This window comes from Pedobacter sp. GSP4, from assembly GCF_051857575.1.
Lineage (GTDB): Bacteria > Bacteroidota > Bacteroidia > Sphingobacteriales > Sphingobacteriaceae > Pedobacter.
In genome coordinates this window covers 692,060-740,095 of record NZ_JBPZIR010000004.1, presented here as the reverse complement: position 1 = coordinate 740,095, position 48,036 = coordinate 692,060, and the positions used below count along the sequence as shown (strand labels likewise).

The following is a 48,036-nucleotide window of genomic DNA, read 5'->3' as shown; positions in this document are numbered from 1 at the left end:
GGCATAAAAACCTTGACGACATTTTAATGTGCCGCTACCGCTTTAGGTAATCTGATTAATAATTTAAGCAAATTAAATATTTGTAATCCTTAAAATAAAAGACCAATACAAATCTAAAGGACGGTCTTTTCATTAAACTGCTATTCTGTTTATTTTACTTTTTCTTTAACCCCAAAATCGAAAAATCCGTATCTGCTTTGGTAATGTTATTGGTTAAAGCGCCCAATCCTGTAATCTCCATCTCCACAACATCTCCCGGCTGTAGCCATTGGGCTTTATAGTTTGGATCGTTCAGTAAACCGGTTCCGTTCAATTCCAGGAAACAGCCTGTACCAACCGTTCCCGATCCGATTACATCGCCCGGAAGAATATCTACACCATAAGCACAGCGTTCAATAATTTCGGCAAAAGTCCAGTCCATATCTGCAGCATTTCCTTTAGAAACTTCGATACCATTTACACGGCAGGTCATTTTCAGGTTATAAGCATTACCTACATGGCCTTCTTTTGGTGCTACTCTGTACTGCTCCAGCTCATCGGGTGTTACCAACCAAGGACCAATAACGGTAGAAAAATCTTTTCCTTTAGCAGGACCAAGGTTTAAAAGCATTTCTTCCATTTGCAGGGTGCGTGCACTCATATCGTTCATCACCATGTATCCGGCAATATATTCATCGGCCTCGGCCGCCTTTATGTTTCTACCTTTTTTACCGATAACGATGGCCAGTTCTAGTTCGAAATCCAATTTCTCAAAATGATCTGGCATACATTCAATTTCACCTGTGCCCTGAATGGCATTGTGGTTGGTAAAATAAAAGATCGGGTATTCATCAAACTGAGGGATCATATCTACTTTCCTGTTTCTGCGGGCTGCTGCAACATGCTGTCTAAAAGCATATCCATCGCGGCAGCTTGTAGGGTGCGGAACAGGTGCCAAAAGCTCATAAAAAATCTCTTCTTTGGCCACTAAGCTATTGTCTTTGATCTGGCTATCCACCTTTTTTGCCCTTTCCATCAATACTTCACCACCTAGTAAAAAAGCATTCATATTATCCGGAATCAGCTTATCACAGCTATTGAGGTTATAAATATGACCATTTATAAATACGCCAAGATGCTCTCTGTCTTCGGTTTTATAGGATACTAGTTTCATATATCATTTGGTTAAATACGCGGTAAAGCTAAGAAATTCGGCAATTCAAAATAAAACTTAAATGGTATTATTTTAACACTGTATACTTTTGAAGGTTTGATTTTATCAGTGGAAAATCTTTTGCCTCAAGCTGTTTGTAATATTTTTTGTTGGATAAAAGTTCGCCAATAAGCAATCCACCAGCTACACCGGCAGGTACACCGGCAACAATCAACACTACCGATTCTACCAGTTTATCGCTCTGCACACCAATAACGAAAAAGGCCAAACCTCCAGCTATGGCCAAAGGAGCAACAATCCCCCTACGGTGAATGTACAATGCGGTAATATGATCGGCGCTCAGTTTTACGGTATCTCTCCGGTTCTTGATTACCATTAATCCATCATCACTTGCAGCATAAAAAAGTCCACGTGTAACCTTCCCGTCCTTTTCAACAACTTTGATTTTGTATTTGGCCCTTTGTTGCGCAAAACCGCTGAAGCCTAAAGTTAGGCAAATTAAGAATGTAAAGATAAATTTCATATAATAGGATGATTAAGTGAGCAATTAAAGGTAATTAAAATTTCAACTTTTAAATAAAATACTTACCTTGGCTGCATTAAAACAATGATCTTAAAAGCATTACATATTACTTTAGTGAACGACGCCATTGCTGCCCGTCGCTACAAGATGCTATCCAAGCTGATCATGGCCCAGTATTCTCTGTAATTTATTTTCCTTTTCTCTTTTAGTTGAAACGCATTGACGTTTTAATTGTTTATTTCTTAGGATTTTTTTCATTCTAACCATAACATACATTATTATGCCTGTTTATCATAAATTGGGGCAGATTCCAGCTAAACGACACACGGTTTTTCGTAAACCCGATGGAAATCTATATGCCGAAGAATTGGTATCAACCGAAGGTTTTTCCAGTTTGTACTCATTGGTTTATCACTGTCATCCGCCAACCATTGTAAAGCATTTAGGAGAACCTTATAGTGTAGCGCCCAAAATTGCCCGCGAAAAACATTTAAAACATACCAGTTTAATCGGCTTTAACATTAAACCCGAAGATGATTTTCTGAAAAGCAGAAAGCCTGTTTTGGTTAACAGCGATCTGCATATTGTTTTGGCCGCCCCAAAAAAATCGATGACCGATTATTTCTACAAAAACAGCCAGGCTGATGAAATGATCTTTATCCACGAAGGTACCGGGAAACTTAAAACAGGTTTTGGCGAAATTAAATTTGCCTATGGCGATTATTTGATTATACCCAGAGGTACCATTTACCAAATGGAATTTGATACCGAGCAGAACCGTTTGTTCATTGTAGAAAGTTTTAGTCCGCTAAGGCCACCAAAAAGGTATTTAAACCAATATGGCCAGTTGATGGAACATGCGCCCTACTGTGAACGCGATTTGAGATTGCCCGAAAACCTGCAAACACACGATGAATATGGCGATTTTAAAGTGCTGATTAAAAAACAGGAGCTCATCTATCCTTATACTTATGGCACACATCCTTTTGATTATGTAGGTTGGGATGGCTACCATTATCCATACGCCTTTTCCATTCACGATTTTGAGCCGATAACCGGCCGTTTACACCAACCGCCTCCGGTGCACCAAACTTTTGAGGGCCACAATTTTGTGGTGTGCTCTTTTGTTCCACGTAAGTACGATTACCATCCCGATTCCATTCCTGCACCCTATAACCACAGCAATGTAGATAGCGATGAAGTACTGTATTATGTTGATGGGGATTTTATGAGCCGCAAAAGCGTAGTTAAAGGGCAGATTACCTTACACCCGGGCGGAATTCCGCATGGGCCACACCCTGGTACAGTAGAGAAATCGATAGGAAAGGAAAAAACAGATGAGCTGGCCGTAATGATCGATCCTTTTAAACCTTTGATGATTACAGAAGATGCACTGGAAATTGAAGATGAAAATTACCATAAAAGCTGGCAGATTAATATAGAGTAGTCAAAAGTCCGAAGACCGAGGTCCGAAGATAAAAATGGCTAAGAATTATTCAAAACCTTACAACATTTAACAACAACACATCCGACTTCGGACTTCCGACCTCGGACTTAATACCAATAACAATGGAAACACAAACATTCGCAGAAAAAATATCAAAAGCACCAGATTTTCTGCCGATTAACGGAACCGATTATATCGAATTTTATGTAGGTAACGCCAAGCAGGCAGCGCATTACTACAAAACTGCTTTTGGCTTTCAAAGCCTTGCCTATGCTGGTCCCGAAACTGGTGTGCGCGACCGTTCATCGTATGTATTGCAACAGGGAAAAATCAGGCTGATTTTAACCACGGCTTTAAAATCAGACCATCCGATTGCTGAGCATGTAAAAAAACATGGCGATGGCGTAAAGGTTTTGGCACTCTGGGTAGATGATGCTTACAGCGCTTACGAAGAAACGACAAAACGCGGTGCAAAGCCCTATATGGAGCCTAAAACCTTAACCGATGAGCATGGAGAGGTTAAAATGAGCGGTATTTACACCTATGGTGAAACGGTACATATGTTTATCGAACGCAAAAACTATAACGGAACTTTTATGCCGGGTTACCGCGTTTGGGAAAGCGATTACCAACCTGCTGATGCCGGCCTTTTGTATATTGACCATTGTGTTGGTAATGTTGGCTGGAACCGCATGAACGAAGCAGTACAGTGGTATGAAGACGTTATGGGCTTTGTAAACATTTTATCGTTTGACGATAAGCAGATCAATACCGAGTACTCTGCCTTAATGAGTAAGGTAATGAGTAATGGGAATGGTTATTCTAAATTCCCGATTAATGAACCCGCAGAAGGCAAAAAGAAATCGCAGATTGAAGAATATCTCGAATATTATGAAGGAGAAGGCGTACAGCACATTGCCGTTGCTACCAAAGATATTGTTAAAACAGTTAAAGAACTTAAAGCCCGTGGTGTAGAATTTTTAAGTGCCCCACCAGAAGCTTATTACGATATGATGCCACAGCGCGTAGGTAAAATTGATGAGGAAATAGCTTTATTGGAAAGCCTTGGCATTTTGGTTGATTGTGATGAGGAAGGCTATTTGTTACAGATTTTTACCAAACCTGTAGAGGATAGACCAACACTCTTCTTTGAAATTATCCAACGTAAAGGTGCACAAAGCTTTGGTGCCGGTAATTTTAAGGCTCTTTTCGAATCGTTAGAGCGCGAGCAGGAACTGAGGGGAAATTTATAGTTTTATCAGCAGCACATCAAAGGCAATCAGTTTATCTGGTTGCCTTTTTTATTTACCCATTTTTAGGTATATGTTTTAAAAAGATAATTGGTTAAGTTTAGCTACACACAAATTAAAACCTAAATAATTATGAGAACAAAACTCACGCTGGTCCTATTGCTGGCGGCATCCTTCAGCGGCTTCGCTCAAACCAAGGCCGAAATCGTAAAAACCATTAATCAACTCCTGGCAAAAGCCATCGGCGGAACTGACATTAGTCTGCACAATGGTGTAAAAACTGAATTTAAAATTACGGCCAATTCATTTTCCATTGATGAAGAAATGAACTTCGGGGTTTTTACCATCGGAAAAGCCTTTGTCAGTTCAGACCACGCCAAAGAAGAAACAACCCATAAATCGCAGATAAATACCTGGAAAGGATTTAAGGTTAGTCCCGAATATAGCAATCCGAAAATTAAATCCGTTTACCCCGTTATTGATAAACGCGAAGGGGAGCCAGATAACGATCAAAATGGAATTAAATACTATTGCCTTGCTGGCGATGAGGATAAATTGTTAAGTGCATTGGCATCTCTGCAAGGCCTTTACACCAGAAAATAAGCTGTTTCTAATTTGTTTGACGTTATAATCAAAGGGAAGAAAAGACACTGATGAATGTAGGTAAGGACTGTATCTTAGCAATGTAACATAAATAACTATATCAGCAGCGTGGGTGTTTCTTCACTAAAACTTCATAAATGAAGTGCACCTTTGAAATAACAAAACACGAAGCGATTTCAATTTTGTTAAATTCTAAAAACTCATAATTAGTTTTTTAGTTTTCCGGTTACCCTTATCTGATACCTCATGTATTGCAAAATACATGAGGTTTTTTAGTTTAAAATCCTTTATGATAGGCGCAAAAATGCTACAATAGGTTTCTTTTAAAAAAAAACAATAACTTACGTTTCTTTACCGCCAAACATTCAACTAAATTGAGGCTAACCTTTAAAACATAATACCGCATAATTATGCTTGTTAAAGAAATAGGAATATTATTGATTCTAAGTCATGCAGTTTTGAAAATGCCGGCTGGGGTAAACAGTCCAATAACACAGATTAATGCAGAGACTCATCAAGAATCTAAATCTGCCAGATCAGAATCAGGAGATACCACTAAGCGGAAAAATACAGTTTACGTAAAAGATATAAAATACACCCGGGACAACGATTCAAGGACTTTTGCCCAAATCACCATAAAAAATACTACCAAAGAAACAATAACTGATATTTCCTTTCGGCTGGATGGTGACGTGACCAAAGGTTGCAATAATGCTTATGACCTTAAAAAACAGGTTAAACTCAAACCAAATCAATCCATCATTTTTACCCAACTTTTAGCTGAGAATGATTGCGAGATGCACGTAGTTAAGAATATTAGGATAAAATTTATAAAACACATTACTTTTACCCTAGATTAAGGTGTTATTTCCATTTCACATCTTCCATCTCACCTGTTCCACCTTCCATCTTACCTCTTCCATCCCACCTCTTTCCTTATTCCGTGCTTTCTTTGAGCATCTGGTAAAGATCCGTTGCGCCTCCATCAAATTTGTTTCCGTTTACATAAAAAGATGGTGTTCCGTTTACCCCGCTCCGTACACCGCTTTCAAAATCGTCTTCTATTTTCTTTTTTATGGCTTCCGAAGTACTGTCTTGCTCAAATTGTTCCAGGTCTAACCCAATGGTTTCGGCAAGCTCGTTAAACAGATCGGCTTTTAAGCGGTATTGATTTTCATAAAGGGCATCATGCATTTCCCAGAACTTATTTTGTAAGCCAGCTGCTTCGGCGGCTATTGCAGCGGGGAATGCAAATTCATGGGCATTTACCAGTGGAAAATTGCGGAAAGCAAACTTGATCTGACTTCCGAAAGCTTCTTCAATTTCCTTTAAAATGGGATGGGCATTGCCACAATAAGGGCATTGGTAATCGCCAAACTCTACAATACTTATAGTGGCCGTTTCATCACCCTGAATATGATCAAGGCTGTTTAAATCAGGTTTTAATGTGCTCATACTATTTTTTTGCTAACTCTTCCAATGCATCCAATATTCCATCTGCGCCCGGGTTAACTGCCACAGGCGATAAATAACTCCAGGCAATTTTCCCCTCTTCATCTATAACAAAAAGAGCTCTTTTACTTTCGCCAGTTTTTTCATCATACACGCCATAAGCTTTAGAAACCTCACCTTTTGGCTCAAAATCGGCCAATAACGGGAAGTGCAGTTTTCTGTTATCTTCGAAAGCAAGGTGGCACCAAACACTATCAACTGAAATACCGAAAAGCTGTGCATTGTGCTTACTAAAATACTTCAGCATTTCGTTATAAAGCGCCATCTGGTCGCTGCACACCGGACTCCAATCGGCCGGATAGAAAGCCAGGATTACATTTTTGCCCCTAAAATCTTTTAGTTTTATTTTTTGATCAGGTGTAGCATTCAATTCGAAATCGGGTGCCATTGCGCCTTTTTCTAACATAGTATCGGGTTTTAAATTTAAATCGGTTATTAATTAACAGCGCTCCCTGCCTGTTGTTTCACCAAAAAATGAGCTTTAGCCCAATTTCTGTCTTTTTATTAAATATGCCTGAAGAATGGGGTAAAAACCTTCGTTCATATCTGCATCTATCAGGTCAATTTTATATTGCGCACATTTTAGGGCAATTTGCTCGCGGTAAGCAGAAACCGCGGCAGTATAATTTTCCTTTACCTGGTTGGCATGCACCTTAATGGTGTCGCCGGTTTCCATATCAATAAACTGGTAAGGACGGTTCTCGAAGTCAAAATCAACTTCTTTTGGCTTATCTACCACATTAAAAACCACCACCTCATGTTTGTTAAACTTAAGGTGCTGTAGGGCATCAAAAAACTGATCTGTTTTATCGTGACTGGTTTGCGAGTTGAACAGATCGCTGAAAACAATAACAAGTGAACGTTTATGGATCAATTCTGCAACCTGGTGCAAGGCTTCGCTCAAATTGGTCTGCGCATGTACCTTTGGTTTATGCAACAGCTCTTCTAACTGGGCAAATAAATATTTTTGATGTACGGTGGTAGATTTTGCAGGTGAGTTCAACAGTATTTCATCGGTAAACAGACTTAAACCAAAGGCGTCGCGCTGTTTTTTTAACAGGTATATTAACGAAGCCGTGGCCTGAATAGCAAAAACAAGTTTGTTGTTTTTGGGTTCGGGGAAGTACATGGACGAAGAAACATCGATTACAAACTGACAGCGCAGGTTGGTTTCTTCTTCAAAACGTTTGCTATAAAGTTTATCGGTTTTGGCGTATAGTTTCCAATCGATATTTTTCACATTATCGCCGTTGTTGTACTGGCGGTGTTCGGCAAACTCTACCGAGAAGCCATGGAACGGACTTTTATGCAAGCCAGTAATAAAACCCTCTACCACCTGCTGGGCAAGCAATTCTAAATTTCCATAGCTTGTTTCGTTCTCGTAGTTTACGGCCTGCATAAGGTAAAGCTAATAAAAGATTTAGTAAAAAAATTAAAAATTAGCCAATACTTCCGAAGTTTTAGAGGTTAAGTATAGGTAAACTGAAATCACAAAACTGCCAACTGAAAACTACCAACTGAAAACTGATTTGGGCGTTACCCAAGGGTCGGGCTTTTCAGGGCTGCGCTGCGCTCCGGTACCGATGAAGGATCGGTACTAAACCCTTACAATCCCTAACGCAAAACCTACCGTTTTAAAAAAGACCTCGAAGGTTTTTAAACGGCGTAGCACTCAATGAGGCCTTTAAAAACAAGATTAACATCGAATTAAACCTTCGAGGTCTGATCAGATTCTTTGCCGCCCCAAAAACCTCCGGCTTTGTTAATAAACCTGATAGAACGGAAAGCCCACAGCGAGGCACGAGCGAGGACTTGGAGGGATAGCAGGGCTGCACTATGCGATTAACGTAGAACCGCTCATTTTCAAAAAAATTGATACTTAAAATTTCTATTTTAAATCTAACGCCGAAAACTGTAAACTGATAACTGTAAACTGATCTGGGCGTTACCTAAGCTGCGCAAAGGCCGGGCTTTTCAGGGCTGCGCTGCGCTCCGGTACCGATGAAGGATCGGTACTAAACCCTTACAATCCCTAACGCAAAACCCACCGTTTTAAAAAAGACCTAGCAGGTTTTAAAAGCTTTTTATCAATTGCCTAATGTTCAGTAATGAATTAGAATAAATTTATCCAGAAATCTATTCTTCACTTAAAATATTCATAACCCGCATGAGTTCTTCTTTGATTTTAGGATAAGATAAAACAGATTGTGTATTCGGCTTAATTATTTTTTTTATCACTTGATTTCCGTACAGATAATACCGTTTTTCAACAACACTTTTAACCTTAAAATCTTTCAAATACATCGGTTTGTCGTAAAAAAAGTCTTTTTCATAGAAGAAAAACAGGCCTTTACTGTTAAAATAGTATTCGGATTCAGACTTTCCGGTTTCCCCATATAAAACACAGTGTATCTTTTTAATTGCTCCTTTATCATAATAGCCAACAACTTCTCCACCTTCTGCCGACATTCCTGAAGCACTTCTGCTTTTCTTTTTGAAAAATTTCAGCTGTTTATTGATCGATAAAAAATCTGACTGTATTTTTCTGATGATCAATAACGTATCTGTAGAAACTATAACCGGACTTTTATCAACGGCACAATCCTTAATGCCATAACAAATTATACCAATTAAAAATATATAAAGCCCTTTCATTCTTTATTTTTTGTTTTTTAGATCTCTAATACTCTTACCAAAAGTCATCTGGAAATGCGGGTAGTCTTTAAACCTTTCCAGTTTCCTCCCCACTCAAATCCAAGCTGCTCTCCAATTTTAACCACTTCCTTAGGTAAAATACTCCAAACCGCATGCCCTTCTTTTACAATTACAACATCAACAGCTAAGCCATAATTGTGATAACTTGTCCCTCCTTTGGCTTTAGTTACAATATTTCCAGGCGTTGTTCTACCTTGATTGTATAAAGCATTTTGTTCAGCAATAGTTCTCATTGCCTGCACAATTCTTAGTTGTATCCCAACTTCTTCTTCAACAGTATTAATGAATGCTCTTGCAGGTTTTTGCAATCTTCTATCTAAGGTCAAAATTCTTTTGTTAGTTGCTTCATCCCAAGTTGGCCTCAAATGTTTTGGTAACCCATCTTCAACAATCAACATTAATGAATTTGCTTTTTTATTAAATTTAAGACACTTCCTCTTATCCCAAACCATTCCCGAATCATGAAAATAATAGTCAATATCTATTCCGCCCTTTGTAGATTTTTTTTCCACAGTATAATTCTTATGGATCGTATCAATAATTAATACTATTGATGCACTAGATATTGAACACGATCCAAGGCTATGTAATGATTTAAAAGGATCATAAAAAGTAAATAAAATACCGGCGTTCCTTTTTTCTTTTAATGAGTATTCCATTAGTATATTGTCAATGTTTTGATAACATAGTATAATCACAACAAAACAATAGGGAATATTTGTGTAAGAGCAATTAGCATGCCGAAATTGGAATGCTAAAATCACATTGACACCGTTATTGCCTAAATATCAATAGACTTCGAAGATTTAACTCGCGGTCTAATTTATAATTCGATCAATGAATCTGGGATAAAGATTATAGCACAGTTTTTTGGAAGCTTCCAAAATTTTAACAGGCAAAACTTAAAGAACCTATCAGATTTTTAAAACCTGATAGGTTTGGGAATAAAAAAGACCCCGCAAGTTTTTAAAACCTGCGAGGTCTGCATCGTATTTAGCTTAAAATTACTTCTTTGCTATTTTATACAGATGGCCGTTATCGGTTACGGTATAAAGTGCTCCATCCTTTTCTACCATATCCCTAAAACGCTCTCCTTTTCCTTCCAGTAATCTTTCTTCGCCAACAATCTTGTTATCTTTAATTACCAAACGGATAATGTGCGAACCGCCCAAGCCGCCAACAAACAGATTTCCTTTCCATTCGGGAATGCTGTTTGCGTTGTAAAATGCAATACAGCCCGGAGAAATGCTCGGATTCCAGTAATAAACCGGTTGCTCCATTCCTTCTTTTTGCTGAATGCCATCGCCTACTTTTTTACCGCTATATTCTGTTCCGTAGGTAATAATTGGCCAGCCATAATTTTTACCCGGTTTAATAATATTTACTTCATCGCCACCTTTAGGACCAAATTCTGCCTCCCATAAATCGCCGGTTTGCGGGTTAATGGCCAGGCCATCAGGATTGCGTAAACCCAAAGCATAAATTTCTGGCTTGGCATCGGCTTTGCCTGCAAACGGACCATTGGCAACAGCTTTTCCATCAGTGGTAAGGTGTAAAATTTTGCCCAGCGAAGAGTTTAAGTACTGCGCTTGGATCCTGATATCGCCGCCCGAGCGCTCGCCGGTACTCACAAAGAGGTTTCCGCTTTTATCAAAAACAATGCGCGAGCCGTATTGCAATTTACCGCCGTAAGCAGGTGTTGCACGGTAAATAACGGTCTGATTTTCTACAGTTGTTTCGCTGGCCGATAATTTGCCTTTGGCAATGGCCAATAAAACACCTTTATCCTGAGGCTCTGAATACGCCCAGTAAATCATCCTGTTTTTGGCAAAGTTCGGATCGAGGGTAACATCCAATAAACCGCCCTGACCAGATGGATCTACCTTAGGTAAACCTGTTATCTTTTTGCTCGATTTTCCGTCGGCAGTTAGAATAACCATGGTACCTTGTTTTTGGGTAATTAAAAAACCCCCGTTAGGCAGTACAGAAATGGCCCAAGGGTTTTCTAATTTCTCATTTAAAACAGATACATCAAGTGTTGTTTTCGTTTTTACACCTGCAATTCTGGTCTGTCCTTCAAAGGCCGGCTTATAATCTGCAGAGGGTTCGTTGGTTTCTACCGGGTTTTGTGCCGAAACACAGGCAATATTTGCACAGTTAAAGGCTAATCCTGCGAGTAAAACACCAAGAGTTTTATGGTTAAATAGGTTAATGGGCATGATTTGTAGTTTTTATTAAAGAAACAAAAATATTTTCCATAAAAAAAACCCAAATCCATCAAATGAACTTGGGTTTTAAATATGTTACAAGCTTTCGGGCTTTCACCTTTTGGCTTTATGCTTAAACTAAGCTAACTGCTTGTTTAATTTATCGGCTAATATCGATTTTGGAACTGCACCAACTTGTTTATCTACCACCTGGCCATCTTTAAAGTATAATAAAGCTGGGATGTTACGGATACCAAACTGCATTGAAATTTGAGGGTTGTTATCAACGTTTACTTTTCCAACTACCGCTTTACCATCATATTCTTTAGCAATTTCTTCTACTACTGGACCAACCATGCGACAAGGGCCACACCATTCTGCCCAAAAATCTACTAATACGGGTTTATCTGATTTTAATACAAGCTCCTCGAAGTTTGCATCTGTGATTTCTAATGCCATAATTATTTTTTTTATGTTCAAATATATGTATTCAATTGTAATGCCAACACATCTGTAATGTCAATTTGACATTATTTTGAGGTAGAGGGTATAAAGGTTGAGGGTGGAAGGTTTTGAGCGCCTAAGCCTTCAGCCTTTTACCTTCGGCCTTTTACCTTAGTTAAGCTTATAATTAACAACATTTAGGCCGAGCAATTGTTCCAGAAACTTGTTATTAGGGTTTATTTTCAGATTCTTGGAAGGTAAATCGAGCATAATCTGCTTTTCGCTATCAAAAACAGCAAAGTTAAGTTGGCAGTTCTGTTGCTCTGAGTTTGCCTTATTGTCTGCTAATATCGATTCGATTTCGCGCATCAATTGATCATTAACCCGTTCAATAGGCACCTGGATGGTTAAACTTTTAGCCAGTTTATCCCTCAGTTCAGACATTAAGTTAATGGCGGTAATCTTAAATTCCCAATCGCCTGCTTTGCCGAAACGTTCGCCTACCCTACCCCTGATCTGCAAGAAATAGCCTTCGGTTAAAAATGATTTGAATTTCAAGAAATCTTCTCCAAACAGGGCCATTTCACTGGCATCGTCATAATCTTCAAAAACAAAGGTTCCAAAAGGCTTACCTGTTTTAGTAATCCGTTGCGAAGCTGTTACCACCAAACCGCCTACACAAAGCTCGCGGTTTTTCAGTTTATCAAATTCGGCCAGTACTTCTTCATTGCTATCGCCCATCCTCACTTTATTGATAATGCTGAGCTGTTTAACGCTATGGGTACAAAACTTATCGAGTTCCAGTTTATAGTTATCCAATGGGTGCCCCGAAAGGAAAATCCCGATGGCATCTTTTTCATATTTTAGACGGTCCATTAAGGCCCACTCAGGCGAAACAGGCAGCGATGGCTCTAAAATCAGATCGGCTTTTGAGCCTCCGAACAACGAAGCCTGAGAGGTATTTTCATTGTTCTGAAAATCGTTGGCATATTTGATAATCTTCTCAATGCCGTTCATTTTATCGTTGGGGCCAATGTAAAAATATTGAGCCCTGTGTCCGCCAAAAGCATCAAAAGCACCGCTGTACACAAAACTCTCGTAAGCTTTTTTGTTAACGATACGGGTGTTAGACCGTTTTGCAAAATCGTATACCGTGCTATACGGTCCGTTGGTTAACCGTTCTTCAATAATACTCTCTACCGCTTTTTCACCAACGCCTTTCACCGCCGACATACCAAAACGGACTTCTCCTTTGGCGTTAACCGAGAATTTCAGGTCAGATTCGTTTACGTCGGGGCCCAATACGGTAACACTCATCTGGCGGCACTCTTCCATAAAGAAAGCCACCTGCTTAATATCGCTCATGTTGTTAGAAAGTACCGCAGCCATGTACTCGGCAGGGTAATGTGCTTTTAGGTATGCCGTTTGATAGGCAATCCATGCGTAACAGGTAGAGTGCGATTTGTTGAAGGCGTAGGACGCAAAAGCTTCCCAATCTTTCCATATTTTCTCTAAAGTTGTGGCATCGTGACCCTTTTCTGCCGCCTGTTTCACAAATTTAGGTTTCATTTTATCCAGAACGTCTTTCTGTTTCTTACCCATTGCCTTACGCAAAACATCGGCCTCGCCTTTGGTAAAGCCAGCCAGTTTCTGCGATAAAAGCATTACCTGCTCCTGGTAAACCGTAATTCCGTAAGTTTCCTTTAAATATTCCTCACAGGCATCTAAATCGTACTTAATTTCCTCTTCACCATTTTTACGGCGAACGAAACTGGGAATATACTCCATCGGTCCCGGGCGGTATAAGGCGTTCATGGCAATTAAATCGTCGAAAACCGTTGGCTTAAGCTCCTTCATGTATTTCTGCATCCCCGGACTCTCGTACTGGAAAATCCCGATGGTTTCGCCACGCTGGAAAAGCTCGTAGGTAAGTACATCATCAATCGGGAAATTATCAGGGTTAAGGTCGATGCTATGCCTCTTTTTTACCAGTTTAACAGTATCTTTTATCAGGGTTAAGGTTTTTAAGCCCAAGAAATCCATTTTCAACAAACCTGCGCTTTCTACAACCGAGTTATCAAACTGGGTAACATATAAGTCAGAATCTTTGGCAACCGAAACCGGAACAAAATTGGTAATATCGCTAGGTGTAATAATTACCCCACAGGCGTGGATACCTGTATTTCTTAAAGAGCCTTCCAAAACCTGCGCCTGTTGAATGGTTTCGGCGCTCAAATCTTTCAGGCTTCCCAGGTTCTTCAGTTCTACCACGCGTTCGTACTCATCTGGGCGCAAAGCTTCTTTCAAACTCTTTTCATCGAGGTTAAAGATTTTGGCCAGCTTCATATTGGGGATAAGCTTTGCAATTTTATCAGCCTCGAACAGTGGAAGATCCAGCACACGTGCAGTATCGCGAATGGATGATTTTGCGGCCATGGTACCGTAAGTAATAATCTGGGCCACTTGGTTCGACCCATATTTGTTAATTACATAATCCATAACCCGGCCACGGCCCTCATCATCAAAATCGATATCGATATCGGGCATGGAAACCCTATCGGGATTTAAGAAACGTTCAAAAAGCAGATCGTATTTAATGGGGTCGATATTGGTAATACCCAGGCAGTAAGCAACAGCAGAACCAGCTGCCGATCCCCTTCCAGGCCCTACCGATACATCCAGGTTACGTGCCTCGGCAATAAAATCCTGTACAATGAGGAAGTAACCGGGGTAACCCGTTTTTTCGATGGTAGCCAGCTCGAAATCCAAACGCTCAATAACATCATCTTTTAAAACACCGTAGCGGCGTTTTGCCCCTTCGTAAGTTAAATGCCTTAAAAATTTATTTTCACCACGCTTTCCGCCATCAGCCTCATCTTCGTCCACCAAAAATTCATCAGGAATATCGAATTTAGGTAAGAGCACCTCGCGGGCGAGTTTATAAATCTCAATCTTATCTATAATTTCCTGGATATTTAAAATCGCTTCGGGCAGATCGGCAAAAAGGGCCTTCATTTCATCACCCGATTTAAAATAATATTCCTGGTTTGGCAAACCATAACGGTAGCCACGGCCACGGCCAATCGGCGTTGCCTGTTTCTCTCCATCCTTTACGCAAAGCAAAATATCGTGCGCATTGGCATCTTTTTTATTTACGTAATAGGTATTATTGGTGGCTATCAGTTTAACAGCATGTTTCCGGGCCAGCGCAACCAGGGTTTCGTTTACACGGTCTTCATCTTCCTGGTTGTGGCGCATTACCTCGATGTAAAAATCATCGCCAAACTGCGCTTTCCACCAAAGCAATGCTTCTTCGGCCTGGTTTTCGCCAAGGTTTAAGATCTTGTTCGAAATCTCTCCGCCAAGATTACCCGAAAGCACAATAATATCTTCTTTATATTGCTCAATAATCTGCCTATCTATACGTGGAACGTAATAAAAACCTTTGGTATAGGCTATAGACGACATTTTAGCTAAATTATGGTAGCCTTTTTTGTTCTTGGCCAAAAGTACCATCTGGTAGCCGTTATCTTTTGCGGTACGGTCTAAGTGATTGTTACATACAAAAAACTCCACCCCGACCACAGGCGTCATTACCACCTCTGTAGGGCGCTCGCCAGCTTCAATTGCCGCAGCATTTTTAGCCTCGGCAGCTTTATTGTGGTTTAAAACATGGTTTACAAAGTGGAAAGCCCCCATCATATTCGCATGATCTGTCATGGCTACTGCTGGCATTTTTTGGGCCGCAGCTGCTTTTACCAGATCAGGGATGCTAATAGTACTCTGCAGTACCGAAAATTGGGTATGGTTGTGCAGGTGCACAAAAGTTGCAGCAGCAAGCTCCTGTTTATTACCGGCAAGTTCCTGTTTAGAAATTCCACCACCTTCGGCTTTTTGCTGGCGCCTGCGGATTTCATCCGAAGCAGCTTTTAAATTGATGTGCTTTAAGCCAACCCCTTCAATTGTTGCTGGGTTTACCTCCCTAAAACGCGGAAAGTATTCGGCATCTACCAGTAATTCTTCTTTTTTAAAAACCTCTCTTTTTACCAGCTCCAAGAAACAGCGCGTGGTAGCCTCCACATCGGCAGTTGCGTTGTGCGCCTCGTTAAATGGCACCCCAAATAAATAAGCGTGCAATTCGGTTAAAGTAGGTAATTTAAACCTTCCACCCCTACCACCGGGCAATTGGAGTAATTGGGCAGTAACTTCTGTACAGGTATCTAAAACGGGCAGTTCGGCCAAGCGGTTGGCTACACCAAAACGGTGAAATTCGCAGCCCATAATGTTTACATCGAAGCCAACATTCTGTCCAACAATAAACTTGGCCTTGCCTAAAACTTCATTAAATTTGGCCAGCATTTCATCAAAGTCAATACCCTGCTCGGCAGCCAGGTCGGTAGAAATACCGTGAATCCTTTCGGCATCGTACGGAATATTAAAGCCCTCTGGTTTTACCAGATAATCCTGATGTTCAACCAATCTCCCCATCTCATCGTGCAGCTGCCAGGCAATCTGTATACAGCGCGGCCAGTTATCGGTATCGGTAATCGGTGCATTGTAATTGCGTGGTAAACCAGTGGTTTCAGTATCAAAAATTAAGTACATATATGCGGTAAAGAATTAACCGTTGTAGAATAATAACGGTTCTTCAAAAATAACGAATTTGCATGCTGAAGTTGTCAGGATTTTATCAACAAAATAAGCAAACAAACCTATCAGGTTTATTGAAGAAAGCCAGTAGTTTGATGAAGCATAAGCAAATGGTTCGTGAGGACGCGAACCATGGGCGTGGAGAGAAAAAACAAAAGTTTTAAAAACCTCCGATGTTTAAAGCATCAAGACTAAAAAATGTTCTATCGCCCCGGTTCGTGTCGCCACAACCCGAAACCTAAATAACGCTAAATAACAAAAAGATTCTTCGTTATGCTCTGAATGACAACTAGAAAATCTAAAAATGTTCCTGACTCACCAGTTCGCTCACCTCATAGCCCTTCCGCCTGCACCTTTCAATAATATGCACCAGTAAATCGGCTTCCATTTTGGGTTCGCGGGCCATAATAAACAGGTACTTTTCATCTGGATGCCCCACTACCACATAACTGTAATCGTCGGCCAGTTCAATCACCCAATAACCAATTTTAAAAGGCCATAAAAATTGGGCTTTCATATCCCCATCTGCTTTTTCATCATCAAAAAACAGTTTAGAGGTGATCGATTTTTCTTCGGGCTTGCCGTCTTTGTGGTAGGTGGTATATACGTCAAAATGATCCTCATCGGCCAGCGTATAAGTTTCGGCAGTTTGTTTCCAATGCTTATCCAATAAGGTTGGTATGGAGTATAAAGAATACCATTTGCCCTCAAAGGCTTTATAATCTATATTCGAAATCGGTTTATTTTCCATTGCGATAGGCTTTAATCAATAACCAGCAGACTAGCGATAAAGTTTTAATGATCGTGAACCAATGTTTGACTTCGACTGTGAATTCTTTGGCCGCAAGTGTCAATTGCTCAGCATCCAATAAGTTTTGTTTCTCTTTCATAATTTAATGCAAGCCATACACAATCACTTTTTTAATAAACAGAACAGTTTTCTCCCATAACGTTATCGACTTCGTTCCTCGGAATAAAATTCATAAATGTTCGTGTCCGAAAGCCAATCTTAAAGGCACCTGCCTACAAAGTTTTGAAAAGGATTTTTAAAGCTTATATTTATTTCTACCTTCGATTAATATTTAACAATACGCAAACCATTAAAATAAATAAGATATATGAAAGTAACGGTTGTTGGCGCAGGCGCAGTTGGTGCCACTTGTGCAGATAATATTGCCCGCAAAGAATTAGCGAACGAACTAGTTCTGTTAGATATTAAAGAAGGTTTTGCCGAAGGTAAAGCGATTGACATGATGCAAACCGCAACCCTTTTGGGCTTCGATACCAAAATTACAGGCGTAACAGCCGATTACAGCAAAACAGCAGGATCGGATGTAGTGGTAATTACCTCAGGCTTACCGCGCAAACCGGGAATGACCCGCGAAGAACTGATTGGCATTAATGCAGGCATTGTAAAAGGTGTTGCAGAAAGTATATTAAAATTCTCTCCAGAAGCAATCTTCATTGTCATCAGTAATCCAATGGATACCATGACTTATTTAGCTTTAAAATCGTTGGGCTTGCCTAAACACCGCATTATCGGAATGGGCGGAACCCTAGATAGCTCCCGCTTTAAGTTTTACCTATCGCAGGCTTTAAACTGTAACCCAAGCGATTTACAGGGGTTTGTAATTGGCGGTCATGGCGATACCACTATGATTCCATTAACACGCCTGGCTACCTACCAAAGCTTACCTGTAAGTAATTTATTGGATAAAGCCACACTGGATAAACTTGCTGCCGATACAATGGTTGGCGGTGCAACATTAACGGGCTTAATTGGCACATCGGCCTGGTATGCCCCGGGTGCTGCAGGCGCCGCATTGGTTGAAGCCATTTTACGCGATGAGAAAAAACTGTTTACCTGCTGCGTTTCTTTAGAAGGCGAATACGGACAGGAAGATATATGCCTGGGCGTGCCGGTAATCATCGGCCGTAACGGATGGGAAAAAATTGTTGATTTTAAATTAACAGCCGAAGAACAGGCTGCATTTAACAAAAGTGCCGATGCCGTTAGAAATATGAATAACGTACTGGTAGAAATGAAATTGGTTTAATCCTTATTTACAAGCTTTTTTGCCACGGAAACACAGAAGCACGGAATAGATTAATCTTCTGTGAATTTCCGTGCCTCCGTGGCTATTTTTTCAATTAAATATGTCACCCTTGATCGCCGATGCCGTTGGAAATATGAATAACGTACTTTTATAAGCGTTTTTTGCCACGGAAACACAGAAGCATGGAACAGATTAATCTTCTGTGAATTTCTGTGCCTCCGTGGCTATTTTTTTCGATTAAATAAATTGTCACCCAAAGCATAGCGGAAGGGCATTAGACATGAACAAACAATGAGATCAATTTCAATCCCACTTAAACTGATAAACTTACAAGATGATGGCTTCCACCTTTTGGTGGAAGTACTTGTTTTTAAAGAAACCCACCTTGTTGTTGTCGATACCGGTGCATCCAGAAGTGTTTTCGATAAAGCATTAATTGAAAAACATCTTTCAGAAACCTTACAGGTTTCGGACGAGATAAATGCCGCCACCCTTTTTACCACCACAACAACCATACAGGCTACTATACCGGAGCTCAAAATAGGCAAACTAAAAATCAAACATTACGAAACCGTAGCCTTCGATCTGCAATCGGTAAGCGAAACTTACGAACAGTTTGGCCATCCTCCCATTATGGGCATTATTGGAGGCGATATTTTAATGGAATATAAAGCGGTAATCGATTATAACAAATTGCTATTGAGGCTCTACAAATAAGTTTAATTTCATTTTATGACTAAAATCATTTTTTACAGTTCATTTTAGGTGATATTTGTAGCAAATGAAAAAGCTAACTGCAGGTTATTGCGCCATTTTCTGGGCCGGCCTAATTGGAGGGATCATTTTTTTAGAAGCTTCCGTAAAATTTAAGGCCCATAATTATAACTTGGCTATCCTTAACAGTTTTCGGTTTTTTAAATTTAAACACGTTGCGATATGAAAAAAGATATTCATAACAGAGCAGATATTATCCTGCTGGTAGATACTTTTTATCAAAGGATACAGCAAAACAGTAAACTGGGGCCGATATTTACTGATATTGCAAAGGTAGATTGGCAGCACCACTTACCTAAAATGTACGATTTTTGGGAAAGTATTCTTTTTGCTAAAGCGGTTTACAAAGGCAACCCCATGCTTACACATTTTGCACTGAACAATAAAGTTCCTCTGCAGACATTAGAATTTGAAACCTGGAAAAACCTGTTCTACCAAACCGTTGATGATCTTTTTGCCGGTGCTAACGCCGAACTGATTAAACAAAAAGCACAATCTATTGCCGATTTAATGCATTTTAAATTAAATGCGCCCGATACCAAAATCAAGATCGTTTAAGAAATTTGTTTTGTTTTATACTGCTTTCTTTATAAATTTAAGAGAACAAACAAATAATCAAACATGAAATTTCTGAAAATCTTATTGGGGATTATTGTCGTATTGGCAATTATCTTCGTTATCGGTGGCCTTGTTTTACCGAAAACTTATTCTGTTAGCCGCAGTACCGTTATTAATGCTCCAGACAGCATTATTTACAAAAACATTGCCGATTTTAAAGAATTCTACAAATGGAATCCTTGGGCAAAAATGGAACCTAGCGCTAAAATTACATACTCTGGAACTCCTGAGCAGCCTGGTCATTTATACGAGTGGGAAGGCAAAGAAACCGGTCAGGGTTCAATGAAAATATTAACGGTTAAACCGAACGCACAGGTTGATATCGAACTAAAATTTATTAAACCTTTTGAAAGTTTGGCCGATACCAAATTTGATATCGCACCAGAAAGCGCAGGACAAAAAGTAACCTGGAGCATGAGCGGCGAAAACAATATGGTTTCGAAATGGATGTGTGTATTTGTAAGCATGGATAAAATGATCGGTAAAGATTTCGAAGATGGACTGAAATCCTTGAAAGAGAAATCAGAAAAAGGAAGTTAACTTTATCATTTTAGTAAGATTGTAACATGGATGACTTAAATACTTAAGATGTTTAAGGTGGTCATAAAACAAAAGTCATATTGTTTTTTAACCATTTAAGAATCTAAACTGTTTAAGATTTCATTGTGCAACATGCGCTTATGGCACAACATGAGGAATTTAAGAAAATTTAAGATTATGTGGCACTCAGATGCCTTATATGGCACCAACCTTCCATAAAACTTACAAAGCCTCTGCAAAGGGGCTTTTTTTTGTCTTAATTTGTATCAAACCAAACAATTGTGTCGACTTTGCGTTAAAAAAACATTAAAAATCAGCCAATCATTAATTAACATTTTGTAATTCACATTTTTTTAGATTACTTGCTACCAAATGAATTTATTACTTGTAGAAGACGAACCAAGCGTTGTTTCTGTGGTATCGAGAGGCTTAACCGAAGAGGGCTTTACGGTAAGTGTGGCACCTGATGGATTGATTGGGAAACAGATGGCCATGGAGAATCAGTTTGATCTGATTATACTCGATATCATGCTACCTGGGATAAATGGCCTCGAGCTGTGCAAAATTATAAAAACCCATAAGCCCAACACGCCGGTGATTATGCTTACCGCACTTGGTACAACCGAAAATGTAGTAAACGGACTGGATAACGGTGCAGATGATTACCTGATCAAACCTTTCAAATTTGCAGAGCTGTTTGCGCGTATCCGCATGCTGCTTAGGCGGTATAATGGTGCAATTACGCAAGATCAGATTATTACCATTGCCGATCTACAGCTCAATTTAAGTGCAAAAACAGTGAGGCGTAACCAAAAGGAAATTGTACTCACCGCAACCGAATACCGATTATTGGAATACATGGCTAAAAATAAGGGGAAAATTTTATCAAGGATTGATATTTTAGAAAACGTTTGGGATATAGACTTTAACCTCGGCACCAATGTGGTAGATGTGTACGTAAATTATCTCCGCAAGAAGATAGATAAAAATACCGATCAAAAAATTATCCATACAGCAGTTGGCCTGGGCTACGTATTAAAAGAAAAATAGATGCAGATCACCAAAAAGATCACTTTACTTTTTGCCATTTTATCGGCAGTAATCATTTCGCTCTTGAGTGGTTTTGTATGGTATTTTTCTAACGAGTTTGCATTCGAGGATTTTTACAAACGCTTAGAGGCCAGGGTAAGGATAGCTGCTCAGATTAAGCTTTATGAAGATGAAAACAATAAAGTTTATGCTAAAATGCGTAACCAATATTTAGAGAGGCTCCCCTCTGAGCAGGAATTTATTTTTGATGCCGATCAAATACCCAAAACCATAGACCGGGAATTGCCGCTTAGCTTTTACAACCGCATAAAGGCAGGAAACATGGCCCGCTATAGGATAGAGAACCATTTTTATGCCGGAAAATTCTTTAAAAATGCCAATTCAGGTTACATTGTTATTGTTTCGGCAAACGATCCTTTTGGGTTTAGAGAATTAAAAGACCTGCAAAGAATTCTGATCATCGGTTTTTTCCTATCAGTTATACTTTCATTCGTAGTGGGCTGGAGATTTTCCAATTACATGTTAATGCCGCTCCGGAACATCATCAAGAGCGTTAAAAAGATAAAGGCCGAAAATCTGCACCTGCGGCTGGATGTTAAAGCAGGGAACGATGAAATGTCGCAACTGGCCCAAACCTTTAACAATATGCTTAACCGTTTGGAAACAGCTTTTGAAACCCAAAACAACTTTATCAGCAATGCCTCCCACGAATTAAGAACACCTTTAACCATTATAAGCGGTGAAGTTGAACTGGCCATGAAAACCATCGAAGACAAAGCCAAACAGGAAAAAGCCTTATCAAAAATTAAAGATGAGGCAGAAAGGCTTGAGCACATTTTAACCAGTTTATTGGGTCTGGCCCAATCGGGCTTTAATGGCAAAAACCAACCCTGGGAAGAGGTCAGGATGGATGAACTGCTCTGGGAAATTAAAGAATCGGTTAACCAGGTACACCCAAACAGTAAGATAGAGATCGATTTTAGCAAACTGCCCGATGATGATGAACTCCTCTCGCTAAAAGTAAATAAGAACCTGATTAAACTGGCCATTAGCAACATTGTTAGCAATGCCTGCAAATACTCAAATGAAAACCTGGTAAGTATAAGCATAGAAAGTAATGCCAACATGCTTTCCATTGCCGTAATTGATAGGGGCATCGGTATCCCACAAACCGATATCCAGCACATATTCGAACCATTTTACCGGGCTTCGAACACAAATGATTTTAAAGGCTATGGCGTTGGCCTTCCACTTTCATTAAATATTATCCGCCTCCACAGAGGCAGCATTGCCATCAAATCGCAGGAGGGTATTGGCACAGAAATTAAGGTTTTGTTGCCTACTAAGGGTTAATTGGTTCATTAGTTCATTGGTCATTAGTTCATTGGTACTTGCAAACTGCCAATTGCGAACTGTATTATTGATTATTCGTACAAAGAATTAATTGTTTAAACCGCTTAACTGTACTTGCAGAGCGTTAATTGGTCATTAGTTCATTCATTGGTTGATTAGGCTATGGAGTTAATCGAACAGCAATAATTCTTCCGCAACATCCTCCTGAACTTGTTTCAGGATCTAATTTAGATAATTCCCTTAACCACCCTACTAAAAAGATTCTTCATTTCATTCAGAATGACAGCTTGGGTAAAAGAAAAGTATTCAAACATTACAACCTTCCAACAATTTAACAATCTGTCACAAAAACAATTAACCGATTAACCAATTTAAACAGTTAACCAAAGAATTCCGAAAAGGAGTGCGTTCTAATCTCATTCTAATCTCACTCTTATTTGGCTATAATAACATCGGGCTAAACTTGTATTAAATAAATTTTTGATTGATTTAAACAAAGATAAAGCCATGAAAACAGTATTAGTGCCTACCGATTTTAAAATAGCAAGCCTTAACATTATAGATGCGCTTGTTCTGAACCAACAAAATGAAAAGCTGAATATCATCTTCGTACATGCTTTTAAACTATCAGATTCGATAACCGATATGCTGATGTTGAGTCGCCGCAGCCGCGATTACGAAAATGTGAGCGATGAATTTTACCAAAAATTAAACGAAGCCAAAGCAAAATACGCACAACAGATTAATGCAATCGGGATTGAATATTTTTATGGCAGTACGGTTGCCGCCTTTAAAAATTTTATCGAAGCTTTCGATGTAGATTGTATTGCCTATTTAAAGGGCTACGACTTTACACCGATCAATAAATTTAGTATCGATCCCCAAATACTAACAGCACGTTCTGGCTGTAAAGTAATCCTGTTAAACACCTTAACGGTGCATGCTACCGAAAAGTTAATCGATACAAAAATAAACGAAGTGCGTTTGCAGGAAGCAAATGCTTAACAATAACATTAAATTTTAGATTATGCTGTTACGAAATAATATTCCGCTCACATATATATTCGGAAAGATCAAAAAAGAACTCCTATTTGTGATAGGCTATTCTATAGGTATTGTGGTATTATATGAAAACTTTCATGTCACCCGCATATCCATCCCCGTTGCCGTACCCGCTTTATTGGGAACCATAATTTCACTATTGCTGGCCTTCCGTTCTAACCAGGCTTACGATAGATGGTGGGAAGCCAGGATATTATGGGGCGCCATAGTAAACGATTCGAGGACCATTTCACGCCAAATACTATCGTTTGTTGAAAACCCTTACGGTTTAGAAGAAGTAGAGGAGTTTAAAGAATGTTTTATTAAAAGGCAAATCGCCTGGTGTTACGCGCTTAGCAAAGCATTAAGAGGCTTTAATGCCCGCAAGGACCTGGAAGAATATCTTTCTGCGGAAGAAGTTGCTTTTATTAAAAAACGTAAAAATGTAACTACTTCTATATTGGAACTTCATGCCATGGATTTAAAAAAGGCATTACAGGAAGGCTGGATAAATAAATACCAACAGATAGAAATTGATAAAACTATTACAGCCTTATGTAACCACATGGGTGGATCGGAAAGGATCAAAAACACCGTTTTCCCGGTTACCTATAGCAAATACATCAATATGTCTATCCATTTATTCATTGTGCTTTTACCTTTTGGTTTAATAGAATATTTTGGTTACATGGAAGTGCCTTTGGTAGTGGCTATTGCAGCATTTTTCCTATTGGTAGAAAAAATGGCCGTTCATCTTCAAGATCCTTTTGAAAATAAACCTACCGATACGCCAACTACAACCATTTGCAGAAACATTGAGCGCGATCTTTGCCAAATGCTCGATGATAATAAAATATACGAGGACAAACCTCAAACCGAACTGGCTCCTGTAGGATCTTACTATATCCTGTAGCAGGCCCAAAAAAAATCTCTAGTAGAGAGGTTAGTTAAGTCCATATTTTTTCCCTTGGATGATGGAAATTTATGGGAGTGTATAAAAATAAAAGCCGTTCAGCATGCTGAACGGCTTTTTTGTCTTGTAGTGCAGCCATATGTTACCATTCAACAGATAAATTATACTCATAGTAAACAAAAAACCCTCTCCAAGATTTAACTTGAAAAGGGTTAATTATTTAGCTGTAAGCTTTAAGCTTAATTAAGCATCAATTTTCGCATATTTCGCATTACGTTCGATAAACTCTCTACGTGGGGCAACCTCATCACCCATTAACATAGAGAAAGTATGATCGCACTCTGCAGCACTTTCGATAGTTGCCTGTAATAATGTACGCGTAGCTGGGTTTAAGGTAGTATCCCAAAGCTGTTCGGCATTCATCTCTCCTAAACCTTTATAGCGCTGAATATTTACACTTTCTTCTTTACCTGCACCTTTTAAACGTTGTACAGCTGCATCGCGTTGTACATCATTCCAGCAGTATTCAAACTCTTTACCTTTTTTAACCTGATAAAGTGGTGGCGAAGCAATATAAACATAACCAGCCTCGATTAATGCGCGCATGTAACGGTAAAAGAAGGTTAAAATAAGGGTCGTAATGTGCGAACCGTCAATATCAGCATCCGTCATGATTACGATTTTATGGTAACGCAGTTTGGTTAAGTTTAAAGCTTTATTGTCTTCAGGTGTACCAATGCTTACGCCAATAGCCGTAAACATATTTTTAATCTCGTCGTTTTCGTAAATTTTGTGCTCCATCGCTTTCTCTACGTTCAGGATCTTACCTTTTAAAGGTAAAATAGCCTGGTAGTTTCTATCGCGACCTTGTTTAGCAGTACCACCTGCCGAATCACCCTCTACCAAGTAGATTTCGCATTTTTCTGGATCACTATCAGAGCAATCGGCCAGTTTACCCGGTAAACCAGAACCGCCCATTACACTTTTACGCTGCACCATTTCGCGGGCTTTACGTGCCGCAGCACGTGCCGTAGCTGCTAAAATTACCTTGTTGATAATCATTTTGGCTTCTTTCGGATTTTCTTCCAAATAGTTACCAAGCGCCTCGCCCACAGCCACATCTACCGAACCCATTACCTCACTGTTACCCAGTTTGGTTTTGGTTTGTCCTTCAAATTGAGGCTCTTGTACTTTTACCGAAACTACAGCGGTTAAACCTTCTCTAAAGTCATCACCGGTAATTTCCATTTTTACGTTCTTTAACAAACCTTCCTTATCGGCATAGTTTTTTAAAGTACGTGTTAAACCCCTACGGAAACCTGCAATGTGTGTACCACCTTCGTGAGTATTAATGTTGTTAACGTAAGAGTGTACATTCTCCGAATAGCTATCGTTATATTGAAAAGCCAATTCAACCGGGATACCGTTTTTAATACCCTCAATGTAAATCGGCTCAGCTAAAATCGAAGTACGTGTACCATCTAAAAAGGCAACAAACTCTTTCAAACCACCTTCCGAGTGGAAAGTTTCTGAGAAGAAAGTACCATCTGCCAATGTTTCACGCTCATCGGTTAAGGTTAAGGTAATGCCTTTATTTAAGAAAGCCAACTCGCGTAAACGGCCAGCTAAAGTATCATATTTATACTCTGTAGTTTGGGTAAAAATTGTTGGATCGGGTGTAAAAGTTACAATTGTACCACGTTTATCCGTTGTTCCAACTTCTTTTACATCGTATTGAGGAACCCCAATTTTGTACTCCTGCATCCAGATTTTACCTTCGCGGTGTACTTCAGCTTTTAAATCGGTTGATAAGGCGTTAACGCAACTTACCCCCACACCGTGTAAACCTCCAGAAACCTTATAAGTATCTTTATCAAATTTACCACCGGCGTGTAAAACCGTCATAACGATTTCTAATGCAGATTTATTTTCTTTGGTATTGATACCAGTCGGGATACCACGGCCGTTATCTTCTACCCTGATGGAGTTTCCCTCTAAAATCCTAACGTCAATGGTGTCTGCATGACCGGCCAAAGCCTCATCAATTGAGTTGTCTACAACCTCGTACACTAAATGGTGTAAACCTTTTACACCAGTATCTCCTATATACATTGAAGGGCGCTTACGCACCGCTTCTAAACCTTCTAAAACCTGTATATTATCTGCCGAATAATTTGACTTTAAATCCTGTTCTTCGCTCATATATTAATTAAAAACAATAAGTATCAAAAATACGCATTTTTTGGCACTTAAACTAATATGTGGATAAGTTTTAAGGTGTTAAAAGATTGCGCCAAAAGCCTCTCCTGTTGTGTTTAAAGGTAAAAAAAAGGATCTTTTTCACCCATGGTTTTCTACACGGAATGTGAATGAATAAACCCTCATTGCGTTCCGTAGGAACGATTGATGGGTAGCCAATTGTACAATTGGCGTTTCCGTTCGTATAGGAAAGGTTCGTGTTCTGAAATCTGCTATGGGCACCCTGCAGCCCCAAATAGCAGTACCAGCCGGGCCAACCAAACCCGATGGCAGCGAACATGCAATAAAGCGTACAGCGGGACGTACAACCGTTTGAAAGGGGGACTTTGCTTTTCAAAACCGCAGCTGCTAAAACAATTATCAACTATAGGCTTATCTTCAAGGCCACAGCATGAGTTAATGGCTGAAATGCTTACCACAAAACGCCCACCTCAAAACCCAGAGGTATGCAATAGGCCTTTCATTAAATTGCATATCAAAACTAATTTATATAAGTTTGCTAAAATTTATTAAACAATAATGGAAAGAAGAACCTTCAAAACCTTTGGTTTATTTGCATCGGCTGCATTAATTACGGCTTTCTCTGCATGTCAAAACAAAGAAGCTAAAACTACTGAAACCAAAAAAACAGATAGCACTACCGCAACCGTTTCTCCATCTGAGAAAATTGTATATGTAAACTCTGATTCGTTATTAACCAAATACGAATACTTCAAAGATCTTAAAGTGAAATTTGAAGGTAAAACGAAAAATGCTCAGGCAGATATGCAAGCTAAAGGTCAGGCGTTCCAAAGAGAATTGGCCCAGTACCAACAAGCTGCACAAACTTTATCGGCAGATCAGCGCAAGAGCACTGAAGAGCGTTTACAGCGTAAACAACAAGAGCTGCAAACTTACCAGCAAAATGCCGGTGCTGCACTACAAAACGAACAAGCTGCCGAAAATGAAAAACTTTATGATAAGGTTGCTGACTACTTAAAAGGTTATGCCAAAGAAAAAGGCTATAAAATGGTTTTAACATATTCGAAAGGCAATAGTGCTATTTTATTTGCTGATGAGAGCTTAGATGTGACCTCGGAAGTAATTAAAGGCTTAAACGCTGAATACAGCAAAAAATAAGTTAAAAAATATTCATTTCGAATGCCCCGCCTAAAATCGGGGCATTTTTTTTGCTCTGGTTTGCTAATGGAAAACAACAAACAACACGAAGAATTTATGCAGATGGCCATTGCGCTATCGGTAAAAAATGTGAGCGAAAGCGTGGGCGGTCCCTTCGGCGCGGTAATTGTAAAAGACGGAAAGTTTATTGCCGGCTCGGCCAATAGAGTTACTGCTACCAACGATCCGACGGCGCATGCAGAGGTATCGGCGATCCGCCTGGCCTGTGAAGCCCTGAATACTTTCGATCTGAGCGGTTGTGTGGTTTACACCAGCTGCGAACCCTGCCCCATGTGTCTGGGCGCCATTTATTGGGCTCGCATTGAAACCATTTATTATGCCAACACCAAAACAGATGCTGAGCAAATTGGTTTCAGCGATAAATTTATTTATGAAGAGCTCGAAAAACCAATGGAACATAGAAGTTTACCCATTGTACAGCTAATGCGTACTGAAGCAATGGAGGCATTTAAGCTCTGGGAAACATCGCCGATGCGTATAGATTATTAACAAAGATCGTCATTTCGAACGAAGCGTAGCAAAGCTGAGAAATCTAACCAGCAACTATAACTCATTCGAAATGACGATCACTATCATTAATGTTATCTATAAGAACACGACCTATTTGCTCGATTCTTTAGGAGCCAGCAAACTTACCATCGAATCGATTTCTTTCACTACACCATCATCAGATCCCGAAAAGCCAACTGCTTTGAACCTGATGTTCCCTTCTCCGTCGATTACAAATTTTGTGGGTATTCCATCAACTTTATAAGCACTTACCACATCAAATTTTGAAGGATCTTTAGCATTTTTGGTATCGTACAGCACATTGAAATTGTATTTCTTTTCAGCAATAAAATCGGTTACCAGTTTTTCGCGGTTATCTTCAGTTTGCCAGGTGTTTACAAATAGAAATACAACGTTCGGGTTGTTTGCATATTTAGCGAGGGCTTTCTGCATCCCCGGAAACGAGGCTACGCAAGGACCGCACCAAGTTGCCCAATAATCCAGAATAACGATCTTTCCTTTTAAGCTAGCCAAACTTACCTTTTCGCCTTTTAAATTGGTTAATGAAAAAGGCGGGGCCGGGATATTGATCATTTTCTTCGTCCACTCTGCTTTTTCTTTTTCAAGGGCTGCCTTTTCTAAATTGGCAATATAGGTTTCGTAGGTGCCTTCTTTCTTTAAAGTACTGTATAGGGTTTTGAAATCGGCTTTTAAGGCATCATTTGCTTTGCCATCTTTAATCAGTTTTTCCGCTTCGGTATAAGCTTTATCATTTTGCCCATCTTTAATTAAATAAGTTACATAATGGGTCATTACCTCTGCTGACGGCTGGGTGTATAGCGATATTGCCTTTTCCTGAGTACTCAGTGCTTCTTTAAATTTTCCCTGGTGGTATAGCAGTAACGCATAGGTATCGGCGTACATGCCATAACTTTGATCGAGCGATTTAACATACTCTTCTTTAGAGGCATAATAAGCCGGAACCTCATCATTTTTAGCTTCTTCGATCAAACTTAACGATTGCTTAGAAAGTTTGCTCGCCAGTTCTATATTTTCGTTCTTTTCGGCAGATGGCCATGCAAAAGAATTGTATAAACCTGCCCTTGATTGCTTGTTGGTAATTTTTTCGCTGTAAAGCTCAAACTTTTTATCGTTTTTGGCCTTAATGCTCGCACTTGCCAAAATGCCATAGATAGAATTTAAGCGGGCAGCATCTGTTTTCTTAGCGGCGTCAAATTTATATTTGGCAATCATTTCGAGGGCCTTTTTTTCCTGCTCGGCAAAATCTTTGGTTGCATAAACCGCATTCATATCCTGGCCATAAGCAAAATTACCTACCGGATATTTTTTAAGTACAATCGTTTTAATCGAATCGGACTGTACTTTTTGCCTGAGCAGCGAATACAGGTTTAGCTCACTGATCAAATCTTCTTCTTTGGCATCTTTTATTTTAGCCAACTGCGCAATATTTTCTTTGATCAGCTTTGTTCCTTTCTCTTTATCTACCTTATATTCGAGCGTAAGATATTGATACAGGTTTTTCTTTTTCAGTTCTGGCTTTAGCGCAAAAGCTTGTTTATAGCTTCCTGCAGCTTTTTCAGGATCGATTGTAAGACCCAGATAATAATTTCCGGCCAATCCGTATAAAAAGCCTTCGTTAATGTAGGTTTCTGCCTTTATTTTACCAGCTTTGGTAAAGGGAAGCACATAGCCTGCAGGCGCTTCATCTTTTTGGTCGCCAACTGAAAAGGCAAGTCCAACAAGGGTTGTACTATCAGGGGTAGAAATTTCTCCTTTGTATACCTCGCCTTCTTTTACGAGGTCTATTTTTGCCGATTTAGGGTTCGTGTTAGAAAAAAAGGTATAGCTGGTGCATTTAACATCAGCCAGGTTTTCGAGGTTGGTTCCCTTTGGTTCGTAGGTAAATTTAACTTTACTCCCAGCTTCAGGTTGGCTCGTAGCAAATTTAACACCTTGAGCACTTACCGATCCGGCAGCAAGCGCAAGTAAGGATAATAGTTTTAAGGTTTTCATAATGAAAGGTTTAGATTTAATTATAGGCAACTAAATATATAGTTTATTATTTTATTTTCCTAGCATATTTATGTTAAATTTTAAGGAATAATTATTGCAGTAGTTTTAGTATGACCTATGATCAAAAAATTGCAAGCGAATTGGATTTCTGGCGGTTTAAAACCCTACAGAAACCTTCTCTTTTCAACAAAGTAACCACTAAAGTTCAGCAAAAAATTAACAGTTATATTCCGGATAAAGTGCACAATGCCATTACTGCTGCCATTAAGCAGATGGTTAAAGCAGTGCTTTTTGGATCGGCCTTTACCACTTCCAAACCGCTTACCGATTTAACCATGATGCACCGGGAGGCACTCGTTAAACAAAAAATAGATAATTACAAAAAAACGGGGGCTGCTGAAGGTGGAATTACCGGAGCGGGCGGTTTCTTGATGAGCCTCGCCGATTTCCCGATATTATTGGGGATTAAAATGAAAATGCTATTCGATATTGCTGCCGTTTACGGTTATGATGTTAAAGATTACCGAGAGCGTTTATATATCCTCCATATTTTTCAACTCGCCTTTTCCAGCAAAGAGGAAAGTCAGCTTGTTTTTCAAAAAATGCAGGATTGGGATGATAAAGCACATCAATTGCCCACAAACATTGATGAGTTCGACTGGTTAACCTTTCAACAGCAGTACCGCGATTATATAGATTTAGCCAAACTGGCTCAAATGCTGCCATTTGTTGGTGCCGCTGTTGGCGCTGTAGCCAATTATAAGCTGATTGAAAAACTGGGAAAAACAGCCATAATGAGTTACCGGATGAGGTATTTCAGTATTCAGTCCATCGTTTTAAGTCATGAGCCGACTCAGAACTATAAACTCAAGACTGGCGACTAACTAATCTTCTTCTTCAAACATTCCCCCAATCAGGTCGTCGGTTTCGCGGCGGTCTTTCTTGGTTGGGCGTCCGGTACCCCTATCACGTTTCAGGCTTGGTGCGTGGAACATCGATTTAAAAGCATGCGTTTCTTCAACAGGTGTTAAATCTTTGTATTTTGTCAGGGCCGTCGGCGAATCGGTTCTGTTATACGAAAGTTCTACCACTTCAATAATTTTCTTCTCAATGCCCTTCGAAACCTGGTATACATCGCCAACCTTTACAATGGCCGATGGCTTAATATTCTGCCCCTTCAGTTTTACACGGCCAGCTTTACAGGCATCAGTAGCCAGACTCCTGGTTTTAAACAACCTAATTGCCCACAAATATTTATCTATCCTAAGTTTTTCAGTCTCTGTCATAAAGTTTCAAAAATACGCATTTAGGTTAATTTTTTAAACTGGTAATAACTATGTTGGTTAATTGTACAAACTGGTTAATTGTAGGTATAATCTCTAACAGTTAACCAATTTAAACAATTAACCAGTTAACCACCAGAATAAACAGTTAACCGATTTAAACAACTAACCAGTTATCCAAATAACAAAACAATTTGAACAATTAGCCCGTTAATAAGCAAAAATTGATTTATTTTGCGTAAAATTTAAAAACATCATGTATTCAGATTTAAAGAAATTAATTGAAGCCGCTTGGGAAGACAGAACCCTTTTACAATATAGCAATTATTGCGAAGCCATCGAAACCGTAATCCAAGGTTTAGATAAGGGCGAAATCCGCGTTGCTGAGCCAGTTTTGAACTCTTGGGGCATTAATGAATGGGTAAAGAAAGCCGTAATTTTATATTTCCCGATCCGTGAGATGAAAGAAATTAAAAGTGGTCCTTTTGTTTACCACGATAAAATGGAATTAAAAACCGATTACAAAGCAACTGGTGTACGTGTTGTGCCTATGGCGAGCGCACGTTATGGTTCGTTTTTGGCAAAAGGTGTAATCATGATGCCATCGTACGTAAATATTGGTGCTTATGTTGATGAAGGTACCATGGTTGATACTTGGGCTACTGTTGGTTCTTGTGCACAGATTGGTAAACGCGTTCACTTAAGTGGTGGTGTTGGTATTGGTGGTGTATTGGAGCCTGTTCAGGCTGCTCCGGTAATTATCGAAGACGATGCTTTCTTAGGTTCGAGAGCAATTGTTGTGGAAGGTGTTAAAGTAGAAAGAGAAGCAGTATTAGGTGCTAACGTAGTATTAACGGCATCGACTAAAATTATTGATGTTACAGGCCCAACTCCTGTTGAATACAAAGGTGTTGTACCTGCACGTTCAGTAGTAATTCCAGGTAGCTATACCAAAAAATTCCCTGCCGGAGAATTTCAGGTTCCATGCGCTCTGATTATTGGTAAACGTAAAGAAAGTACAGATAAGAAGACTTCGCTTAATGATGCGTTAAGGGAAAATAATGTAGCTGTTTAAGCTGAAAGCATTAAAGTGAAAGCTGAAAGCGCAACACAGACTCAAAAAGCCGAAAGTACTGAACTTGATCAATCAAGCTCAGGTCTTTCGGCTTTAAGCATTAGTCTTAAAATTGGATACGATGGCAAACGTGCAGCCAACAACTTAACAGGATTGGGCAATTATAGTCGTTCGCTGATTGAAGCCTTGGCGCATCAGTTTCCAGCGCACCAGTACATGGTTTATGCTCCTAAAGTTAAAACGGCTAAACAAATTGATGCATTTTTCAGCAATTCAAATATAGAACTGAAACTGCCTAAAAATGGATCTTTTTTGTGGCGTACCTTAAACATCCTGAAAGATTTAACCCAAGATGGCGTTCAGCTATTCCATGGTTTAAGTCATGAAATTCCACTGGCCATACAACATACCCGGATTAAATCAGTTGTGACCATTCACGATTTAATTTTTCTAAGGTTTCCGCAGTACTATAAATTTATCGACAGGAAACTGTACGAATGGAAAAGTAAATCAGCCTGTAAAAGGGCCGATCAAATCATTGCCATCAGCGAAAAAACAAAGGAAGATATTGTAAATCTTTACGGTATTGAGCCGGATAAGATTACGGTTATTTACCAAAGTTGCGATGATAGTTTTAAAAAGCCCTTTGAAAAGGAAACTTTAAGCAGGATCAGAGCCACCTACAAACTTCCTGAAAAATATATTTTAAATGTAGGCACAATTGAAGCGCGTAAAAACCTTAAATTGATTGTGCAGGCCTTAATAGATGTAACAGCAGATTATAAACTGGTGGTAATTGGTAAAAAGACTGCTTACTTCAAAACGGTAGAAAAGGAAATAGAGAAACTGGGATTAAAAAACAGGATCATCTTTTTAAAAAATATTCCTTTTGCCGATCTGCCCGGTATTTATCAAATGGCTACGGTTTTTGTTTATCCATCATTTTATGAAGGTTTTGGAATTCCAATTATTGAAGCTTTATATTCAGGTATTCCGGTTGTAGCAGCCACCGGTTCATGCTTAGAAGAAGCCGGCGGTCCGGATAGTTTATATGTAGCACCAACCGATGCTGAAGGTTTAGCTTTTGCTGTTAATCAGATTCTGGATAATGCACAGCTCCAAAAAGAAATGAAAGCAAAAGGGCTGGAATTTGTTCAAAAATTCAACAGCCCTTTGGTAACACAGCAATTAATGGATTGCTATTTAAATATCCTTGGCAATAGTTAATTGCCTATTTGGCAGCTACCACATTTGGTGGGTATTGTGCCAATATTTCTTTAACGCCAGTGTAAAGGCGTTGTTCTCTTTTACTAAAGTTATCTAAATTAAAGCCACTTCCCTGTCCGTGCCAGAATAAGATCTTTTTAGCAGGATCCAAGAAATCGATGATAATGGTGCCTTCAATATATTGGTTAACATAGCTCGGGCCGCCCCAGCCACCCCAACCTCCGCGCCAGCCCCAGCCGCCGCCCCAACCCCATCCACCGTAATAGGCAGGGCCGTAAACATCGGTTTTTTCTCTGGCAACCACTACAAGGTTTACCAATAAATCAGGTTTATCGGCTTTGGTAAATCCTTTGGCATTCATTTCAGCTTCAACAGCAGCCATTAACCTGCGTTTATCAAGGTTATTCAGCTTAACCCTTGCAATACCTTTATCGTAAAAGTTATAGGTTTTGTAACTGTTTAAATCTACATTTTTGTCGTAATCGGATGCGGTACGGAGGGTAGAGCATCCAGCTAATGCAATTACTACCGTAAAAAGCATTAATAATTTTTGAATTGTTTTCATTTGTGCGCCGTTTTATAAATAACCTGCATTAAATATAACCATTTTGCATTTCAAAATGAAAAATTAGCTATACTTTTTACAATCAGATTGTTATGCTAATAAAACGGTACAAAGCAGCGATATGTTTCAAGCGAAATGTTAAATTATTACTTATTTACAATATTTAACATATTACAATTAAAATTACCTTTGCAATATGCTTAGAGATGAAATTAATAAAGCTTTAGAAGTATTAAAATCAGGTGGGGTTATCTTATACCCAACCGATACCATTTGGGGCTTGGGCTGCGATGCAACCAATCCGGAGGCAGTAGATAAGTTGCTAAAAATTAAAAACAGGCCTGCAGAAAAAAGCTTAATCGTATTGTTAGATGTGGATAGTAAACTGCAAAGCTATGTTAGCGAAATTCCGGAAGTAGCCTACGAATTAATAGAATATGCAGAAAACCCTTTGACAATCATTTTCTCGGGAGCAAAAAACCTAGCGCAAAATGTAATCAATGCCGATGGCAGTGTGGGCATTAGAGTGGTAAAACACGATTTTTGCGCCCCTTTGATCCAACGTTTTAGGAAACCTATTGTTTCTACCTCGGCCAATCTGAGCGGTGCACCTTCTCCTAAATTCTTTGATGATTTAGACCCGCAGCTTGTCGAAGCTGTTGATTATGTAGTCGATTTTGAGCAGGAAAAACGCGAAAACAAAAAACCTTCAACCATCATGAAGCTTTCGCCCGGCGGACAGTTTGAGTTTATCCGCAGATAATTTTTAATTTGTAATTATTATTGCTGCCCTGACGAACGGAGCCCCTGTTTCAACGTGTTACAGAACTTCAGGCACAGGCCGGCATCAATAACCTAAGCATGCAACAACACCTAGAACACCCCATATTTAAAACCTTATCCTCAATTGCAGATAAAGGCCATACCGAAGCTTATGTAATCGGCGGCTTTGTTCGCGATATATTCCTGAACCGTCCATCAAAAGATATTGATGTGGTTGTGGTAGGCAGCGGAATTGAATATGCAGAGGCTGTTGGAAAAAAATTGAACACCAAAGTTGCCGTGTTTAAAAATTTCGGCACGGCCAATATCAAATACCAGGATTTAGAAGTAGAATTTGTAGGTGCGCGCAAAGAATCGTACCGTTCTGATTCGCGCAAACCCATTGTTGAAGATGGTACACTTGAAGATGACCAGTTGAGAAGGGATTTTACCATCAATGCACTGGCGATTAATTTAAATGCGGGTCATTTCGGCCAGTTGCTCGATCCATTTAACGGACTGGAAGATTTAGAAAACAAATTGATCCGCACACCGCTCGATCCTGAAATTACTTTTTCTGATGATCCCCTGCGCATGATGCGGGCTATCCGCTTTGCTACGCAGCTTAATTTTAATATCCATCCTGATGCCCTAAAAGCAATCAGCGCACAAAAACAGCGCATCAATATTGTATCGAAAGAAAGGATTACCGATGAAATGAACAAGATCATCTTATCGCCAAAGCCCTCTATCGGTTTCAAACATCTTTTTGATACAGGTCTGCTCCATATTATTTTCCCACAGATGGCGCAGCTTTATGGGGTTGAGATTATTAAAGGCAAAGGCCATAAAGATAACTTTTACCACACCTTAGAAGTGCTGGACAACATATGTGCCGATACAGATGATTTATGGCTGCGTTGGGCCGCTATATTGCACGATATTGCCAAACCGGCTACCAAACGTTTTGAAGAAGGCCATGGCTGGACATTTCATGGCCACGAAGATAAAGGGGCCAGAATGGTTCCAAAAATCTTTGCACAGTTAAAACTTCCGCTGAACGAAAAAATGAAGTATGTACAAAAACTGGTGCAGCTCCATTTAAGACCAATAGTTTTGGCCCAGGAAACCGTTACCGATTCGGCTGTGAGAAGATTGCTTTTTGATGCAGGCGAAGAAATTGAAAGTTTAATGCTGCTCTGCAATGCCGATGTAACCACCAAAAACGAGTACAAAAAAACCAAGTACAGAAATAATTTTGAGCTGGTTAAGCAGAAACTAAAGGATGTAGAGGAGCGCGATAAAATCAGAAACTGGCAACCCCCTATTACAGGCAATGATATTATGGAAACTTTTGGCCTTGATGCAGGTAAAGAAGTGGGTATAATTAAAAATGCAATCCGCGAGGCCATTTTAGAAGGCGAAATAAAAAACGATTATACAGAAGCATTTAATTTTATGCTCAATCAGGCAAAACAAATGGGTTTAAATCCTGTTAAATAATCATTTAACTGCTTAAAACATCCTTATGAACCTTCTTTTGTGACATTTGATGTTTTGCGGTAATGTAAATTAACTTTATTTTTACGGTTCCAAAATACAATAATGGCTATTTATAAATTTAGAATTACTTTCGAAGATTTTGATGATGTTGTAAGAGAGATCGACATTAAATCAAACCAAACATTTGAAGACCTGCATAGGGCTATCCATAGATCTACAGGTTATAATGCCGAAAAATCTTCGTCTTTTTACGTAAGCACCGATAACTGGTTAAAAGGTGATGAAATTGCCTATTTACCAAGCGAGCGTAAAAAAGACCGTGTAGTTTTAATGGAAAATTCGAAATTAAGTGGCTTTATTGAAGATCCGCATCAAAAGTTTTATTATATCTATAATTTCGACCGCCCTTATGATTTCCATGTGGAGCTGGTAAAAATAATTTTAGATGCCGATCCAAACATCGAATACCCATTTTTGGCAAAAAGCAGCGGTGAAGCACCGAAAATTTTCGAAAGCAGCAATGCACCTGTTGCCGATCCGGGTTTGGCTGTTGGCGCAACTGCAGGCGAATTTGATTTCTTAAACGAAATGAATTTTGTACCCGAAGATACCGACGAACTGGAAGCCATGGGCGATATGGGCATTAACGAAGAAGAAAGGGATGAAGATGAGGAAAACGAAGAAGATGAGTTCGGTGATGAGTTTTCTGACAGTGACAATTACGAAGACGATAGCCACAAAGATGATTATTAACTGATTACCAATTTTATACATTTAAAAAAAGCTGTCAACCCACACGATTGACAGCTTTTATTTTATACGCACATGCAGCATCAAAAAACATTGATATCCGTTGTTGGCCCAACTGCAATTGGTAAAACGGCTCTGGCCATTCAGCTTGCCCAGCATTTTGGCACAGAAATTATCTCTGCAGATTCGCGGCAGTTTTTTAAGGAGATGGAAATTGGTACAGCCAAGCCCGATGCCGAAGAGCTCGCGGCTGCCAAACACCATTTCATCAACTCTCATTCTGTTTCGCAGCTGTTCAGCACTGGCGATTTTGAAGTTGAAGGCTTAAAAACCCTAGATCAGATTTTTAAAAAGCACGATCTGGCCATTATGGTTGGCGGCTCGGGCCTCTATATCAATGCCTTGATTAATGGCTTAGATGAAATGCCGGAAATTGACCTGACCATCCGCGAAAATTTAAATAAAAAATTTGATGATGAAGGCTTATCGGCTATTCAAAGCCAACTAGCTGCTTTAGATCCCGAATATTTTGCAAAGGTTGATCAGCAAAACCCGCAAAGAATGATTAGGGGGCTTGAAGTATTTCTTTCTACGGGCCAAAAACTTTCTTCAATGCTTTCGGCAACAAAAAAAGAAAGGCCTTTTAATATCATCAAAATAGGTTTAAATACCGATAGGGCTATTTTATACGACCGGATAAACAAACGGGTAGATCAGATGATTGATAAGGGGTTAGTGGATGAGGTAAAATCACTTGTAGACTTTAAAAAGTATAATGCTTTAAATACCGTAGGCTATAGCGAAATTTTTGATTATTTGGATGGTAAAAGCTCTTTGGAAGAAGCCATATCGGCCATTAAGCAAAATACCCGCCGCTTTGCCAAACGCCAGCTTACCTGGTTTAGAAGAGATGAAGAAATAAATTGGTTTGAGCCGAATGAAGGTGAAAAGATAATCGATCTGGTTAAGCAAAAACTGGGTTAATAAAAAAGGTTCTGATTTAAACACAGAACCTTTTTTATTATAAGATTAATCCTCAAAATTAATTAGGGAACTTCACTCCTCTATATTGGGTAATATCAACCGTTGGTATGGTAGCGCCATATTTAACATTAATGGCATCAATAAATACATTGGCAATTACTGCATTTCCACGTGGCGTGAGGTGGATACCATCCAAAGAGAAGGCGCCGCCGGTAATAAATGACGCATTGATTCCAACTCCCTGCAGATTTAACCCTGTTTTAACCTGGTTAAAATAAGCATAGGTATCTGCTATTGCTAAACCTTTACTGGTAGCTAGAGATTTAATACTGCTGTTATAGCTGTTTACGTAGTCTTTCACTTTAACCACTTCATCTTTATCCAAAACCCAGTTACTGGTAATCGGATTTGCCGGATGCAAACCATAAGGTATGCCCAGCGCATTTGGAACACCAAATAAACCAGCAGATTGGAAAGGCAAACGGATCAAATCTTCAGCAGTTGCCACCCTTACCGTTCCCGTTCCGGTTTGAATATAGATGGCTGCAGCCGCAGGGTTAATAGCCTTTGCTGCATTTAACAGAGCGGCGGGTGTAACCGTATTGAAATATGGAATAGCTGTTACATCAGGGATGGTTGCCACAATACCTTTTTGTCCATTAGCGGTTAAGGCATTTAACAAATTGGCATATAAAGAAGAAAAGGCTACTTTATCCGTTAATACTGTAGTTGGATCTCCGGTAACAGTAACTGCTCCATTGGTTGCATAGCCCAGTACATCGTTATTTCCTAACCAAAGCGAGAAAAAAGTATGGTTTCTACCTTGAATGAACTGAAAATAATTGGTTTTACCTACTTGAGCATCAGCCAACAAACGCTCAAAATACGGATTAGCAGCACTGAAGGTAAAGGTTGGATCGAATGATAAATCGACACGCATACCAGGGATACCCAAGTTTTGGATTTCACCAGAATACCTAAATAAACGGCTGTTTGTAGGCGTATCCCTCCAACCATTTCCAAGTACTGGAGTTAAAGTTGGTGTACCGTTAACCAATGCAGATAAAGTAAGATAACCTGAGCCATTTGATTGTGCATCAGTAAAAAACGGAGAAGCAAATGCCCCACCGCCAACTGTGGCCATTCTAGCGGCAATTAAGTTTGGATAAGCTACTTTTTGTCCTTCTAAATATAGGCCTCCATCGGCAAAACCCGAAGTTAATGAGTTACCCACAGCAATGTATTTACTAAAATTGGCTTCGCCTGAGGTGGTTCCCGCCGTGGTTTCAATTTCCGGTTTGCAAGCTGCTGCAAATAATATGGTAGCGGCAACAAAACTGTTTAATATAATTTTTTTCATGTTGATTTCTCCTACCATTTATAAGTTAATGAAATACCCGGTGCATAAACCAAGGTTTTAAAAGTTCCATCCAAGCCAGTTTCGATATTTTTCTGCTTGCGCGATTTAACATCTTCAAAAAAGAATGATGCATTAACTTCGAAATGACTGGTTGGTGTATAACCTAAGCCTGCACTAAGGATGTAGCGATCAGCATCTGGCGCTTCCGGCGTTACATATCCATCCTGAACCGGGGTAAAAGCATAACCTACACCGGCTCTTAATGCTAATTTCTCAGTTGCCTGGTGATTGATACCTAACTTAAATGATGAACCATCACGGTAATTACGGGCAGATTTAGTATCAGCCAGCACAGGTGTGTTGGTTGCGTAATCAAATGATAAATCCTGATAAATGTGCCATTGCACCCAACTTGCATCAAAAGCCAGCACGGTGCTTTTTGATAATGGAATACCAACACCTAAGCTGGTAGTTGCCGGTAAGGGCAATTCGGCATTAAATGTGTTGCCAGCGGGGAAAGATGATCTTAAAGAATTCGGAACATCGAACTCTGCCGATCCGCCATCAAGTTTTGTAATTACTTTTGATTTGTGCACCAAAGCAAACGAGATGTTGCTGAGTGTTTTAATGTATAATCCTGCATTCCAGCCATAACCTTTTCCGGTACCTTCTAAAGTGGCATGCCCTGAACGGCCATCAGGAAAGTTAACCGGCAATGCGCGCTGTAAGTTTACATCGCCATGGTTATATACAAAACCCGCTCCTATACCAATGCGATCGGTTATTTTGATACTTAAAGTAGGCTGAAAGTAGATGGCTTTTAAATTTAACGAGGTTAGTGCATACTTGCCAGACCAATTATCGCCCCAATCTACCAAACCACCAAACGGCGTGTACACGCCCAAACCCAATTTCCATTTGTTGGATTTTGGTCCCCAAACGGCATAAAATTCGAATGGTGGTGCAATTTTGTTCTTTACATCTTCTGTAATATTCGAACCTGCCTGTTTAAAGGCCGATTTAAATAACAGTGGGTTTACGCCTGCTGAAATGGAGTTTTTCTCTAAGAAAGTTACGGCACCTGGATTATAAAAAACAGAAGCTTCATCTAAAGCTAATGCAGAACCTGCGCCAGCCATACCAATTTGTTTCTGTCCTTGTAAATTAACCTGAAAGCCCTGCCCCAAAACCCAAAGTGGGGCAGAAAGTAATACGCTCAATAAAATCTTTTTCATCTATATATGGTTATAGCACAAATGTATATTATGCTAACATAGCAAACAAACATTTGTTTGTAAGATTTTTATTAGGCTTATGCCTGCGCAGTCGGTCCGCCAAAACCCATTGGGAATGGTGGCTCTTCTTGCGTTTTGATGCGTCCGTTTACAGCTTCAAATTTTTGGATATTATCATCTAGTGCGCTTAATAAACGTTTTGCATGCTCTGGGGTTAAAATGATACGCGATTTAACCTTTGCCTTTGGAATGCCCGGCATTACACGGATAAAATCTAATACAAATTCAGTATTGGAATGGGTAATAATTGCCAAGTTGGAAAAAATTCCTTCAGCAATTTCTTCAGATAGCTCTATATTTAACTGGTTTTCGTTTTGTTGTTCTTCCATAAAACAAAACTAAGTGTTTTTATAAATAAAAGATTAGTTATTTGAATATTTCGGTATTAGACTGCTTTCTGTATATTATTTATTTAATAACGGTTTTACGCGCTGCAACATTTCATCGGCCGTAATTTTGGATAGCGCGTGTATTTCAAAACCTGCTAGGGCTTTATTAAGTTCAGCAAGCGCGGTAGTATTTTTATTTTTGGTATACAATAACCTTAGCTGCCTAATTTTCTCGAAATCCTGTGCTCCTTCTATCAATTTTTCAAAGCGGACAGATGTTAAAGGACCTGGATAAACCATATAGGTATCGCCTGCTGGCCATGCAGTAAACCGGGTATCGGTCAGTGGGTTTTTAGTCCAGCTGTTGTAGGCCCAACGCAAATAACCATCCATTTTTTTGTTGGCGGTATACCAACCCATCCAAACTTGCTCTGCTGGAGAAGAAAAACTGAAAGCGTTAGGATAAGGTTCGGTACAACAGGTATACCAGGTACTAATTTTACCTTGTTTATTGCGTTTTTGCAATACATCTGCCGGGAATTCCCATTTGGAAGCAATGCAATAATTATCAATATCCGGTTCAATTTCTGCGTGATACTCTCCTGCCAAAGCAATTTTCCAAGCTGGATCTACGGTTTTTAACAGTTTGATAACGGCCTGCATGGCGGCCATTGGGCGTTCGTCCATAGCGATATACGTTTTTTGAAACCAGTTTTTGGCTTTAAGGTGCCTGGTAAAATCGGTAAGCATGGTTTGCCAAAAGGTATTGTATGCAGGCGTACCAATTGCATCTTTAAAAACAGCTTCCTTTTGCAAAGCTTCATCCCAATAGGTAAAAGCAATTTTCCAAGGCACCATACTGTAGCAATTAATTCGCTCATTTATTCCTGTGCTCATTACAAAAGTAACATAGCGGTCGAATAAACTGTAGTCATAGCTCCATGTACCATCTTTTTTCTTTATCCATTTAATTAAGCTTGGATAATCATCAAAGGTTTGGTGGCCCCATGGTTCATTAACAATGCTGGCGGTTATGGTTTTCTGTCCGGCATTGGCCAACATTTCGTAATACGGTTTCATTAAAGCAAAATGCTTATCGCTCCACAGCTTTACCAGGTGCGTTCGCGCAATAGCTGCAGGGTGCTGCCACAAATCCAAATCATATTTCCATTGGCTTGGGCTGGGCAGTGTTTTATTTAATACCTCAATTTTAATTGGCAGGTTATATGTTTTGTCACCAATTATTTTAATTGTTCCCGAATAGTTACCTGCCAGTGCACCGGCCGGAACTTTGATGCTTAACCAGATGGGCTGGGTGCTTTTTGCAGCAAGACTAACGGCCTGTATTTTGGTATCAATCAGATCGGCAACGTAAGATGAATCGAAATCCTGCGGTTTACGGTATCCACAGCCATCTCTAAATTCATCAGTAATTACGTATTTCAAAAAACCAGTGGTAATATTTTCCTTTTTAATTAGGCTGCCATTTTCGGCTTTTAAATCAGAAAATCCGATTTTGATGTTGGAAGTTTTCTGTTTAGACCACAATAAAATCTGTGTATGTATCTTTTCGCCTTTCCAGGCTGTAGCTGTCCATTTTTTTGCTGCAGTTATTGCCGGTGGGGTTTCCCTAGCAAACCTGACATCGCTGCTTGCGTAACTAAAAAACAAACCGTCAGCAATGCTATTCCATTCATTTGCAACTGCTTCCCTAGTAATTATTTTTCTTTTTTGCAGGGCTAAACTTACATCTTGGGCCATGCTTGTTAAACTTACGCAGGCCATTAGCACGATAGATAAAAACTTCATAAACCTAAGTTAATTAAACCTAAGTGAATAAGATTAGCAGCTTTTCTGCGCAAACGTTTGATAAACTGTAACGAAATGGATAGGTAATACTTGAATAATATCCAAAATATTGAGAAATGTTATTTTTTAATAAAAGGAATATTCTTGGCTTCCTACAGCATGAGTAAAAAGATTATTTTATCATAAAATTCACAATACCTATTACAGAACCAATAATAGCTAAAAACTGGATTAGCCCAACTATATAAATGGTTTTCTGCATATTGGCAATATCTTCTTTAGTAGCCAAAACTTCGCACTTGTTGTCGAGCTCAGATTTTACTTCAGCTTTCAACAAAAGAAACCAACTGCCCTGCCTCCTGTTCACCAAGCTTAGCTATTAAAACCTGGAAAAATTGAATTTCTGTAAGGCTGATCGTGTTGTTTTAATTACTAAACTTACAAAATCTATTGCAAATAAAAAACCCCGACAAAATGCCGGGGTTTAAAATTATACTTTGCTTAAATTTAAGCTTCTACTTCTTCTTGTTTCGAAGCCAATAATTTATCGTATTCTTCTTGAGAACCTACAATGATACGCTCGTAACCACGTACACCAGTACCTGAAGGGATTAAGTGACCAACGATCACGTTTTCTTTCAAGCCTAACATATTATCGCGTTTACCTGCAATAGCAGCCTCATTTAATACTTTCGTAGTTTCCTGGAACGAAGCCGCAGAAATGAACGATTTAGTACCTAACGAAGCACGGGTAATACCTTGTAAGATAGAACTCGCAGTTGCTGGTCTTGCATCTCTAACCGTGATCTGTTTTAAATCTTTACGTTTCAACTGAGAATTTTCATCTCTTAATCTACGTAATGATACAATCTGACCTGGTTTGAAATCGTTCGAATCGCCTGCATCTTCAACAACTTTCTTGTCGTACATGGCGTCGTTCTCTTCTGCAAAATCCCAACGGTCTACTGCATTGTTTTCCAAGAAAATAGTATCACCTGGATCTTCAATGTGAACTTTCTGCATCATCTGGTGAACAATTACCTCGAAGTGCTTATCGTTAATTTTTACACCTTGTAAACGGTAAACCTCTTGAATACCATTTACCAGGTATTCTTGAACCGCTGCAGGGCCTTTAATTGATAAGATATCCGCTGGAGAAATTGAACCATCAGATAATGGCATACCTGCTTTCACAAAGTCATTATCCTGTACAAGGATGTGTTTAGACAAAGGAACAAGGTATTTTTTAACTTCACCATCTTTTGATTCGATTGTAATCTCACGGTTACCACGTTTAACGCCACCTAAAGTTACCACACCATCAATCTCAGTTACTACAGCTGGGTTAGATGGGTTACGTGCTTCAAATAACTCAGTTACACGAGGTAAACCACCTGTAATATCTCGGGTTTTACCAGTTGCACGAGGAATTTTAGCAATGATCTGACCAGTTTGGATAGCTTCACCTTCATCAACTGAAACGTGGGCACCTACCGGAATGTTATAACCTTTGATAAACTCACCTTTCTTATCAACAATCTGAACAGAAGGGTTTTTGGTTTTATCACGTGTATCGATAATTACTTTTTCACGGTGACCAGTTTGCTCATCTGATTCTTCACGGAAAGTTACACCTTCGATAATGGCATCGAACTGTGCTTTACCTGCAAATTCAGAGATGATAACCGCGTTATATGGATCCCACGAACAGATTTTATCACCTTTGGCAACTTTATCTCCTTCTTTAACGAACAAGAATGCACCATAAGGAATGTTATTGGTTACGATTACTCTTCCGCTTCCTGGCTCTACAATTCTAAACTCACCTGAACGGCCCAATACAACCTGTACTTTACCATCTTCAGTTTCTGTATCAACCGTACGGATGTTTTCGAATTCGATAACACCATCAAATTTAGCTACGATGTTTGATTCTGCAGCGATGTTCGATGCAGTACCACCCACGTGGAACGTACGAAGTGTTAACTGTGTACCCGGCTCACCAATTGATTGTGCTGCAATTACACCAACTGCCTCACCTCTTTGAACACGTTTACCAGAGGCTAAGTTACGGCCATAACATAATGCACAAACACCACGTTTAGCTTCGCAAGTTAATACCGAACGGATTTCGATACCTTCTAATGGAGATTCTTCTATCAGTTTAGCAACATCTTCATTAATATCTTCGCCTGCACCTACCAATAATGTATTATCCAAAGGATTATACACATCGTGTAATGAAGTACGGCCTAAAATCCTATCGTATAACGGCTCAACAATATCTTCGTTATCTTTCAATGCAGTTGTGTACATACCTCTTAAAGTACCACAATCTACATCGTTAACAATCATATCCTGTGCAACATCATGTAAACGACGAGTTAAGTAACCCGCATCCGCCGTTTTTAACGCCGTATCCGCCAAACCTTTACGGGCACCGTGGGTAGAGATAAAGTACTCTAATACCGATAATCCTTCTTTAAAGTTTGATAAGATCGGGTTTTCGATGATATCACCACCTGAACCAGATTTTTGAGGTTTCGCCATCAAACCACGCATTCCGCAAAGCTGACGAATCTGCTCTTTAGAACCACGTGCTCCCGAATCAAGCATCATGTATACTGAGTTAAAACCTTGGTTATCACTTGATAACTGGTTCATAACGAAAGTAGTTAACCTGTTGTTGATACGGGTCCAGATATCGATAATCTGGTTGTAACGTTCGTTGTTGGTAATGAAACCCATGTTATAGTTGTTTCTTACCTCTTCAACCTCAGCAGCTGCCTGCTCTAATAAAGTATGTTTCTCTACCGGAATGTTTACATCCTGTAAGTTGAACGATAAACCTCCTTGGAATGCCATTCTGAAACCTAATTCTTTGATATCATCCAAGAATTGAGAAGCGCGTGCCATACCGGTCATTTTAACTACTTCACCGATAATATCTCTTAACGATTTTTTAGTTAATAATTCATTGATATAACCAACTTCTTCAGGAACCATTTGGTTGAACAATACCCTACCTACAGTAGTTTCAGTTAATTTGTTAACGATAGAACCATCGGCTTGCTTAACATTTACCCTAACTTTGATAAAGGCGTGCAAGTCTAATTCTTTCTCGTTGTACGCAATAATAACCTCTTCTGGAGAATAGAAAGCAGAATCCTGTCCTTTTACAACTCTTGTTTCATCTGTTCTACGGCCTTTAGTAATGTAATAAAGACCCAAAACCATATCCTGAGATGGTACTGTAATTGGGGTACCGTTTGCAGGGTTCAAGATATTGTGTGCTGCCAACATTAATACTTGGGCTTCCAAAATTGCTGCGTTACCTAACGGTAAGTGGACAGCCATCTGGTCACCATCAAAATCCGCGTTAAATGCGGTACATACTAATGGATGTAACTGGATTGCTTTTCCTTCAATTAGTTTTGGCTGGAAAGCCTGAATACCCAATCTGTGTAGCGTAGGAGCACGGTTTAATAATACCGGGTGACCTTTCAATACGTTTTCTAGGATATCCCAAACTAAAGGATCTTTTCTATCTACAATTTTCTTTGCAGATTTAACTGTTTTTACAACACCACGCTCAATCATCTTACGGATGATGAATGGTTTGTAAAGCTCAGCAGCCATATCTTTTGGAATACCGCACTCGTGTAATTTAAGGCTAGGGCCTACAACAATTACCGAACGTGCTGAATAATCCACACGTTTACCCAATAAGTTCTGACGGAAACGACCTTGTTTACCTTTCAGGATATCTGAAAGAGATTTTAAGGCACGGTTACCTTCAGTTTTTACCGCGTTAACTTTACGTGAGTTATCGAATAACGAATCTACAGCTTCCTGTAACATACGTTTTTCGTTACGTAAAATTACCTCTGGTGCTTTAATCTCGATCAAACGTTTTAAACGGTTGTTACGGATAATTACACGACGGTATAAATCATTTAGATCGGAAGTAGCGAAACGACCACCTTCTAATGGCACTAAAGGACGTAATTCTGGCGGAATAACCGGAACGATCTTAACAATCATCCACTCAGGGCGATTCTCAATACGTGTATTAGCACCACGGAAAGCTTCAACAACCTGAAGGCGTTTTAAAGCCTCATTTTTACGTTGTTGAGAAGTTTCGTTAGCAGCCTGGTGACGTAAATCATAAGATAAAGTATCTAAATCAATACGTTTTAATAAATCTTCTAATGCTTCAGCACCCATTTTGGCGATGAATTTATTAGGATCTTTATCATCTAAATATTGATTTTCTTTAGGTA

42 protein-coding genes (1 of these 42 running past the window's edge) are annotated in these 48,036 nt (G+C 39.4%); 21 read left to right on the top strand and 21 right to left on the bottom strand.

All coding sequences use genetic code 11. The annotated features are described in order from the left end of the window. Window positions 1–154 precede the first annotated feature (154 nt). Both ACS5PU_RS14085 and ACS5PU_RS14080 read right to left on the bottom strand, forming a co-directional pair. On the bottom strand, window positions 155–1,153 hold the full coding sequence (locus ACS5PU_RS14085) for a fumarylacetoacetate hydrolase family protein (protein ID WP_439459795.1): 999 nt from the start codon (window positions 1,151–1,153) through the stop codon (window positions 155–157). Between the two features lie 67 nt (window positions 1,154–1,220). After that, on the bottom strand, window positions 1,221–1,676 hold the full coding sequence (locus tag ACS5PU_RS14080) for a hypothetical protein (protein WP_439459794.1): 456 nt from the start codon (window positions 1,674–1,676) through the stop codon (window positions 1,221–1,223). 280 nt (window positions 1,677–1,956) lie between these two features. Here ACS5PU_RS14080 and ACS5PU_RS14075 point away from each other — a divergent pair, with 280 nt between their 5' ends. The 4 genes from ACS5PU_RS14075 (at window position 1,957) to ACS5PU_RS14060 (ending at window position 5,836) form a co-directional block, all read left to right on the top strand. Then, the gene (locus ACS5PU_RS14075) at window positions 1,957–3,123 is read left to right on the top strand and encodes a homogentisate 1,2-dioxygenase (RefSeq protein WP_439459793.1); all 1,167 of its coding nucleotides are present in this window, start codon (window positions 1,957–1,959) and stop codon (window positions 3,121–3,123) included. 122 nt (window positions 3,124–3,245) lie between these two features. Beyond that, on the top strand, window positions 3,246–4,376 hold the full coding sequence (gene hppD, locus ACS5PU_RS14070; RefSeq protein ID WP_439459792.1) for a 4-hydroxyphenylpyruvate dioxygenase: 1,131 nt from the start codon (window positions 3,246–3,248) through the stop codon (window positions 4,374–4,376). Between the two features lie 129 nt (window positions 4,377–4,505). Then, window positions 4,506–4,976, top strand: coding sequence for a hypothetical protein (locus ACS5PU_RS14065; protein ID WP_439459791.1), 471 nt, complete (start codon window positions 4,506–4,508; stop codon window positions 4,974–4,976). 410 nt (window positions 4,977–5,386) lie between these two features. After that, entirely contained in the window at window positions 5,387–5,836 is a 450-nt protein-coding gene (locus tag ACS5PU_RS14060) for a hypothetical protein (RefSeq protein WP_439459790.1), read from the top strand. 76 nt (window positions 5,837–5,912) lie between these two features. On the opposite strand, the gene ACS5PU_RS14055 is transcribed toward ACS5PU_RS14060, so the two are convergent. The 10 genes from ACS5PU_RS14055 to ACS5PU_RS14010 form a co-directional block, all read right to left on the bottom strand. Next, window positions 5,913–6,431, bottom strand: a complete 519-nt coding sequence (locus ACS5PU_RS14055) for a DsbA family protein (RefSeq protein WP_439459789.1) — start codon at window positions 6,429–6,431, stop codon at window positions 5,913–5,915. A gap of 1 nt (window position 6,432) precedes the next feature. After that, window positions 6,433–6,894: a redoxin domain-containing protein gene (locus ACS5PU_RS14050; RefSeq protein ID WP_439459788.1), complete on the bottom strand. Its 462-nt coding sequence runs from the start codon at window positions 6,892–6,894 to the stop codon at window positions 6,433–6,435. Window positions 6,895–6,969: 75 nt separating this feature from the next. After that, complete coding sequence (locus ACS5PU_RS14045) at window positions 6,970–7,887, bottom strand: DUF58 domain-containing protein (RefSeq protein ID WP_439459787.1); 918 nt, start codon at window positions 7,885–7,887, stop codon at window positions 6,970–6,972. A gap of 737 nt (window positions 7,888–8,624) precedes the next feature. Further along, window positions 8,625–9,143: a hypothetical protein gene (locus tag ACS5PU_RS14040; protein ID WP_439459786.1), complete on the bottom strand. Its 519-nt coding sequence runs from the start codon at window positions 9,141–9,143 to the stop codon at window positions 8,625–8,627. Window positions 9,144–9,187: 44 nt separating this feature from the next. Next, entirely contained in the window at window positions 9,188–9,862 is a 675-nt protein-coding gene (locus ACS5PU_RS14035) for a M15 family metallopeptidase (protein WP_439459785.1), read from the bottom strand. A 345-nt stretch (window positions 9,863–10,207) separates the two neighbouring features. Continuing rightward, complete coding sequence (locus tag ACS5PU_RS14030) at window positions 10,208–11,422, bottom strand: PQQ-dependent sugar dehydrogenase (protein WP_439459784.1); 1,215 nt, start codon at window positions 11,420–11,422, stop codon at window positions 10,208–10,210. A gap of 126 nt (window positions 11,423–11,548) precedes the next feature. Next, window positions 11,549–11,869, bottom strand: a complete 321-nt coding sequence (gene trxA, locus ACS5PU_RS14025; RefSeq protein WP_113948464.1) for a thioredoxin — start codon at window positions 11,867–11,869, stop codon at window positions 11,549–11,551. Between the two features lie 156 nt (window positions 11,870–12,025). Next, window positions 12,026–16,459: a DNA polymerase III subunit alpha gene (dnaE, locus tag ACS5PU_RS14020; RefSeq protein ID WP_439459783.1), complete on the bottom strand. Its 4,434-nt coding sequence runs from the start codon at window positions 16,457–16,459 to the stop codon at window positions 12,026–12,028. A 343-nt stretch (window positions 16,460–16,802) separates the two neighbouring features. Continuing rightward, entirely contained in the window at window positions 16,803–17,255 is a 453-nt protein-coding gene (locus ACS5PU_RS14015; RefSeq protein WP_439459782.1) for a lipocalin family protein, read from the bottom strand. Continuing rightward, window positions 17,245–17,394 carry a hypothetical protein gene (locus tag ACS5PU_RS14010; RefSeq protein ID WP_439459781.1) on the bottom strand — a complete coding sequence of 50 codons (150 nt, stop codon included), beginning with the start codon at window positions 17,392–17,394 and terminating at the stop codon, window positions 17,245–17,247. The genes ACS5PU_RS14015 and ACS5PU_RS14010 overlap by 11 nt, the downstream gene beginning before the upstream one ends. A 228-nt stretch (window positions 17,395–17,622) precedes the next feature. On the opposite strand from ACS5PU_RS14010, the gene mdh reads away from it, so the two are divergent. From mdh to ACS5PU_RS13970, 8 genes are all read left to right on the top strand, one after another. After that, on the top strand, window positions 17,623–18,561 hold the full coding sequence (gene mdh / locus ACS5PU_RS14005; protein ID WP_439459780.1) for a malate dehydrogenase: 939 nt from the start codon (window positions 17,623–17,625) through the stop codon (window positions 18,559–18,561). Between the two features lie 291 nt (window positions 18,562–18,852). Next, window positions 18,853–19,278 carry an aspartyl protease family protein gene (locus tag ACS5PU_RS14000; protein WP_439459779.1) on the top strand — a complete coding sequence of 142 codons (426 nt, stop codon included), beginning with the start codon at window positions 18,853–18,855 and terminating at the stop codon, window positions 19,276–19,278. Window positions 19,279–19,497: 219 nt separating this feature from the next. After that, window positions 19,498–19,893, top strand: coding sequence for a group III truncated hemoglobin (locus ACS5PU_RS13995; protein ID WP_439459778.1), 396 nt, complete (start codon window positions 19,498–19,500; stop codon window positions 19,891–19,893). A gap of 63 nt (window positions 19,894–19,956) precedes the next feature. After that, a complete protein-coding gene (locus ACS5PU_RS13990) occupies window positions 19,957–20,493 on the top strand; it encodes an SRPBCC family protein (RefSeq protein ID WP_439459777.1) in 537 nt (178 codons plus the stop codon). Between the two features lie 372 nt (window positions 20,494–20,865). Then, window positions 20,866–21,543 carry a response regulator transcription factor gene (locus ACS5PU_RS13985; protein ID WP_439459776.1) on the top strand — a complete coding sequence of 226 codons (678 nt, stop codon included), beginning with the start codon at window positions 20,866–20,868 and terminating at the stop codon, window positions 21,541–21,543. Continuing rightward, the gene (locus ACS5PU_RS13980) at window positions 21,544–22,896 is read left to right on the top strand and encodes a sensor histidine kinase (RefSeq protein WP_439459775.1); all 1,353 of its coding nucleotides are present in this window, start codon (window positions 21,544–21,546) and stop codon (window positions 22,894–22,896) included. Window positions 22,897–23,403: 507 nt separating this feature from the next. After that, complete coding sequence (locus tag ACS5PU_RS13975) at window positions 23,404–23,901, top strand: hypothetical protein (RefSeq protein ID WP_439459774.1); 498 nt, start codon at window positions 23,404–23,406, stop codon at window positions 23,899–23,901. A 22-nt stretch (window positions 23,902–23,923) separates the two neighbouring features. Next, window positions 23,924–24,850 carry a bestrophin family protein gene (locus ACS5PU_RS13970; protein WP_439459773.1) on the top strand — a complete coding sequence of 309 codons (927 nt, stop codon included), beginning with the start codon at window positions 23,924–23,926 and terminating at the stop codon, window positions 24,848–24,850. Window positions 24,851–25,093: 243 nt separating this feature from the next. Here ACS5PU_RS13970 and gyrB read toward each other — a convergent pair whose 3' ends face one another. Next, the gene (gyrB, locus tag ACS5PU_RS13965) at window positions 25,094–27,052 is read right to left on the bottom strand and encodes a DNA topoisomerase (ATP-hydrolyzing) subunit B (protein WP_439459772.1); all 1,959 of its coding nucleotides are present in this window, start codon (window positions 27,050–27,052) and stop codon (window positions 25,094–25,096) included. A 576-nt stretch (window positions 27,053–27,628) separates the two neighbouring features. On the opposite strand from gyrB, the gene ACS5PU_RS13960 reads away from it, so the two are divergent. Together ACS5PU_RS13960 and ACS5PU_RS13955 are read left to right on the top strand one after the other, a co-directional pair. After that, the gene (locus ACS5PU_RS13960) at window positions 27,629–28,228 is read left to right on the top strand and encodes an OmpH family outer membrane protein (RefSeq protein ID WP_439459771.1); all 600 of its coding nucleotides are present in this window, start codon (window positions 27,629–27,631) and stop codon (window positions 28,226–28,228) included. Between the two features lie 66 nt (window positions 28,229–28,294). Then, entirely contained in the window at window positions 28,295–28,777 is a 483-nt protein-coding gene (locus tag ACS5PU_RS13955) for a nucleoside deaminase (protein ID WP_439459770.1), read from the top strand. 111 nt (window positions 28,778–28,888) lie between these two features. On the opposite strand, the gene ACS5PU_RS13950 is transcribed toward ACS5PU_RS13955, so the two are convergent. Continuing rightward, window positions 28,889–30,811 carry a redoxin domain-containing protein gene (locus tag ACS5PU_RS13950; protein ID WP_439459769.1) on the bottom strand — a complete coding sequence of 641 codons (1,923 nt, stop codon included), beginning with the start codon at window positions 30,809–30,811 and terminating at the stop codon, window positions 28,889–28,891. A gap of 110 nt (window positions 30,812–30,921) precedes the next feature. Between ACS5PU_RS13950 and ACS5PU_RS13945 the strand changes: the two genes are divergently transcribed. Next, window positions 30,922–31,695: an EcsC family protein gene (locus ACS5PU_RS13945; protein WP_439459768.1), complete on the top strand. Its 774-nt coding sequence runs from the start codon at window positions 30,922–30,924 to the stop codon at window positions 31,693–31,695. Here ACS5PU_RS13945 and ACS5PU_RS13940 read toward each other — a convergent pair whose 3' ends face one another. Further along, window positions 31,696–32,097, bottom strand: coding sequence for an RNA-binding S4 domain-containing protein (locus tag ACS5PU_RS13940; RefSeq protein WP_439459767.1), 402 nt, complete (start codon window positions 32,095–32,097; stop codon window positions 31,696–31,698). Between the two features lie 253 nt (window positions 32,098–32,350). On the opposite strand from ACS5PU_RS13940, the gene ACS5PU_RS13935 reads away from it, so the two are divergent. Both ACS5PU_RS13935 and ACS5PU_RS13930 read left to right on the top strand, forming a co-directional pair. Next, a complete protein-coding gene (locus ACS5PU_RS13935; protein WP_207908365.1) occupies window positions 32,351–33,169 on the top strand; it encodes a 2,3,4,5-tetrahydropyridine-2,6-dicarboxylate N-succinyltransferase in 819 nt (272 codons plus the stop codon). Window positions 33,170–33,184: 15 nt separating this feature from the next. Next, the gene (locus ACS5PU_RS13930) at window positions 33,185–34,396 is read left to right on the top strand and encodes a glycosyltransferase family 4 protein (RefSeq protein ID WP_439459766.1); all 1,212 of its coding nucleotides are present in this window, start codon (window positions 33,185–33,187) and stop codon (window positions 34,394–34,396) included. Between the two features lie 4 nt (window positions 34,397–34,400). On the opposite strand, the gene ACS5PU_RS13925 is transcribed toward ACS5PU_RS13930, so the two are convergent. Next, entirely contained in the window at window positions 34,401–34,961 is a 561-nt protein-coding gene (locus tag ACS5PU_RS13925; RefSeq protein ID WP_439459765.1) for a DUF4136 domain-containing protein, read from the bottom strand. Window positions 34,962–35,157: 196 nt separating this feature from the next. Here ACS5PU_RS13925 and ACS5PU_RS13920 point away from each other — a divergent pair, with 196 nt between their 5' ends. The 4 genes from ACS5PU_RS13920 to miaA all read left to right on the top strand — a co-directional run bounded on the left by ACS5PU_RS13920 (window position 35,158) and on the right by miaA (window position 38,960). Beyond that, window positions 35,158–35,724 carry an L-threonylcarbamoyladenylate synthase gene (locus ACS5PU_RS13920; protein ID WP_439459764.1) on the top strand — a complete coding sequence of 189 codons (567 nt, stop codon included), beginning with the start codon at window positions 35,158–35,160 and terminating at the stop codon, window positions 35,722–35,724. Between the two features lie 98 nt (window positions 35,725–35,822). Beyond that, window positions 35,823–37,226 carry a CCA tRNA nucleotidyltransferase gene (locus ACS5PU_RS13915; protein ID WP_439459763.1) on the top strand — a complete coding sequence of 468 codons (1,404 nt, stop codon included), beginning with the start codon at window positions 35,823–35,825 and terminating at the stop codon, window positions 37,224–37,226. Window positions 37,227–37,328: 102 nt separating this feature from the next. Then, window positions 37,329–37,979, top strand: a complete 651-nt coding sequence (locus ACS5PU_RS13910; RefSeq protein ID WP_439459762.1) for an IS1096 element passenger TnpR family protein — start codon at window positions 37,329–37,331, stop codon at window positions 37,977–37,979. Window positions 37,980–38,051: 72 nt separating this feature from the next. Continuing rightward, a complete protein-coding gene (gene miaA, locus ACS5PU_RS13905; protein WP_439459761.1) occupies window positions 38,052–38,960 on the top strand; it encodes a tRNA (adenosine(37)-N6)-dimethylallyltransferase MiaA in 909 nt (302 codons plus the stop codon). Window positions 38,961–39,018: 58 nt separating this feature from the next. Here miaA and ACS5PU_RS13900 read toward each other — a convergent pair whose 3' ends face one another. From ACS5PU_RS13900 to rpoC, 5 genes are all read right to left on the bottom strand, one after another. After that, window positions 39,019–40,320, bottom strand: coding sequence for an SGNH/GDSL hydrolase family protein (locus tag ACS5PU_RS13900; RefSeq protein ID WP_439459760.1), 1,302 nt, complete (start codon window positions 40,318–40,320; stop codon window positions 39,019–39,021). An 11-nt stretch (window positions 40,321–40,331) separates the two neighbouring features. Further along, on the bottom strand, window positions 40,332–41,555 hold the full coding sequence (locus tag ACS5PU_RS13895) for an OmpP1/FadL family transporter (protein ID WP_439459759.1): 1,224 nt from the start codon (window positions 41,553–41,555) through the stop codon (window positions 40,332–40,334). Window positions 41,556–41,632: 77 nt separating this feature from the next. Then, window positions 41,633–41,944 carry a DUF3467 domain-containing protein gene (locus ACS5PU_RS13890; protein ID WP_412467812.1) on the bottom strand — a complete coding sequence of 104 codons (312 nt, stop codon included), beginning with the start codon at window positions 41,942–41,944 and terminating at the stop codon, window positions 41,633–41,635. Window positions 41,945–42,019: 75 nt separating this feature from the next. After that, the gene (locus ACS5PU_RS13885) at window positions 42,020–43,753 is read right to left on the bottom strand and encodes a glycoside hydrolase domain-containing protein (RefSeq protein WP_439459758.1); all 1,734 of its coding nucleotides are present in this window, start codon (window positions 43,751–43,753) and stop codon (window positions 42,020–42,022) included. A 507-nt stretch (window positions 43,754–44,260) separates the two neighbouring features. Next, window positions 44,261–48,036 carry the 3' portion of a DNA-directed RNA polymerase subunit beta' gene (gene rpoC, locus ACS5PU_RS13880; RefSeq protein ID WP_439459757.1) on the bottom strand. 511 nt of this gene lie beyond the right edge of the window, so the window shows 3,776 of its 4,287 coding nt (coding positions 512–4,287); its start codon lies beyond the right edge, outside the window; its stop codon occupies window positions 44,261–44,263.

Coding starts and splice junctions, on each gene's coding strand:
- ACS5PU_RS14045 (WP_439459787.1), bottom strand. CDS start 7,887: ATGCAGGCCGTAAACTACGAGAACGAAACAAGCTATGGAAATTTAGAA.
- trxA (WP_113948464.1), bottom strand. CDS start 11,869: ATGGCATTAGAAATCACAGATGCAAACTTCGAGGAGCTTGTATTAAAA.
- ACS5PU_RS13915 (WP_439459763.1), top strand. CDS start 35,823: ATGCAACAACACCTAGAACACCCCATATTTAAAACCTTATCCTCAATT.
- ACS5PU_RS13910 (WP_439459762.1), top strand. CDS start 37,329: ATGGCTATTTATAAATTTAGAATTACTTTCGAAGATTTTGATGATGTT.
- ACS5PU_RS14040 (WP_439459786.1), bottom strand. CDS start 9,143: ATGAAAGGGCTTTATATATTTTTAATTGGTATAATTTGTTATGGCATT.
- ACS5PU_RS13985 (WP_439459776.1), top strand. CDS start 20,866: ATGAATTTATTACTTGTAGAAGACGAACCAAGCGTTGTTTCTGTGGTA.
- ACS5PU_RS13955 (WP_439459770.1), top strand. CDS start 28,295: ATGGAAAACAACAAACAACACGAAGAATTTATGCAGATGGCCATTGCG.
- ACS5PU_RS14055 (WP_439459789.1), bottom strand. CDS start 6,431: ATGAGCACATTAAAACCTGATTTAAACAGCCTTGATCATATTCAGGGT.
- ACS5PU_RS14080 (WP_439459794.1), bottom strand. CDS start 1,676: ATGAAATTTATCTTTACATTCTTAATTTGCCTAACTTTAGGCTTCAGC.
- ACS5PU_RS13990 (WP_439459777.1), top strand. CDS start 19,957: ATGAAATTTCTGAAAATCTTATTGGGGATTATTGTCGTATTGGCAATT.
- ACS5PU_RS14050 (WP_439459788.1), bottom strand. CDS start 6,894: ATGTTAGAAAAAGGCGCAATGGCACCCGATTTCGAATTGAATGCTACA.
- ACS5PU_RS13940 (WP_439459767.1), bottom strand. CDS start 32,097: ATGACAGAGACTGAAAAACTTAGGATAGATAAATATTTGTGGGCAATT.
- ACS5PU_RS13920 (WP_439459764.1), top strand. CDS start 35,158: ATGCTTAGAGATGAAATTAATAAAGCTTTAGAAGTATTAAAATCAGGT.
- ACS5PU_RS13925 (WP_439459765.1), bottom strand. CDS start 34,961: ATGAAAACAATTCAAAAATTATTAATGCTTTTTACGGTAGTAATTGCA.
- ACS5PU_RS14085 (WP_439459795.1), bottom strand. CDS start 1,153: ATGAAACTAGTATCCTATAAAACCGAAGACAGAGAGCATCTTGGCGTA.
- ACS5PU_RS13895 (WP_439459759.1), bottom strand. CDS start 41,555: ATGAAAAAGATTTTATTGAGCGTATTACTTTCTGCCCCACTTTGGGTT.
- ACS5PU_RS14075 (WP_439459793.1), top strand. CDS start 1,957: ATGCCTGTTTATCATAAATTGGGGCAGATTCCAGCTAAACGACACACG.
- ACS5PU_RS14010 (WP_439459781.1), bottom strand. CDS start 17,394: ATGAAAGAGAAACAAAACTTATTGGATGCTGAGCAATTGACACTTGCG.
- ACS5PU_RS13890 (WP_412467812.1), bottom strand. CDS start 41,944: ATGGAAGAACAACAAAACGAAAACCAGTTAAATATAGAGCTATCTGAA.
- ACS5PU_RS14060 (WP_439459790.1), top strand. CDS start 5,387: ATGCTTGTTAAAGAAATAGGAATATTATTGATTCTAAGTCATGCAGTT.
- ACS5PU_RS14065 (WP_439459791.1), top strand. CDS start 4,506: ATGAGAACAAAACTCACGCTGGTCCTATTGCTGGCGGCATCCTTCAGC.
- dnaE (WP_439459783.1), bottom strand. CDS start 16,459: ATGTACTTAATTTTTGATACTGAAACCACTGGTTTACCACGCAATTAC.
- ACS5PU_RS14015 (WP_439459782.1), bottom strand. CDS start 17,255: ATGGAAAATAAACCGATTTCGAATATAGATTATAAAGCCTTTGAGGGC.
- ACS5PU_RS13885 (WP_439459758.1), bottom strand. CDS start 43,753: ATGAAGTTTTTATCTATCGTGCTAATGGCCTGCGTAAGTTTAACAAGC.
- miaA (WP_439459761.1), top strand. CDS start 38,052: ATGCAGCATCAAAAAACATTGATATCCGTTGTTGGCCCAACTGCAATT.
- ACS5PU_RS14035 (WP_439459785.1), bottom strand. CDS start 9,862: ATGGAATACTCATTAAAAGAAAAAAGGAACGCCGGTATTTTATTTACT.
- ACS5PU_RS13980 (WP_439459775.1), top strand. CDS start 21,544: ATGCAGATCACCAAAAAGATCACTTTACTTTTTGCCATTTTATCGGCA.
- hppD (WP_439459792.1), top strand. CDS start 3,246: ATGGAAACACAAACATTCGCAGAAAAAATATCAAAAGCACCAGATTTT.
- ACS5PU_RS14030 (WP_439459784.1), bottom strand. CDS start 11,422: ATGCCCATTAACCTATTTAACCATAAAACTCTTGGTGTTTTACTCGCA.
- ACS5PU_RS13995 (WP_439459778.1), top strand. CDS start 19,498: ATGAAAAAAGATATTCATAACAGAGCAGATATTATCCTGCTGGTAGAT.
- ACS5PU_RS13960 (WP_439459771.1), top strand. CDS start 27,629: ATGGAAAGAAGAACCTTCAAAACCTTTGGTTTATTTGCATCGGCTGCA.
- ACS5PU_RS13970 (WP_439459773.1), top strand. CDS start 23,924: ATGCTGTTACGAAATAATATTCCGCTCACATATATATTCGGAAAGATC.
- ACS5PU_RS14000 (WP_439459779.1), top strand. CDS start 18,853: ATGAGATCAATTTCAATCCCACTTAAACTGATAAACTTACAAGATGAT.
- ACS5PU_RS13935 (WP_207908365.1), top strand. CDS start 32,351: ATGTATTCAGATTTAAAGAAATTAATTGAAGCCGCTTGGGAAGACAGA.
- ACS5PU_RS13975 (WP_439459774.1), top strand. CDS start 23,404: ATGAAAACAGTATTAGTGCCTACCGATTTTAAAATAGCAAGCCTTAAC.
- ACS5PU_RS13900 (WP_439459760.1), bottom strand. CDS start 40,320: ATGAAAAAAATTATATTAAACAGTTTTGTTGCCGCTACCATATTATTT.
- ACS5PU_RS13945 (WP_439459768.1), top strand. CDS start 30,922: ATGACCTATGATCAAAAAATTGCAAGCGAATTGGATTTCTGGCGGTTT.
- gyrB (WP_439459772.1), bottom strand. CDS start 27,052: ATGAGCGAAGAACAGGATTTAAAGTCAAATTATTCGGCAGATAATATA.
- ACS5PU_RS13950 (WP_439459769.1), bottom strand. CDS start 30,811: ATGAAAACCTTAAAACTATTATCCTTACTTGCGCTTGCTGCCGGATCG.
- mdh (WP_439459780.1), top strand. CDS start 17,623: ATGAAAGTAACGGTTGTTGGCGCAGGCGCAGTTGGTGCCACTTGTGCA.